The 57,671-nt window shown below is 62.1% G+C and carries 46 protein-coding genes (1 of these 46 only partly in view); 30 read left to right on the top strand and 16 right to left on the bottom strand.

What is annotated here, in order from left to right; genetic code table 11:
- The 4 genes from BM321_RS16560 to BM321_RS16545 all read right to left on the bottom strand — a co-directional run.
- Window positions 1–800, bottom strand: partial view of a lipocalin-like domain-containing protein gene (locus BM321_RS16560; RefSeq protein WP_092443377.1) — the 5' portion only. Its footprint begins 271 nt before the window's first position; 800 of the gene's 1,071 nt are visible here — the first part of the coding sequence; the start codon lies at window positions 798–800; its stop codon lies off the left edge, out of view.
- A complete protein-coding gene (locus BM321_RS16555; RefSeq protein ID WP_092443375.1) occupies window positions 790–3,261 on the bottom strand; it encodes an ABC transporter permease in 2,472 nt (823 codons plus the stop codon). The genes BM321_RS16560 and BM321_RS16555 overlap by 11 nt, the downstream gene beginning before the upstream one ends.
- A complete protein-coding gene (locus BM321_RS16550; protein WP_092443373.1) occupies window positions 3,258–3,926 on the bottom strand; it encodes an ABC transporter ATP-binding protein in 669 nt (222 codons plus the stop codon). Before BM321_RS16550 ends, BM321_RS16555 begins: the two co-directional genes overlap by 4 nt.
- Window positions 3,927–4,218: 292 nt before the next feature.
- Window positions 4,219–5,916 (bottom strand): sulfatase-like hydrolase/transferase, encoded by a 1,698-nt coding sequence (locus BM321_RS16545; RefSeq protein ID WP_092443371.1) that lies wholly within the window; start codon window positions 5,914–5,916, stop codon window positions 4,219–4,221.
- Between the two features lie 375 nt (window positions 5,917–6,291).
- Here BM321_RS16545 and BM321_RS16540 point away from each other — a divergent pair, with 375 nt between their 5' ends.
- From BM321_RS16540 to BM321_RS16465, 16 genes are all read left to right on the top strand, one after another.
- Window positions 6,292–7,656 carry a UDP-glucose dehydrogenase family protein gene (locus BM321_RS16540; RefSeq protein WP_092327376.1) on the top strand — a complete coding sequence of 455 codons (1,365 nt, stop codon included), beginning with the start codon at window positions 6,292–6,294 and terminating at the stop codon, window positions 7,654–7,656.
- Window positions 7,653–8,708 carry an NAD-dependent epimerase gene (locus tag BM321_RS16535; protein ID WP_092443369.1) on the top strand — a complete coding sequence of 352 codons (1,056 nt, stop codon included), beginning with the start codon at window positions 7,653–7,655 and terminating at the stop codon, window positions 8,706–8,708. The genes BM321_RS16540 and BM321_RS16535 overlap by 4 nt, the downstream gene beginning before the upstream one ends.
- A complete protein-coding gene (locus BM321_RS16530) occupies window positions 8,705–9,451 on the top strand; it encodes a sugar transferase (protein WP_092443367.1) in 747 nt (248 codons plus the stop codon). The genes BM321_RS16535 and BM321_RS16530 overlap by 4 nt, the downstream gene beginning before the upstream one ends.
- Window positions 9,452–10,096, top strand: coding sequence for a CpsD/CapB family tyrosine-protein kinase (locus BM321_RS16525; RefSeq protein WP_092443365.1), 645 nt, complete (start codon window positions 9,452–9,454; stop codon window positions 10,094–10,096).
- A 20-nt stretch (window positions 10,097–10,116) separates the two neighbouring features.
- A complete protein-coding gene (locus tag BM321_RS16520) occupies window positions 10,117–11,139 on the top strand; it encodes a polysaccharide biosynthesis/export family protein (protein WP_092443363.1) in 1,023 nt (340 codons plus the stop codon).
- A 16-nt stretch (window positions 11,140–11,155) separates the two neighbouring features.
- Window positions 11,156–12,748 (top strand): GumC family protein, encoded by a 1,593-nt coding sequence (locus tag BM321_RS16515; RefSeq protein WP_092443361.1) that lies wholly within the window; start codon window positions 11,156–11,158, stop codon window positions 12,746–12,748.
- Window positions 12,745–13,848, top strand: a complete 1,104-nt coding sequence (locus BM321_RS16510) for a glycosyltransferase family 4 protein (RefSeq protein WP_092443359.1) — start codon at window positions 12,745–12,747, stop codon at window positions 13,846–13,848. The genes BM321_RS16515 and BM321_RS16510 overlap by 4 nt, the downstream gene beginning before the upstream one ends.
- A complete protein-coding gene (locus BM321_RS16505) occupies window positions 13,845–15,215 on the top strand; it encodes an O-antigen ligase family protein (RefSeq protein ID WP_092443357.1) in 1,371 nt (456 codons plus the stop codon). The genes BM321_RS16510 and BM321_RS16505 overlap by 4 nt, the downstream gene beginning before the upstream one ends.
- On the top strand, window positions 15,212–16,180 hold the full coding sequence (locus tag BM321_RS16500) for a glycosyltransferase (RefSeq protein ID WP_092443355.1): 969 nt from the start codon (window positions 15,212–15,214) through the stop codon (window positions 16,178–16,180). Before BM321_RS16505 ends, BM321_RS16500 begins: the two co-directional genes overlap by 4 nt.
- Window positions 16,173–17,309: a glycosyltransferase family 2 protein gene (locus BM321_RS16495; RefSeq protein WP_092443353.1), complete on the top strand. Its 1,137-nt coding sequence runs from the start codon at window positions 16,173–16,175 to the stop codon at window positions 17,307–17,309. Before BM321_RS16500 ends, BM321_RS16495 begins: the two co-directional genes overlap by 8 nt.
- A gap of 9 nt (window positions 17,310–17,318) precedes the next feature.
- Window positions 17,319–18,335 carry a polysaccharide deacetylase family protein gene (locus BM321_RS16490; RefSeq protein ID WP_092443351.1) on the top strand — a complete coding sequence of 339 codons (1,017 nt, stop codon included), beginning with the start codon at window positions 17,319–17,321 and terminating at the stop codon, window positions 18,333–18,335.
- On the top strand, window positions 18,332–19,636 hold the full coding sequence (locus BM321_RS16485; RefSeq protein ID WP_092443349.1) for an oligosaccharide flippase family protein: 1,305 nt from the start codon (window positions 18,332–18,334) through the stop codon (window positions 19,634–19,636). The genes BM321_RS16490 and BM321_RS16485 overlap by 4 nt, the downstream gene beginning before the upstream one ends.
- A 230-nt stretch (window positions 19,637–19,866) precedes the next feature.
- Window positions 19,867–21,816 carry a hypothetical protein gene (locus tag BM321_RS16480; protein WP_092443347.1) on the top strand — a complete coding sequence of 650 codons (1,950 nt, stop codon included), beginning with the start codon at window positions 19,867–19,869 and terminating at the stop codon, window positions 21,814–21,816.
- On the top strand, window positions 21,813–22,502 hold the full coding sequence (locus BM321_RS16475; protein ID WP_092443345.1) for a GNAT family N-acetyltransferase: 690 nt from the start codon (window positions 21,813–21,815) through the stop codon (window positions 22,500–22,502). The genes BM321_RS16480 and BM321_RS16475 overlap by 4 nt, the downstream gene beginning before the upstream one ends.
- Window positions 22,503–22,507: 5 nt before the next feature.
- Entirely contained in the window at window positions 22,508–23,683 is a 1,176-nt protein-coding gene (locus BM321_RS16470) for a GNAT family N-acetyltransferase (RefSeq protein WP_092443343.1), read from the top strand.
- 410 nt (window positions 23,684–24,093) lie between these two features.
- Window positions 24,094–25,032, top strand: coding sequence for an alpha/beta hydrolase (locus tag BM321_RS16465; RefSeq protein WP_175534933.1), 939 nt, complete (start codon window positions 24,094–24,096; stop codon window positions 25,030–25,032).
- A 170-nt stretch (window positions 25,033–25,202) separates the two neighbouring features.
- Here the strand turns inward: BM321_RS16465 and BM321_RS16460 are convergent, their stop codons facing one another.
- On the bottom strand, window positions 25,203–25,916 hold the full coding sequence (locus tag BM321_RS16460) for a FadR/GntR family transcriptional regulator (RefSeq protein WP_060738233.1): 714 nt from the start codon (window positions 25,914–25,916) through the stop codon (window positions 25,203–25,205).
- 326 nt (window positions 25,917–26,242) lie between these two features.
- On the opposite strand from BM321_RS16460, the gene BM321_RS16455 reads away from it, so the two are divergent.
- Window positions 26,243–27,589, top strand: coding sequence for an MFS transporter (locus BM321_RS16455; RefSeq protein ID WP_092443341.1), 1,347 nt, complete (start codon window positions 26,243–26,245; stop codon window positions 27,587–27,589).
- Window positions 27,590–27,616: 27 nt separating this feature from the next.
- Window positions 27,617–28,960, top strand: coding sequence for a glucarate dehydratase (gudD, locus tag BM321_RS16450; protein WP_092443339.1), 1,344 nt, complete (start codon window positions 27,617–27,619; stop codon window positions 28,958–28,960).
- Window positions 28,961–29,142: 182 nt separating this feature from the next.
- Here gudD and glgB read toward each other — a convergent pair whose 3' ends face one another.
- The 3 genes from glgB to BM321_RS16435 form a co-directional block, all read right to left on the bottom strand.
- Window positions 29,143–31,377: a 1,4-alpha-glucan branching protein GlgB gene (glgB, locus tag BM321_RS16445; RefSeq protein WP_092443337.1), complete on the bottom strand. Its 2,235-nt coding sequence runs from the start codon at window positions 31,375–31,377 to the stop codon at window positions 29,143–29,145.
- Window positions 31,378–31,388: 11 nt separating this feature from the next.
- Complete coding sequence (treS, locus tag BM321_RS16440; RefSeq protein ID WP_092443335.1) at window positions 31,389–34,733, bottom strand: maltose alpha-D-glucosyltransferase; 3,345 nt, start codon at window positions 34,731–34,733, stop codon at window positions 31,389–31,391.
- Between the two features lie 168 nt (window positions 34,734–34,901).
- Window positions 34,902–36,899, bottom strand: coding sequence for an alpha-1,4-glucan--maltose-1-phosphate maltosyltransferase (locus BM321_RS16435; RefSeq protein WP_092443333.1), 1,998 nt, complete (start codon window positions 36,897–36,899; stop codon window positions 34,902–34,904).
- Between the two features lie 211 nt (window positions 36,900–37,110).
- Here BM321_RS16435 and BM321_RS30545 point away from each other — a divergent pair, with 211 nt between their 5' ends.
- Window positions 37,111–37,275, top strand: a complete 165-nt coding sequence (locus tag BM321_RS30545; RefSeq protein WP_170847569.1) for a hypothetical protein — start codon at window positions 37,111–37,113, stop codon at window positions 37,273–37,275.
- 137 nt (window positions 37,276–37,412) lie between these two features.
- Here BM321_RS30545 and BM321_RS16430 read toward each other — a convergent pair whose 3' ends face one another.
- On the bottom strand, window positions 37,413–37,919 hold the full coding sequence (locus tag BM321_RS16430; protein ID WP_092327343.1) for an MgtC/SapB family protein: 507 nt from the start codon (window positions 37,917–37,919) through the stop codon (window positions 37,413–37,415).
- Between the two features lie 138 nt (window positions 37,920–38,057).
- Between BM321_RS16430 and BM321_RS16425 the strand changes: the two genes are divergently transcribed.
- From BM321_RS16425 to mapR, 3 genes are all read left to right on the top strand, one after another.
- On the top strand, window positions 38,058–38,294 hold the full coding sequence (locus BM321_RS16425) for a DUF3203 family protein (RefSeq protein WP_092443331.1): 237 nt from the start codon (window positions 38,058–38,060) through the stop codon (window positions 38,292–38,294).
- Window positions 38,295–38,610: 316 nt separating this feature from the next.
- Window positions 38,611–40,023 (top strand): cytochrome c oxidase accessory protein CcoG, encoded by a 1,413-nt coding sequence (gene ccoG, locus BM321_RS16420; protein WP_092443329.1) that lies wholly within the window; start codon window positions 38,611–38,613, stop codon window positions 40,021–40,023.
- 102 nt (window positions 40,024–40,125) lie between these two features.
- Window positions 40,126–41,535, top strand: coding sequence for a GntR family transcriptional regulator MpaR (gene mapR / locus BM321_RS16415; RefSeq protein WP_092443327.1), 1,410 nt, complete (start codon window positions 40,126–40,128; stop codon window positions 41,533–41,535).
- A 112-nt stretch (window positions 41,536–41,647) separates the two neighbouring features.
- Here the strand turns inward: mapR and BM321_RS16410 are convergent, their stop codons facing one another.
- Together BM321_RS16410 and BM321_RS16405 are read right to left on the bottom strand one after the other, a co-directional pair.
- On the bottom strand, window positions 41,648–42,394 hold the full coding sequence (locus BM321_RS16410; protein WP_092327336.1) for an SDR family oxidoreductase: 747 nt from the start codon (window positions 42,392–42,394) through the stop codon (window positions 41,648–41,650).
- 78 nt (window positions 42,395–42,472) lie between these two features.
- Entirely contained in the window at window positions 42,473–43,351 is an 879-nt protein-coding gene (locus BM321_RS16405) for a Dyp-type peroxidase (protein WP_092443324.1), read from the bottom strand.
- 228 nt (window positions 43,352–43,579) lie between these two features.
- Here BM321_RS16405 and ampC point away from each other — a divergent pair, with 228 nt between their 5' ends.
- Window positions 43,580–44,728: a class C beta-lactamase gene (ampC, locus tag BM321_RS16400; RefSeq protein WP_092443322.1), complete on the top strand. Its 1,149-nt coding sequence runs from the start codon at window positions 43,580–43,582 to the stop codon at window positions 44,726–44,728.
- A 156-nt stretch (window positions 44,729–44,884) separates the two neighbouring features.
- Here ampC and BM321_RS16395 read toward each other — a convergent pair whose 3' ends face one another.
- From BM321_RS16395 to BM321_RS16385, 3 genes are all read right to left on the bottom strand, one after another.
- Window positions 44,885–45,433: a DUF4174 domain-containing protein gene (locus BM321_RS16395; protein WP_092443320.1), complete on the bottom strand. Its 549-nt coding sequence runs from the start codon at window positions 45,431–45,433 to the stop codon at window positions 44,885–44,887.
- Between the two features lie 270 nt (window positions 45,434–45,703).
- Complete coding sequence (locus BM321_RS16390) at window positions 45,704–46,489, bottom strand: sulfite exporter TauE/SafE family protein (protein WP_092255262.1); 786 nt, start codon at window positions 46,487–46,489, stop codon at window positions 45,704–45,706.
- 109 nt (window positions 46,490–46,598) lie between these two features.
- Window positions 46,599–47,303 carry a hypothetical protein gene (locus tag BM321_RS16385; protein WP_256573439.1) on the bottom strand — a complete coding sequence of 235 codons (705 nt, stop codon included), beginning with the start codon at window positions 47,301–47,303 and terminating at the stop codon, window positions 46,599–46,601.
- Window positions 47,304–47,640: 337 nt separating this feature from the next.
- On the opposite strand from BM321_RS16385, the gene BM321_RS16380 reads away from it, so the two are divergent.
- Window positions 47,641–48,792 (top strand): aldose epimerase family protein, encoded by a 1,152-nt coding sequence (locus BM321_RS16380; RefSeq protein WP_092327329.1) that lies wholly within the window; start codon window positions 47,641–47,643, stop codon window positions 48,790–48,792.
- A gap of 230 nt (window positions 48,793–49,022) precedes the next feature.
- Complete coding sequence (locus tag BM321_RS16375; protein WP_092443316.1) at window positions 49,023–49,844, top strand: aldo/keto reductase; 822 nt, start codon at window positions 49,023–49,025, stop codon at window positions 49,842–49,844.
- Between the two features lie 195 nt (window positions 49,845–50,039).
- Here the strand turns inward: BM321_RS16375 and BM321_RS16370 are convergent, their stop codons facing one another.
- Window positions 50,040–52,403: a DNA polymerase II gene (locus tag BM321_RS16370; RefSeq protein ID WP_092443314.1), complete on the bottom strand. Its 2,364-nt coding sequence runs from the start codon at window positions 52,401–52,403 to the stop codon at window positions 50,040–50,042.
- Window positions 52,404–52,619: 216 nt separating this feature from the next.
- Here BM321_RS16370 and BM321_RS16365 point away from each other — a divergent pair, with 216 nt between their 5' ends.
- The 5 genes from BM321_RS16365 (at window position 52,620) to BM321_RS16345 (ending at window position 56,576) form a co-directional block, all read left to right on the top strand.
- Window positions 52,620–53,060, top strand: a complete 441-nt coding sequence (locus tag BM321_RS16365; RefSeq protein WP_060738251.1) for a CBS domain-containing protein — start codon at window positions 52,620–52,622, stop codon at window positions 53,058–53,060.
- Between the two features lie 70 nt (window positions 53,061–53,130).
- On the top strand, window positions 53,131–53,727 hold the full coding sequence (locus tag BM321_RS16360; RefSeq protein WP_092443312.1) for a paraquat-inducible protein A: 597 nt from the start codon (window positions 53,131–53,133) through the stop codon (window positions 53,725–53,727).
- The gene (locus BM321_RS16355) at window positions 53,724–54,383 is read left to right on the top strand and encodes a paraquat-inducible protein A (RefSeq protein ID WP_092443310.1); all 660 of its coding nucleotides are present in this window, start codon (window positions 53,724–53,726) and stop codon (window positions 54,381–54,383) included. The genes BM321_RS16360 and BM321_RS16355 overlap by 4 nt, the downstream gene beginning before the upstream one ends.
- The gene (locus tag BM321_RS16350) at window positions 54,364–56,022 is read left to right on the top strand and encodes a PqiB family protein (protein WP_092443308.1); all 1,659 of its coding nucleotides are present in this window, start codon (window positions 54,364–54,366) and stop codon (window positions 56,020–56,022) included. Before BM321_RS16355 ends, BM321_RS16350 begins: the two co-directional genes overlap by 20 nt.
- A 17-nt stretch (window positions 56,023–56,039) precedes the next feature.
- Window positions 56,040–56,576 carry a PqiC family protein gene (locus BM321_RS16345; RefSeq protein WP_092443307.1) on the top strand — a complete coding sequence of 179 codons (537 nt, stop codon included), beginning with the start codon at window positions 56,040–56,042 and terminating at the stop codon, window positions 56,574–56,576.
- Window positions 56,577–56,656: 80 nt separating this feature from the next.
- On the opposite strand, the gene BM321_RS16340 is transcribed toward BM321_RS16345, so the two are convergent.
- Window positions 56,657–57,286: a glutathione S-transferase family protein gene (locus tag BM321_RS16340; RefSeq protein WP_092443305.1), complete on the bottom strand. Its 630-nt coding sequence runs from the start codon at window positions 57,284–57,286 to the stop codon at window positions 56,657–56,659.
- Between the last annotated feature and the right edge of the window lie 385 nt (window positions 57,287–57,671).

The raw sequence follows: 57,671 nt of genomic DNA, 5'->3' as shown, positions 1-57,671 counted from the left end.
TACGGCGCGCCGTCCTTGTGGCGCATGCGATAGAGCATCAGGTGTTCGCCATTGTCCAGGTGCAGGGAGAACCAGTCCCAGCCGGTCTGGTTGGCGGTCAAGGGCTGGCTGCTCCATTCGCGGTCGAGCCAGGCCGGGCCGCTGACCGTGTGACGCTGACCGTCGATTTCCAATTCACCGCTGGCCTGGAAAAACGGCTGGCTGTAGTAGTAAGACGCCTGCCCCTGTTCGGATTTCTGGCTGAAGCCTTGATCGCCTTGCAACACCAACGGGCGGCTCGACGTCAGCCGCAACGCATAGCTGAAGCGGCGGTCGCGCGCCTTCAATTGCATGTCCGCCAACGGCTCGGTCGCAGCAGCCTGGCTGGTGAATTGCCAGTCGTCGATCCAGGCATCGAAAGGCACCGCCTGCACCCCGGCCTGCCCCACTCCGCCTCGGGCATAACGCTCGGCGGCATGGTGCACGGTGGCGGAAGTGACCGCCGCATGGCCCAGCCAGATCGTCTGGTTGCGCCAGCCGCTGGCCTGGGGCGCGGCATCCAAGGCGTTGCGAAACAGCGTCCATTGCACACCGAAATCCCGGCCCTGGGCATCCTTGAGGTTGGCAGTGACGTACCACCACTCGATACGGAAACCGTCATGAATGCCGTGGTCGGCCGGAAAACTGAACGCCCGCCCAGGCACGACAGGCGTGAACGCGACGGCCTGGTCGCCGAGGCCGGCAAAGCCCTTTTGAGTCGGCGCTGAGTCATCACAACCGCTGAGCAGCGCCAGCAGCAACACGCCAATTTTAATCTTCATGGGCAAAGGTCCTCAGCAGATCCGCCGGCTGCGTGCGGTACAACGCATACAGCGGCCAGGCCGAGGCCAGGAGCGTGGCGAGCATCGCCAGGGCCAGCAACTGCACCAATTGCAACGGGAACACCCGTAATGGCAGGCGCCAGCCGAAGGCCTGCACATTGATCACCGCGTCCAGGCACCAGGCCAGGGCAATGCCCAGCGGCAAGGCCAGGACCAGGGTCAGCAGCGCCAGCAACCAGGTCTGGCCGAGGTTGAGCAACATCAGTTGCCGACGCGTCACCCCCAGCGCCCACAGCGGCGCCAACTGACCGAGACGACTCTGGCTCTGGGTCAGCAGGCTGATGAACAACGCCACCCCCGCCACCGCCAGGGTCAGGCTGTTAAGGGCGGCGGTGGCGGCGAAGGTGCGCTCGAACACCTGGGTCGACCAGCCCTTGAGCCGGGCCTGGTCGACGATGTGGCTGTCGTCCAGGCTGAACCGGCTCTGCAACGCCGTCAGCATCGAAGCCATCGCGGACGGTTCGATACGCAGGTTAAAGCGATTCGGCGTCAGGTTCGGCCAGTGCGCCAGCAAATGATCGGCATTGACCAGCACATGCCCCTTGGGGTTGCCATAGTCGGCATAGATCCCGACGACCCGCGGCGTCCACGGTCCGGTGGGTGTCGGGATGATCAACGGGTCGCCAATCCTCACCTTGAGGCGCCGGGCCAGCTGTTCGCTGAGCATCAGCGTGTCGGCGTGGATGAGTTGTCCCCAAGGCTCGTCACTGGCCGATTCCAACAGCGGCCAATGCTGGCGATAGTGGGGATGATCGATGATGCCGTAGATATCCGTCGGCCAGCCTTGCAGCGGGATCGATACCTGCCAGATGGGCACGACGGCAGTGATCGCCGGTTGCTGCTTGAGCCAGGCGTGCAACTCCACCGCCTGGGCCGGCGTTTGCGGGTTGATATACAACTCGGCGCTCAGCCGTTGTTCGAGCCAGTTGCTGAAGGTCTGGCGGAAGCCAGCAGTCATGCTACCGGCACCGATATTGGCCGCCAGCGCCAACAACAAGGCCATCAGCGCCAGGCTCAACGTCGGCAGTTGCTGGCGACAATCGGCGAGAAACCATTGCCCGAGCACCGAGCGGCTGCGGCGCACCAGCAGGTTCAGCGCGCGATTGAGCAACACCGGCAAGGCCAGCGCAGCCCCCAGCAACAAGCTGGTCATCAAGACAAAACCGCTGGCCAGGCTGTCCCCCCAGATCAATGCCGACACGGCGATCAGCGCCGCCAATATCGCCACCCAACCCTGGCGTCGCAGCCAGCGTCCATGGGCCTGATGCCAGGCCTGGGGATTGGCCAGCGCCAGCAAGGGCAAACGCGCCGCCCGCAGCAGGCTGTCGGCCCCGGCCAGCAGCGCGCCGAGCAGGCTCAGGCCGACACCGCTGAGCCACCACCCCAGGCTGAGGTTCAAATGCCCGGCCACTTCGGCACCGTACAAACCCCGCAGGCTCGCCGCGACATCGGGCAACAACAGGCCCGCCAGCCAGTAGCCGCTGAGTACCCCGGCGATTCCGCCCAGCAAGGCCAGCGCACCCAGCTCAATCGCCAGACTGGTGACCAGCATCCGCGCACTGACGCCACAGGCCCGCAGGGTGCGCAGCAGGCTGCGGCGCTGTTCGAGGGCCAGGCCGATGGCGGCGTGAACGATGAACAACCCCACCACGAACGATAAAAACCCCAAGGCGTCGAGGTTCAGGTGAAAACTTTCGGTCAGGCGCGACAGGTTGTTTTCTTCATCGGCATGCTTGAATTGCAGCCGATCACTGAAGGCCTCCGGCAGCGCGGCGTTGAACGTGGCGGGCAACAACAGCCGCGACAGCTGGTCCGGCAACCCGAGTACTGCTTGGGCAAAACCGATGTCCATCAACAACACGCCCGGCGCCATGTCCACTTGGACATGCAGCGGCGGCAGCGGTTGCCCATCGACTGTACGAGGCCGGTCGCCCTCGCCCAGCCCCAAGGCCTGCAAGGTTTGCGGGGCGACCCACGTGCGACCGGGGTCGGTAAAAAACTCGACCACCTCGCTCATGTCCCGCGCCTGCCCCGCCAGGGCCGTGCCGGGAGGCAACGACACCGGGTCGATGCCCATCAGTTGCAAGCGCTGATCCTCGTGCCCCTTGAGCAGAACCCGGGCCTGCAACACCGGCGACACCGGCCAGCCCTGGCGCCGCAAATCGATAAACCATTGCTGAGGGAAGGTGCCGCCAGCGGGGGCATTGAGGCTGGCCTGGGGTTGGCCGCCGATCAATTGGCTGGCCCGGGCGTAGCTGTCCCGGGCCTGACTGTTCAGCGCTTGCACGCCGGTGAGCAGGCTGGTGGCGAGCCAGAGGCCGGTCAGCACGCTGAAGAATTGCACCGGGTGTTGGCGCCAATGGCTGAGCAGGGCCTTGAGGGTCTGGCGAAAGATCATCACCCCTGCGCCACCTGCGCCAACCGTCCGCCGTGCAACACCACACGTTGGGCCAGGCGCGCCGCCACCCGTGGACTGTGGGTCACCATCAACAGACTGGTGGGGCTGCCCTCCAGCAGCTCCAGCAACAGTTGCAGCACTTCGTCGCTGGTGGCTTCGTCGAGGCTGCCGGTGGGTTCGTCGGCCAGCAACAAGGGCGGTCGCGAGGCCAGCGCCCGCCCCAGCGCCACCCGTTGCTGCTGGCCGCCGGAAAGCTGTTCAGGGTAACGCCGCAGCAACGCTGCAAGCCCGAGCCGCTGCACCAGATGGGCTTGCCAGGCCGCGTCATGGCGGCCGCACAGGCGCGCCTGGAACGCCAGGTTGTCTTCCACCGACAAGCTGCTGATGAGGTTGAACTGCTGGAACACCAGGCCGATTTCCGTGCGTCGCCAGTTCGCCAGCTGGCTTTCGCTCATGCCGTCGAGCCGATATTCACCACTGCGTATGCTGCCGCGATCCACCTTGTCCAGCCCGGCGACCAAGTGCAGCAAGGTGCTCTTGCCACTGCCGGACTCCCCCATCAGCGCCAGACTGCTGCCGGGCATCAGGGTCAGGTCGACGCCCTGCAGCACCGGCAACGGGCCTTGGGGCGTGGGGTAGCTTTTAAAGACATTGCGGACTTCAAGCATGAAAAAGCTCGATGAATGAACGTGAGGCTCAGGATAGCGGAATTAGCCGCAATGCCGGCCCAGGCGAGAGCTCGCGAAGGCGGTGTATCAGCTGGCGGTGATGTGGATGGGCAGGCCTCATCGCGAGCGAGCTCGCTCCCACAGGGCTCTGCGGCGCATGTGCATGTTGTGGCTGCCGAAAATCCATGTGGGAACGAGCTTGCTCGCGAAGGCGGCGTCATAGTCGATGAAGATGTTGGATGTGCCGGCCTCATACGAGCAAGCCCACTCCCAAAGAGCTCAGCGTATAGAGTCAATGCCCCACCGCCATTTCAACCTGGCTGGAATGCGGTGTCACGATGTTGTCCAGGTCGATATGTTTCCACGCCGGTTTCGCCCCTAGCCGTGCGTTGAAGCGGTAGTTGAAGGTAAAGTCGTCATCGGTCGGCTGGCTCAGAGATTTTCCATAGGCCGATTCGACCCCGACCGGGTCGTAGCCCATCAACTGCAACAGCGTCGGGAAGATGTTGTAGTGGCTGGAGCGGTCCTTGTTCCGGGCCCAGGCGTTGCGCCAATCGAGGGTCTGCAATTGGCTGCCCTGGATCACCACCAACGGCACCAAGCCTTCTTCGGCCACCGGGTCGCTGTCGCAATGGGTGTTAAGCCCGGGGTTGCCGCGCTCGTGCAGGTCCTGGCCATGGTCGGAGGTGTAGATCAACACGGCATGGCTCAAATCGGCCTGTTGGAAGATTCGCTTGAAGAACTCGCCGATGTTCCACAGCAAGGTGTTCTGGTAGGCGTTGCGGTACAACACCCAGTCATCTTGCTGCCCATTGAAGCCGTCGCGTCTGCCGGTATCGCTCACTTCCTGGAACTGCCCGCGCGGCAAGGCCGGACGATAGCTCATGAAATCATCGGGGTATTTGTCGTGTACCGGGAAATGTGCCCCCACCTTGTTGATCACCACCAGTTCGGCCTGGTGGTCGCCCAGCAATTCGATCAACTTCGCCGCCGCCGCCATGTCGCGATCGCGCACGCTGGTCTGGTCGAATTGGACGAATTCGTCGATGTCCTGTTTTTCCAGTTTGGTCATCAGGTTCTGCAGGTTGCCGCCAGTGCGCTGGGCGTCGATGTAGACGGTGCGCAAGCCGGCCTGCTTGGCGTACTGCCAGATCGACGGCCAGGTGCTATTGATGCGCATGTAGTCGGCGCGAGTACCGCCGTAGCGCAAGGTGACATTGGTATCGGCGCTGCAATTGGCGATGGAAGCCGCGTAGCCGAAATTGAAAATATCCACGCCCTCGGGCGGTGTCTTCAAGCTGCTGTGCACGCCAGACGGCGTGTTGATATCCAGGTAATTGCCGGCAACGCTTTCATCGATGATCAGTACGATGTCCTGCTCGATCAAAGACGATCGCCGCGTCAGGGTGACCGGTTCCCGGGGGCCGATCGTGTTGTGCAAGGACTCGTAGGCAAAGAGATTCAAATAGACCAACGGCGTGTACATCACCGGCAGGCCACGCGCGCCCTCGCCCGCTCGCACGAACAGCACGCCACTGAGCAACACCACGCCCAGTATGGGTGCGAGCACCGGCAGATAACCGGGCACTCGCAGCATCCGCCGAGGCTTGAGGGCGATGCCGAACAACAGCAACAAGCCGCCGATCACCGCGTTGATGATCACCTCGCGATACTGATAGGCCGCTTCCTGGATGAACCCTCCCGAGTACACCAGCGAGACGAACTGGCTGTAGGTCAGGTAACTGTCCGTGACCTGGGTGTACACCTCGAAAAAAACCGCTGAAACAAACAGCGCCAAGGCAAACACATGCCTGACCATCGTCTGGCGTATGTAGGCGCACATCCACAGCGCCACCACCAATAGCACGAACATGGCGCCGAACAGCAAGGTTGCCAAGCCCAGGCCCAACGCATCGAGACGGTCCAGGTAATAGGCGTACCCCTTGAGCAGGTACAAAAACAGCAGCAATTCCTTGAGGTAGCGGGCCATGTTTTCCTCGACCGGATCGCGGTGTCGAAAGCGCTTCGTTCCTGCACGTTAGCAGCCGATTTTCAAAGCGCAAGAAATGCCCCTCCCAACCATGCGTCAAAAAAAAGTTACCCCAAAAACGACACGAAAATAGGTAACAAAATATAAAAATCTATGAATAACGACCGTTTATCGCTTTCTTAAATGCTCTACACCCCCAGTAAAACAGCCACTTTGCTAGATCAGTCAATGACTTGATATCAAAAGGCCCGACTTCACTTGAATTGCCAACACTGACAACTGTCATTTTGCTGACACGCTTTTCTGAAGCTGCGCTATACCCCTCTAAACAGTTTCATCCGAGTTACATCATTCGGTCTGCGAGGCGCGCCAAAAATGGACGTGAGCGTATTTGGTACGGGGTATGTCGGGTTGATTCAGGCGGCCGCAATGGCCGACGTCGGACATCGCGTTTTGTGCATCGACATCGACCCGAACAAGATCCGGCAACTGCAACAAGCCGTCCCCACCATCAGCGAGCCGGGGTTGTCCAATCTGCTCGAAGACAACATCAAGGCCGGACGCTTGTCGTTCAGTTCCCAGGCCAGCGACGCGGTCAATCACGGCGAGCTGATTTTCATCGCCGTCGGCACCCCCGCCGATGAAGACGGCTCGGCCGACCTGAGCCATGTGCTGGCCGTCACCCGGCAGATCGCCGACTTCATGGACAGCGACCGCACCCTGGTCATCAAGTCCACGGTGCCGGTGGGTACCGCCGACAAGGTGGCCGAATGCGCCCGCCAGGCGTTGGCCCGGCGCGGCCTGAAACAGTTGAACGTGCGCGTGGTGTCCAACCCCGAATTTCTCAAGGAAGGCAGCGCCCTGGCCGATTGCATGCGGCCGGACCGGATCATCGTCGGCACCGCCGACCCGCTGGCCCGCGACCAGATGACGGAGCTCTACGCACCCTTTTGCCGCAACCACGAAAAACTGATGTTCATGGACAACCGCAGCGCCGAACTGACCAAGTACGCCGCCAATGCCATGCTCGCCACCCGCATCAGCTTCATGAACGAACTGGCGAACCTCACCGAACGGCTGGGCGCCGACATAGAAGCGGTGCGCAAGGGCATCGGCTCGGACCCACGCATCGGTTATCACTTCATCTACCCCGGCTGCGGTTTCGGCGGCTCGTGCTTTCCCAAGGACCTGCGGGCCCTGCTGCACACCGCCGAACAAAACGGCATGCCGCTGCGCCTGCTGCGCAGCGTCACCGACGTCAACGACAGCCAGCGACACATCCTCTTCGAGAAACTGGCGAAGCAATTCCCGGATGGCCTGGCCGGCAAATCGATTGCCATCTGGGGCCTGGCGTTCAAGCCCAACACCGATGACATGCGCGAAGCCCCCAGCCGCTACCTGATGGAAGCGCTGTGGCGCGATGGCGCCCGGGTCCAGGCCTATGACCCGGAAGCCATGTCCGAATGCCGTCGCCTCTATGGCTATCGCAAGGACCTGAACCTCTGTGCGACCCGCGATGACACCCTGGAAGACGCCGACGCCCTGGTGATCTGCACCGAATGGAAGAACTTTCGCGTGGTGGATTTCGACCTGCTGGCCAGCAAGTTGCGCGCCCGGGTGATCATCGATGGCCGCAACCTGTACAACCCCGAACACCTGGCCGCCGCCGGGCTGTTGTATCGCGGTATCGGGCTGCGCCACACCGTGCCCGGCACCCCGGCACCCGGGCCACGGCCGTGAACATCCTGGTCACCGGCGCAGCCGGTTTCATCGGCGCCCATGTCGTGTTGCGGCTGCTGCGCGACGGCCATCGGGTGTGCGGGCTGGACAATTTCAACGACTATTACGACCCGCAGCTCAAGCACGACCGCGTGGCCTGGGTGAACGACCAGGTCGGCACCTTCCCCTTGGCGCGGCTCGACCTGGCCGACGCACCGGCTATCGACGAATGGTTCCAGGCCCGGCGCCCGGACGTGGTGATTCACCTCGCGGCCCAAGCCGGCGTGCGCTACTCCCTGGAAAACCCGCAGGCCTATGTCGACAGCAACATCACCGGCTTCCTGAACATCCTGGAAAGCTGCCGCCGGTATCCGGTCAAGCACCTGATCTACGCCTCCTCAAGCTCGGTATACGGCGCCAACCCGCGCACGCCTTATTCGGTGCAGGACAACGTCGATCATCCGCTGTCGCTGTATGCGGCCAGCAAAAAATCCAATGAACTGATGGCCCACAGCTACAGCCACCTGTTCGGTATTCCCTGCACCGGCTTGCGGTTCTTTACGGTGTACGGCCCTTGGGGCCGGCCGGACATGTCGCCGATCCAGTTCGCCCGCGCCATCACCGAAGACCGTGTACTGCAGTTGTTCAACCACGGCGAGCACCAGCGCGATTTCACCTACATCGACGACATCGTCGAAAGCATCGCCCGCCTGATCGAACAAGCGCCCCAGGTCACGCCCTTGCTGGATCACGAACAACCGGGCCCGGCCACCAGCCGCGCGCCCTGGCGGATCTACAACATCGGCGGGCAGCACCCGGTGACGCTGCGCACCTATGTGGCGCTGCTGGAAAAACACCTGGGACGCACCGCCCGCGTCGAACTGCTGCCCCTGCAAGCGGGCGATGTGCTCAACACCTGCGCCGACGCCAGCGACCTGGCGCGGGCCACCGGCTTCAAGCCGGGCATCGAACTGGACGACGGCCTGGGCCGCTTCATCCAGTGGTTCCTCGAGTATTACCCACTGCCTGCCCATGCGCCGCTTGCGGCCCAATCTCAGCGGAGGAGTCTATGACCCGACATGAGCAAATCATTGCGACCAATGCCCCCGGACGCGATAAACGTGTCGATCCCGAGCACCGCAGGCGCCTGGACGCGGCCATTCACCGCCAAGGCCGTGGTTGGTTGACCGGTCGCGACGGTGGCCGGCCCTGGACGGTCTCGCGCACCAATCGGGTGGTGGCCGGCCTCGGCGCACTGGCGATCCTGGTGGTCTTCTGCCCGCTGTTGCTGGGCCTGGCACTACTGGTCAAGTTTTCCAGCCCTGGCCCGGTGCTGTTCATACAGAAACGCACCGGCTATCGCGGTCGGGTGTTCGGCATGTACAAGTTCCGCACCATGGTCGCCGACGCCGAAGCCCTCAAGGAGTCGCTGCGCCACCTCAACAAACACGGTGCCGATGCCATCGATTTCAAGATCGACAACGACCCGCGCATCACGCCCATCGGCCGGTTCCTGCGTCGCAGCAGCCTCGACGAACTGCCGAACCTGATCAACGTAGTGACCGGCGACATGCGCCTGGTAGGCCCGCGGCCGACCTCGTTCAACGCCTATCGCTACAAGGACAACCATCTTGTGCGCCTGAGCATCTACCCCGGCATGACCGGCCTGTGGCAGATCTCTGGGCGCAGCAATATCGACTTCGACCAGCGCGTGGAATTGGACCTCAGCTATATCGCTGAACAAAGCCTGTGGCTGGACTTGAAGATCCTGATGCTTACCCCCTTCAAAGTTTTCAGCGGCCACGGAGCGAGTTAAATGGACGGTTCAACGAATATCCTGACCATAGCCAGCCCGAGCGAGACCAACCTGACCTCGACCGTGCTTGACCCGGATCTGCGGATCCTTCTCATGACAGCCGCCAACATCGGCACCGGTACGAGCACCAGCGCCATGGCGTTGGCCGCTCAACTGGCGCAAATGAGCAACGGGCGCGTGTTACTGGTGGATGCGAGCCAGTCGCCGCACAACCTCAGCCAGCAACTGTCGCTGCACAAAGAGCGCGGCTTCAGCGATCTGTTGTTCAACACCCTCGCCCCACCGCTGTTGCAGGACTGCGTGGTGCAGGTTTCCAGCCTGCCCTTCGACGTGCTGCCCTATGGCCGCCTGGGACATAACACCGAACGCTTGAGCCCCGAGCGACTGCGCCCATTGTTCAGGCAACTGGGGGCGCAGTACCGCTTCGTGGTGATCGACGCCGACGCGGTGTATTCAGCCACCGACACGCTGGTCATCAGCACCCAGGTGGACGGCGTGGTGCTGGTGGTGCGCGGCGAGGACACCCGCTGGGAAGTGGCCCAGGCCGCCCGGCAACGCTTGGTCCAGGCGGGCGCGAAGGTGGTCGGCAGCGTGTTCAATCGCCGCAAGTACTACATGCCCAAATGGCTCTACAACAACCTGTAAGCCCGCAAAAGGATGACGAGATGAACGCCAGAATGCTTGTCCTGCTGTTGCTGCCGCTTGCCGGTTGCTCCAGCACCAGCGATACCCGTTCGATGCCGGTACAGATCCTCACGGCCGCGCCGGCCAACGCCCAGGCCACCGACATGCCCAAGGTCGAACAGACCCTGAGGCCGCAGGATGTGCTGGATGTGATTTTTCACATCGACACCACCACTTCCCAGGCTTACCGCGTGCAGCCGGGCGACCAGGTTGCCCTGAACTTCACCGCCGCCAGCCAACTCAACGGCACGCAACAGGTGATGCCCGACGGCAGCATAGAACTGCCGGGCGCCAACACCTCGGTGAAAGTCTCCGGCCTGACCACCGACGAGGCGCGCCTGGCAGTGCAGCGTGCCTACAACCAGAAGATGCTGTTCCAGCCCAATCGCAACCAATTGACCGTAATGGTGACCAGCCCGCTGTCCGGCGAGACGACCCTGCGCAACACCCTGACCCATCCGGCCACCGGCATGAGCCGGGAAATCATCGTGGGCCGGGATGGCTACGCCAGCTTCCCGGAAATCGGTGCCGTGCCGTTGCAAGGCATGACCGTCACCCAGCTGGAAACCTTCCTCAACGAACGCTATGCCCAACTGCCCGGCCACATGACGGTGGACGTGCTGCTCAAGTCCACCGCCGGCAACGAGATCTACGTCCTCGGTGAAGTGGCCCAACCCGGTTCCTACCCGATACGTCGGCCGATCTCCGTTCTCGAGGCGCTGACCCTGGCCCGGGGCACAAACGTCAAGGCAAGGCTCGACTCGGTGGTGATCATGCGGCGCAACGGCAACCAGGTCGAAGCCCGTCACTACGACGTGGAAAAAGCCCTGAGTGGCGATGCCTCGCAGATCGCCTACCTGCAGCCGGAAGACATGCTTTTCGTGCCCAAGACCGGCCTGGCCAAAGCCGGTGAAATGGCCCGGCAATTGGCCGATGTGGTGCTGTTCCAAGGCGTTGGCGTCAGCTTCGGTTACGACCTCGACAAAAACAGCAACGGCAACTGACCCCAGGTGAACGATCATGAACCCCAAGGAAAACTATTTGCACGAGTTCTTCAGGATCTTCTTCGCCAACAAGCAGTGGGTGAAGCGCGTCTTCCTGATTTTTGCCGTGATCGCCCTGGTGCTGCCCTTGATGCTCAAGCAGAGCTTCGATATCACCGCCCAGGTGATCGTCCAGTCGAAAAAACTTTCCCAAGGCGACGCCACGACTTCGCTGAACCAGGAGAACGCGACATTCGTCCCACCGACACTGGCGGACATGGAAACCGAGAGCAACATCCTGCGCTCGCCGGCGTTGATTCGCGAAACCATCAAGACGCTGCGCGACCAGGGCGAGTACACGCCAAACCCGGGCATCCTCAACAAGTGGGTGAGCGAACCGCTCAAGCGCTACGTCACCCAGCCATTGCGTGAGTACGTCATCAATCCGTTGCGCGACGGCTTGGGGCTCGAGGTCGATCCGGTACGCGACACCGTGCTCGATACGCTGACCGACGACGCCATTGAAAACCTGAAGATCGAGACCTTGCCCGGCTCCAACGTCATCTCCATTGTCTACAGCTTCGGCGACCCGGCCCAGGGCACCCGGTTCGTGGCGCAACTGCTGGAGAACTACCTCACCGGTCGCCAGGACCTGCAATCGATCGAGTTGCCCCAGACGTTCTACGAGCAGAAAAAAGTCCAGTACCAGGCCCGCCTTGACGGCTTGGAGGCCAACCGCCTGACCCTGCTCGAAGGCGTAGGTTCTTCCGATCCCAAGGAAGAAATCACTTTCCGCTTGAATGCGATCAACACCGAGGAGCAGGCCCTGAACCTGTTCCAGGACCGTCTATTGCAAGGCCAACGCTGGCTGGATTACCTCAAGACCAGCCTGGCGGCGGCGAACAGCGCGCGATTCAACGACTACACCTTCCCATTCACCTTCACCACCACCATGGACAACATTGCCTTCGAAGATCGGGAGATCAGGCAAATGAGCGAGCAATTGACCAGCCAGGTCAGCCGCTACCTCAACGACCTGGCGATCTTCCAGCCTAGCAGCGAACCCATGCTGCTGGCCCGGGAGCAGATCATGCGCACTCGCCAGCAATTCCTCAAAGTGGTGAACAACCGTATCCAGGAACGCACCACCGACCTGGCGGTGGTCAGTTCGGTGATCAACCAGAAGGTCGAACGTATCGCCGCCTTCAAGGAGCGCATCCACCAACTTCAGGAAACCCAGAGCAAGCTGCGGCAGATGGACACCGAGATCAACGCCCTGCATGCGGCGTTCTCCACCTATGCCCAACGGTTCGCCGAAGCCAGCTCCGCCCGTTCGCTGGACAACGACCTGTCCAACGCCCGGGTACTGAGCCCGCCCTTCGAGCCCACCTCTGCCGCGTTTCCCAAGCCGATGCTGATCATCGCCTTCGGCTTGTTCAGCGGCCTGCTGTTGGCGATCGCCCTGGTCTATGTGCGTGAGTTCTTCGACCATCGCTTCAAGCATCCGGCGCAAATCGGCCACCAATTGGACCTGCCGGTGCTGCTGGTGATCAACGAGCAGTCACCCGAGCAGATCAACCCGCACCGCAACTGGAGCGTGCCCAGCCTTGTCCATTGGGTGAAAAATTGAACGCGCCGCTGAGCACGTCCCACTGCAGCCGCCCCCTGTCGATCATCCATCTGCTCGGCAGCGGTGGCTTCTATGGGGCCGAGCGGATGCTGCTCGATCATTGTGTGGCGACACCCGGCCAGCATCAGGTGCTGTTCCTGGCGGCGCCGCCGACCTTGATCACGCGGTTCCGCCAGGCCGGGATCGACTGCCACCACTGCGCCAGTTGGCCCGAACTGTTGCAGCATCTGCGGCAACGGCGCGCCGAGCGCCCGCTGATCAATACGCACAACTTCAAGGGCCTGTTGTTCGGCTGGGCCGCGGCGACCCTGTTGCGCCTGCCGTTGGTGATCACGCAGCACGGCTTTACGCCGCGCAGCCCCAAGCAGCGGTTCTATACGTGGTTGAGCCTGCAACTGTGCCGTACCGCGCCGGTCAAGCGCGTGGTGTGCGTGGCCGAAAGCATTGCGGCGCTGCACCGCCAGGCCAGCGTGAACGCGGAAAAACTCGACGTGATCCCCAACGGCCTGCCGGCCGTCACGACGCCCCTGCCCCATCGCGACGACAGGCAACGCTGGCGGGTCGGCTATGTCGGCCGCCTGAGCAACGAGAAAGGCCCGGACCTGTTCCTCGACGCGATGATTCCGTTGTGCAAGCGCCATGCCTCGCTGCACGCGGTCATGCTCGGCGACGGGCCGGAACGCCAGCCCTTGCTCAAGCGCATCGTTGACGCCGGGCTGCCCATGCGCATCGAGTTGCCCGGTTATCAGACGGACATGAACGACTGGTGGAGCCGCCTCGATGCGCTGGTGATCAGTTCACGCACCGAAGGCACGCCGATGATCCTGCTCGAAGCCATGCAGGCCGGCGTGCCCGTGGTGGCGTTCGGCGTCGGTGGCATTCCCGATATCCTGCAAGACCGCCACAACGGCCTGCTCGCCGCCCCGGACGACAGCGAGGAGCTGGCACGCCAGATCGAAACACTGTTCAGCGAACCGCACCTGGCGCGGATCCTCGCCGACAACGCACGCCGCACCCAACGCGACCGCTACGACCTGCGCGCGCTGGCCGAACGCTGGTCGCAACTCTATATCCGCACGGCACGGGAGGCTCGGCCATGATCATCCCGCTCTCGATCGTCGGTCTGCTGGGGCTGGTGTGCCTGGCATTGCTGGCCAGCCCTTATCCGTTTCTCGCACCGGGTGCAGTGCTTGGGCTGGTGGGTGTTGCTGCGCTATACCGCAAGCCCTGCTGGGGTTTGCTGGGCATTGCCGTGCTGCTGCCATTCGAAGGCCTGTTCAAGGACAACGCGCTATCCGGCAGCAAATTCCTCGGCATGGCGCTGATCCTGATCTTGATGCTGCAGTTGGCGTTGCACCAGATCCCTGCGACGCGCTTGCGTAGCAATATCTGGAAGCCATTGCTCGGCTTCATGACGTTGTATGGCTTGAGCCTGTTGATCTCGGAAAACATGGACATGTCCCTGATGCAGATGCGTGAACTCGCAGTAGGGCCGATCCTGTTCATGATCACGTTGTTGATCGGGCGCGAGCTGAACCTGGAGATGTTCGCCCGGCTGATGACAGTGAGCGTCGCCACGACCTGCGTGCTCGCGATGTTTTCAGCCAAATACCAGGAACAAGGCCGCGCCTTGGGTTTGCTGGAAGACCCGAACGCCTTTGCGCTGTTGATTGCGTTTACCGTACCGCTGGCATTGTTGTTGACAATACGCAGCCAGAACCTGCTGCACCGGTTGTTCTGGGGTGGCGGTCTCATGCTGTTGTTGGGGGGAATGACCAAGACCGAATCGCGTTCAGGGCTGGTCGTGTTGTTGCTGACGCTGATGATCGGGTTGTATCACTATCGGGCGCAGCTCCCACGCGTACGTCCTCGTCACCTGGGGTTCGCGATGCTCGGCGTGGCACTCATGGTCCCAGCGACAATCGTCTTGATGCCTGCTAGCTACGTGGCGCGCATCCAGTCATTGAGTATCCTCAGCTCCGGCACCAACGACTACAAGGACGGCTCCCTGGGTCGCCGCGCCTCGTACATTGTGGTGGGCAGCCAGATGATCCGCGAGAAGCCGATACTCGGTTCAGGCCCCGGGACATTTCCGCAGCACTACGCCCCCACCGGCTATGCCAAGGCGTTCTCGGCCAATCGCAAACGGGGGGATCTGTACCGTGAGGCCCATAATACCTACCTGCAAATCTTCAGCGAAATCGGCGTACCAGGCGGCCTGATGTTTGTCGGCATGATTGGGCTGGGCCTCTACAACCTGGTGCGCACGCGCCAACTCTGGCTCCAGCGCCGGGACTGGACCCAGGCGGACCTGTTGACACACCTGGGCATGAGTTTCCTGTCGCTGGCGTTGTTTCTGATGTTCCTCAGCGCGCCGAACCACAAGTTACTGTGGATCATGCTCGCCTTGAGCAGCATATTGCGTTACGACGCCGAGCAGGCCGCGCCGCAGGAGGCCCGTTCATGAGCCGCGTCAGTATCGTCATCCCGATGTACAACGAGGCCCGGCACATCGGCCGCACATTGCTGGCCGCGCAACGGGCCGCCAATGCCGCCAGTCTTGCGTGCGAGTTGATCGTGGTCGACAACGGCTCGCAGGATCAGGGGCCGGAGATTGCCCGGCAGTTCGGTGCTCAGGTCCTGGTGGTTCCAGGCGTGCCGATCGGCGCCCTGCGCAATCGCGGAGCGCAGGTTGCCAGCGGTGAATGGCTGGCCTTCATCGACGCCGACATCGAAATGCCCGAGGACTGGCTGACGCATTTGCTGGAATTGGAGACCGCAGACGTCGCCGATGTATTCGGCCTGGACCTGTACACCCCCGCGCAAGCCCCCTGGTACGCCACGGCCTGGCATCGGCGGACCTCGCTCCCCTTGCGACACACCATGCAGCGCGTGGATTGGCTACCCACCTCCAACCTGCTGATGCGCCGCCAATGGTTCGACAGGGCCGGCGGGTTCAACGAGACCCTGCGCACCGGTGAGGACAAGGACTTGACCCTGCGCCAGACAGCCAACGGGGCACGGTTACTGTCGGTCAATGAATACACCGCCCTGCACTGGGGCTACGAAATGAACTGGCGCGAGTGGATGGGCAAGGAGCTGTGGCGCCAGGGCAGTCTGGTGCAATTGCTGCGTACCAACGGCTTGAGCCTGCGCCTGTTGCGCTTCCCGATGTTGGCTGTGCTTGTCTGGCTGCTGGACTTGCTGGCGATCTTCGCGCTGGTCACTGGCGCCCCTCAACATGCACTCATGCTGGGGCTGTTGACGACCGTGCCGGGGTTGGTGCTGAGTTTTCACCAGAGCCACAAGCACCGTAACCCGTGCCTGACCCTGCAGCTCTGGGGCCTGCACTGGGTACGCCTGCACCTGGCCGGCGCCGCGCTCATCCTCAGCCTTTGTCATTGGAAAGCAAGGAGGCCTGCCCGTGGCTGAGTTCATTTTCTGGTTGTGCCTGTTATTGCCGGTATACGCCTACCTGGGTTACCCATTGCTGCTGACGCTCGCCGGGCCGTTTTTTCCCAGGCTCAGGCCTGGGCCTCTGCCTGCGCAACGGGTCAGCGTGATCGTTGCCGCGCACAACGAACAACGCAATATCGAGAACAAACTGCGCAATCTGCTGGCCCATGATTATCAAGCGGCCAGCCTGCAGATCGTTGTCGCCAGCGACGGCTCCACCGACCAGACCGTGGCCCTGGCGCGCAGCTTCGAAGATCCGCGCATCGAGGTACTCGACTTGCCGCGCCAAGGCAAGAACAGCGTACTCAACGCCGCGGTCAGTCGTTGCACGGGCGATATCCTGGTGTTTACCGATGCGGACGTTCACTGGCTCGACGGCACGTTGGAGCGCCTGCTGGCGCCGTTTGCCGATCCTGGGGTCGGCGGTACTGTCGGTAATATGAACATTCCCGTCCCAGGCTCAGGCCTGAGCGTGGGCGAAAGCCTGTACCGCCACTACGAAGCCTGGCTGCGCCGGGTGGAAAGTCGCACCGGTTGCACGGTCTCGGCCGACGGAGCTCTGCAGGCGTTGCGCCGCGAGCTGTACCAGCCGATTCCAGCCCTGGTCAACGACGATTTTTTTATCAACACCTGCGCACCGGTCGCCGGCAAGCGCGTCGTCTACGTCGACGACGCCAAGGTGCTCGATCAAGGCGTGGACGAAGCCGGCCGTCAGTTCAGCCGCCGCCAGCGCGTCACCGTCGGCGGCCTGATCAGTCTGGCGGCCCGGCGTGAGCTACTCAACCCGTTGTGCCATGGCCTGTACGCCATCGCGTTGATTAGCCACAAGCTGATCCGCCGGCTGGCGCCGGTGCTGTTGCTGCCCTTGCTGGTGGCCAACCTCTGGTTGCTCGATGAACATGGTTTCTATCGCCTGATCCTGTCTGCCCAACTACTCGGCTACGCCTTCGCCGTGGCCGGCCTGCTGGACGTGCGTCATCGCTTGCCCAGACCGTTTCGCCTCGCCGCGTTCGTGCTGGTGACCCTGGCCGGCATGGTCGCCGGCCTGTGGCAGTTCTTGCGTGGGCACAGCTACAACCAATGGACCCCCGATCAGACTCGATGAGTGCGTGACATGCCGATCAATACCCACATCAAGACCACAATCAAGCGCACCGGCGGCTGGCTGTACCTGAACACGTCCCTGGGTCGCCATGCATTGCGTGGCGCCGGCGTCATTCTGATGTTGCACCGGGTACTGAACAACGACCCCGCCGCCGAACTGCCCCATCGCAACGAGCTGTGCGTGGGGCCCGAGGCGTTCGAACACTTGTTGATCTGGCTGCAGCAGCATTTTGAATGCGTGCCGTTGATGACCTTGCTGCTGGCCGATCCTGAAAGCGTTCCAAACCGTCCCCGGGTGGCCTTGACCTTCGACGACGGCTGGCGCGACAACGCCATGAACGCCTTTCCCCTGTTGCGCCAATACCAGGTGCCGGCGAGCATTTTCCTGTCCACCGATTTCGTTGGCAGCCGGCAGCATTTCTGGTGGGAAAGCATCGGTGAAACCCTGTGGGGCAGCCATGGGCAGGTGGCGCGGCGCTCGCTGATCGAGCACTTGCAACACGTCGGTCGGCCGTTGCCAGTGCTGCTCGATGACATCGACGACGAGCGTCGCAGCCTGGCACTGCTGCACTACCTGCAAAGCCTCAAGAGCCTCGATCCATGCACTTTGAGCGACCTCACCGAAACCTGCCCGCACGGTTCCCAACCCCAAGCATTGGACTGGCCCCAGGTGCGCATGCTCGAGGATTCCGGCCTGGTCCGCTTCGGCCCCCATGGCGCCAGCCACACGATCCTGACCGGGCTGGACGACCAGCGCCTGCATGAAGAACTGACCCGCAGTTGGACGGCCTTGGAAAATGGCTGCGCCCAACCCTTGCCGGTGTATTGCTACCCCAACGGTGATAATGACGCACGTGTGCGAGAGCAGGTAGCGGCCCACGGTTTTCCGTTCGCGCTGGGCACCGAGGCCGGACTGTATCGCCATGACGGCGACCCTCTGAACCTGCCACGTTTCGGCGTCAGCCAACGCAACGCCTGTCACCCTGAGTTATTGGCCTGGCGTATTCGCCGAGGAGCCCGTTCATGAACCGCGCACGTTACCTCAGGCTCCTGGTGATGAGCATGGGCACGAGCCTGGCGATGATCGGCCTGCGCCTGTTGCGCAACGTGTTGCTGGCCCGCATCCTGGGGCCCAGCGAACGCGGACTGTTGGCACTGCTCAGCACTCTGCCGGACCTGATCAGCGCCACCACCAGTGGGGGGCTGAATTCCGCCGTGGGTTACCAAGCGGCGCAGCATCGCTCGATGAGCCTGTTGCTCAGCCACGTGCTGGTCTTCGGTTGTCTGCTGGCGGGGTTGCTGACGCTGCTGGTGGTGGCGCTGGTACGTGAGTTCGGCGCCCAACTGGATGTCACCATACAACTGGGACTGCTGGCCTGGCTGCTGTTGCTGGCCGTGCCGCTGGCGGCGCTCAAGACCGGCCTGCTGACGCTGCACAATGCCTCCGGTGGCGTCGGCGCGTTCAATGCCTTGCGGCTGATGGAGTCCCTGGCCCCACTGTTGCTGTTCCTGGCGCTGTTCTGGATGTGGAAAGACACGGCGCTGGAAGCGGCGCTGATCAGTTGGCTGGCGGGCCTGAGCCTGGTGGTGCTGGCGGGTTTGATGTGGTTGCGTCGCGATCATGCGGTCACTCTGCACTGGGATCGCACCGGCCAGACCGAACTGCTGCGTTACGGCGTCCGCAGTCATCCGGACCTGTTGTTCCAGCAACTGATGACGCGCTCGGATTACCTGTTCATCGGCGCGCTGTTGGGCAGCACGGCGCTGGGGCACTACGCCATGGCCAGCGCGGCGGCCGAACTGCTGCATATCGTGCCGGAAGCGGTCACCACGCCACTGATGAAACGCCTGCTGCAGCAGGACAGCGACATGAAGCGCCTGACCCCGCTGGCCTTGCGCCTCACCGCCACGGCCATGCTGGGCGCCTGCCTGGGGATGGTACTGGTCGGCGAATGGCTGATCGTTACCCTGTTCGGCATCGACTATCAACCGGCTTACCCGGCCCTGCTGGCGCTGCTGCCAGGGGTGTTCGGGTTGTGCTATGCGAGCATCCTGCGCCTGGACCTGCTGGGCAAGAACCGCCCCGGCACCGTTTCGCTGCTGATGGGCGGGGGGGCGCTGTTGAACTTGGCGCTGAACCTGATTTTGATCCCGCGCTACGGCATCGTCGGCGCTGCCGCCGCGTCCTCGATCGCCTACCTGGGTGTCACCCTGGCAATGCTTGTCATGTATTGCCGCCTCAGCGGCGTAGCGCTGTGGCAGACGCTGATCATCCTGCCCAGCGATTTGCTGCCGATGCGTCAGATGTTACTGGGGAAATCGGCATGAACATGGTTGCCCGCCAAGCCGCCATCGCGAGCGAGCTCGCTCCCACAGGGTGCGGGGTTGTTCTTGTGGAAGCGGTGGGTCGGCTTGCATCAATGGTGGATGTGCCGCCCTCTTCGCGAGCAAGCCCGCTCCCACAAAAGCCTGGTGCCGAACACACTCTCCGCGACCACCATAAATCAACTGTGGGAGCGAGCTTGCTCGCGATGGGGCCAGTACGGCATGGATGGAAAATGGCCGCAGGCCTGTGCCTTTGGAGCCTGGCCTTGTTGGCCCATGGCGCGTCCATGCAATGGACCGGCATCCGTGACGGCAGCCTGTACCTGCAAACCGACCGCCAGGACACTGTCACCGTACGCTGGGTGCCCGCCTGGCAAGCCGAGGCCAATACCGAACACCTGTATCTGCTCGACGGCCAGGGACGATTGGCAGGTGAACGCCTGGTCAAGGCGGATCAGCCCCGTGGCGAACAGCAGTGGCCGCTGCCGCCGGGTGCCGCCAATTATCGCCTGGAAATTCCCGGCTACAGCTTCCGTCGCTACACCGTCGAGCATGACGCGCGCACCCGCGCCCTGTTTGCTCCGGCAAAGGTGCATTTCAATGCCGAAACCCACGACGGCGACGAGCTGTATTTCAAGGTAGCGGCTGGCGAACAGGCGGTGCTGGCAGGCAAGTTTCACGGCGGCGTACGTGCGCTGCAAGCCCGGCGCGTCAGCGACGGCAAGCAGTTGCAACTGAACCTCAAGCCATACCGGGCTTATTGGCAGTTCGATCAGGTCGCCCTGCCGATGGCTGACGTCGAACAAATCTGGCGCTTGCATCTGCAGGGCAACGGTAAGGCCGCGTTCTGGCTGGACGGCACCGCCAACCTGTTCGCCCAGGACCCGGCGCACCTGCTGCCACTGCGCCAGAATCCGGGTCAAACCCACCTGAAACTGTACAACGAGACACTCGGCACGACCCCCAAGCTGGGTATCGCTCTGCCCTACGAATTATTGCCGCCATCCAGCTACGCCGTGCTCGATGCACTCAAACCCCAGGCGGCAACCCTTTACAGCTTCGTCGATATCACGGCGGCCAGGGGCACTTATGAAGATGCCTTCCGACGCTTGTACCAGGACCGCTTCGCCATCAGCCAAGACATCACCCTGTTGGCGGCCAGCCAGCGCCGGTCCGATCTAAAGCCCGACCGGACCAGTCACAGCGGCTTGCAAGCCTGGCTCACGGCGACCCGCGCTTTGGGCGGCAAAGGCCTCCATTACCTCAGTTTTGCCGATGAGCCGAACCTCAATTACCCAGACTTCGCCAGTTTCCAGCAAATGTTCCAGAGCATGGCTGCCCAGGTCCGCGCCGATCCTGCCAACGCACGTGCCGGTGTCCGCATCGCCATGCCGGCCAGCTCCCAGTTCAGCAACGGGCCCTTAATCGAAAATGCCGCTGACAAGCGTGGGATCGACTGGGCACGGCGCCTGCTGGCGACGTCCGACGACCAGATCGACGCCCTGGCCTGGCATGAATGGATGATCCGCGACCTGCTGGCGACCCGGGTCTACCGCGACAGTGTCCGTCAGGCCGCCAACCTGGTGGGACTGGACAGCCAGGGTCGGCCGCGCAAGGCCTTGCTGTTGGACCAGACCAACATGTCCGGCGGCTCGGGTCTCAGCCCTTACGATCAGGAAACCCATTACGCCGCCCTGTGGTGGACGTCGGTGGCCATTAACGCCTCGGCCGACGGCTGGCTGGACATGCTCAACTGGTTCATGGCCGCCGACGAACCGGAGTACCCCAAAGGCATGGTGCGAGTACTGGACGATCAGCGCTTCGAGCTCAAGCCCGTGGGCCTGGCCCAGCAGTTCATTCAGCAACACTGGCTCGATCAGGTGCTGCGCCTGGACAACGACGCCTTTGAAGTCGATGTACTGGCCATGGCCACCAGCAAGCAACGCAGTCTGCTGGGCGTGAACAAAAGCACGCGAGCCCATCAGGTCAGCCTCGACGGCGCGGCCTGCCTTCAGCCGGGCATGGCCCTGCTGTATTTCGGCCCGGACAACCGCAGCCACAGCGCTCCGTTTGATTGCAAGGCTGGCCAGGTCGGGTTTCTCCTGCCAGGGGAAACCGTGTTCGCCCTCAGTTGGACAACTCCTCTTCCCCCCAACCCTGCCACTCGTCAGGAGGCACCATGAACGCTCTTCAGACATTGCGTGATCGCATTCAGAAAAAAGGTCTACGCGCCGTTCTAAAGCAGCTATGCAGACGCTACGTATTTTCCCACACCCGACTGGTGTGGCTGGAGCATGATATACGGACCCCGCTCCCTCCCCATAACCTCAAGCCCTACCCACCGATGCGCCTGGAGTTCATCACGGTCAGCAATGCCGATGCTTTTGCCCGGCACTTCGGCGACCGTGTCGAAACCATGCGCGAGTTGGCGGCCGACGGCTACACAGGCTTGATGTACCTGGATGATCAGGGCGACACCGTGGGCTTCGCCTGGGCCAGTACACGGGACTATTTCGACCGTCATTTCTATCGTTGCAACTTTCCGATCAAGCCTGGCGAGTACTTTCAGTTCGGCGGCGAGGCGATTCGTAGATACTGGGGTACCAGTATCTCGGCGGACATGCAGTTGGAGATATGGAAAGTCATGGCGGGCCACGGTTGCAACACCATGGTCGATGTCTGCGATTTGCAAAACATCCAAGCGATCAAGATGCATATCCGCATGGGCTTCCAGGAGCGCGGGCAGATCACCCACCTATACCGTTTGCTCGGTCATTGGCGGTTCCTGCGCAATACGTCTTACACCGGCACGGCACTGGACGCCTTTCGTAAACCGGCCCAGCCGGCTACCTCGACTTCGGCGGCCTGATCCCCATGACGATCCGGTTCCAATGGTGTCGCTCACTGAGCGCGGCGGACTTTCCTGTATCAGCTTATGAACAGCTGCTAACCCAGGTGGCCGACGCAACACCATTCAATACCCTGGCCTGGCTGCAAGCGGCGGAATTCGCCCTGCTGCCCGAGCAACAATTGCATATTCTGCTGGGCTGGCAGGACCAGACCTTGTGCCTGTGCCTGCCCCTGATATCAGGACTTGAGCCTATCGGCGGGCTGCGGTTCCGGGTGTTGCATCACTTGGGTTTTCCAATGGCCGACCGCATCGCTCTGCTGGCGCGCCTGGACACCGAAGACATGGGCCAGGCGCTGATGCAGATTCGTCAGCACTTGCCTCACGCGTTGCTGCAATTGAATGAAGTGATCGAGCCGGTCGGAGAGCAAAGCGTCCTCAGCGCCTGGATGGCGCTGAGCTCAACCGGGGAGCGGCGGCTCAGTTGCCGGGTTCCGGTGCACTTGATCAACGACAGTGACCGTCAAGAAATATCCGGCGATCCACGCTACAAATTGCGTCGGGCGCGCAAGCGGATCGCCGCTTGCGGTGCCGAAATCCGCCGAGTGACGCCAGACGCCATCAGCATCGGACAGCTATTGCGAGCCCTGGCCGAGGTCGAGACTGCCAGCTGGAAAGGCGAGGAAGGTGTCGGCATCTTCGCCGACCCCAGGCGCCGGCAATGGATGAATCACGCCTTCACCGCTCTCGCCGCCCAAGGCCTGGTACGGGTGGTGCTACTGGAGCTGAACGGCGAATGCATCAGCTATCGCCTCGGCCTGCTGGATCAGGGGCGACTGTTCGACTACAACCTGGCGTTCCTGCCGCAGCACGCCGATCTGGGCAGCGGCCGGGTATTGCTCGAGGAGTGGATTCGTTGGGGGTTGGACGAGAACTGGCACTGGATCGATGCATCACGGGTCAGCCTGGAGAATTCCAGCCATCAGTTACATGAACGCATGACCGGCCAACTGGAACACTGGCGCTGGAGCTTTTATTCATGGCAGCCCGGAGGCTTGCTCCTGGGATCTGCCTTGCGGCTATGGAAAAGCGTGAAGCCATGGTTTCGCAAACGCCGGACCAAACCAACCGCGACGACGGCATTGTCCTCTCCAAAGAACCAGGAGAACACGAATGCCTCGTCAAGTGATCGTCAATGCTGACGATGTCGGGCTCAGCCTCAGTGAAACGTACTGCACAGGCGCCTGGCAGGTGTTCAAGTACTAAGGCTCCAAGGTGCGGTCGTAGAATTCCTCGCCCCACACGTGCGTGCTCGGCCGATGGACACCGACAAAGACCTGGGTCATGCCCTGGAGATTGATCCGCACCTGGACCTCGACTTGCGTGCCGTCCTCCAATAGTTCTTCGTGGTCGCGGCCCGGCAGCCGGCTGTTAACCCAGAGCCGATACTGTGCGCGTTATCCTCCCCTAAAGGAATGGGAGTAAGGCACCAGGCTGGGAATTTTCCAGCGCCGAAAAGCGCGCTTCAGACGAATGACAGTCGCAAATCCCTGCGCCGTTTTCAGAGAATCTGCTACAAGGCATCTTTGGTTTCGAGTAGCGAATGGCATCGATGTCTTCACTCTTACTTTCCGGCCTGAAACGCCGCTGGTTGGCCTGGCTGTGCATGGGCGCATTGATGGTCGGCCTGCCGGTGGGCTGTGCCGTGTTGCAGCATAAGGAGCGGGAACTGGTCTTTCGCATCGAACCGGGGACGGCGAGCTGGTTCAGTGGGCTGCCCAGCGGCGTGCAGGAGTTCGATCTCAAGCCAAAAAGCTTCAAGGCCGGGGAAAACATCCACGGCTGGTGGTGGCCGGCCGAGCGCAAGAATGCGCCGGCCATCCTGTATTTGCATGGTGTGCGCTGGAATTTGACCGGCCAGTTGTTTCGTATCCAGCAACTGCGGGCGCTGGGCTATTCGGTGCTGGCCATCGACTATCGGGGCTTTGGCAAAAGCCAGGGCGATCTGCCATCGGAAGCGAGTGTCTATGAAGATGCGCGCATCGCCTGGGAGCATCTCGAAACGCTGCAACCGGACCCAAGCCTGCGACTGATCTATGGTCATTCCCTGGGCGGCGCTGTCGCGGTGGATCTCGCTGTGCAGCTCGGTCAGCAGGCGGCGAAAGATGGCAAAGCCCAGGTCCGGGGCCTGGTGATCGAATCCACGTTCACCTCCCTGGGCGATGTCGCCACCTCGATGGCGAATACATCCCTGCCGGTGCGCTGGTTGCTGTCGCAGAAGTTCGACTCCATCGACAAGATCGGCGAGATCAACATGCCGCTGCTGATTGTCCATGGCGCCGCCGACCGCTACGTGCCGCCACGCTTCAGTGAGCAACTGTTCAATGCCGCCCGGGAACCCAAGCACCTGCTGCTGGTGCCCGGGGCGACGCATAACAACAGCATGAGCCTGGCGGGCAAAAACTACCGACAGGCGTTGGATGCCCTGATGAAAAGCGCCCCCGCCCCCATGGCCGGAAACGCCCCCACCGGCCCGGCCAAAGCGGGCTGATCCATGGAAATATCCACGCCCCTCTTGTGGGAAGCGGTGGGTCAGTCATGGAAATGTTGGGTGTGCCGCCGCCATCGCGAGCAAGCTCGCTCCCACAGGTGGGAACACCTCGAAAAAACGGTGGGAGCGAGCTTGCTCGCGATGGCAGTGGGTCAGGCGACGATGAACCGTCAGGATCCCGCGCCAAACCGGTCACGGCTGTTGGTCAGGTGCAGCCACATGGCGGCGCGGGCGGCGTCCGGGTCCTGGCGCTTGATCGCGTTGAAGATCGCCTCGTGCTCAAGGTTGGCCAACTGCGCCAGCTTGCTTAAATCGGCCTGGCCGCGCTCGGCCACGTTCACGCGGGTCCGGGGAATCATCGCACTGCCCAGGTGCTGCATGATTTCGACAAAACAGGCGTTGTCCGTGGCTTCGGCGATGAGCAGATGGAAACGCCGGTCGGCTTCGACACAGCTGTCGTTGTTGTTGGACAACCGCTGATAGTCATCCAGCGCCTGGCGCATCTGCTGCAACTGGTGTTCGCTGCGGCGCTGGGCCGCCAAGGCGACGGCCTGGGTCTCCAGGCCCAGGCGCAGTTCCAGGATCGCCCGCACGCCCGCGGCGGTGTCGACATTCAGGCGCAACCCTGGCTCGCCGGTTTGCGCCAGCACGAAGGTGCCGATGCCGTGGCGGGTCTCTACCAGCCCCGAAGCCTGCAACTTGGAAATCGCCTCGCGCACCACCGTCCGGCTGACGCCATGGGCCTGCACGATGGCACCCTCCGATGGCAGCTTCTCACCCGGTTTCAACTGCCCCAGCAAAATGCTCTGGCTCAGCTTCGTCACCAGGTCATGGGCCAAGTTGTGGGTACGCTTGCGCAGGGGCGCGTCGGTGTCTTGCGGCATCGCCGAGGTTCCTTGAAAACAGCCTGACTGATCGTATCACCAGCGGGCGTCGGAAATCTCATCGTCAAGCCGCAACTTGTATGACAACACTCCGAATCAGTCCATCCCAGCAAAAATCACCCCTTCAAAAAACTGTCCCGCGCAAGCCGGAAAGACGCTGGAGAAAATCAGGACAACCCAACAAATACGGCCTAAAAACACCATTCGCCCAATCCATTGATACTGAAAAATCGCTTGTCATCCAAAAAAATCAAGTTGTATGATGTCTATCAACATCGACACTTGCACGATGCCCCGCATAAAAATAACGAGTGGGAGAAAAACCAGTGAACACATCCAGCCTCAAGGCGAATGCCGGCGCGGATCCGGTGCTGTTGTCGGCCATCGCCAAGGTCAAGCGCCACATCCTGCCGCTGTTCGTCATCATGTTTATCGTCAACTACATCGACCGCGTGAACATCGGCTTCGTCCGTGCCCACATGGAGCACGACCTGGGGATCGGTGCCGCGGCCTATGGCTTTGGTGCCGGCCTGTTCTTCGTCGGCTATGCGCTGTTCGAAGTCCCGTCCAATATCCTCCTGCAACGCATCGGCGCCCGCATCTGGCTGACCCGCATCATGCTCACCTGGGGCCTGGTGGCGGCGGCCATGGCCTTCATCCAGAACGAAACCCACTTCTACATCCTGCGTTTTTTGCTGGGCGTGGCCGAAGCCGGATTCTTCCCTGGGGTGATCTACTATTTCACCCGCTGGCTGCCCGGCGTCGAGCGTGGCAAAGCCATCGCCATCTTCCTCAGCGGTTCGGCCATTGCGTCGCTGATCTCCGGCCCACTGTCGGGGCTGCTGCTGCAAATCAACGGCCTGGGCATGCACGGCTGGCAGTGGATGTACTTCATCGAAGGGATGTTTTCCGTCGGCCTGTGCGTCTTCGTCTGGTTCTGGCTGGACTCCAAGCCCCATGACGCCAAATGGCTGAGCCGTGAAGAACAGGATGTGCTGGTCAAGGCCATCGACGATGAACAGCGGGCTCGGGAAGCCGCCTCGCCGATCAAACTGTCCATCGGCCAGTTGCTCAAGGACCGCCAGATCATCCTGTTTTGCCTGATCTACTTCTTCATTCAATTGACGATCTATGCCGCCACGTTCTGGCTGCCGAGCATCATCAAGAAAATGGGCGAACTGAGCGACATTCAGGTTGGGCTGTTCAATTCGATCCCGTGGTTGCTGTCGATCGTCGGCATGTACGCCTTCGCCTCGCTGTCGGCCAAGTGGAAATTCCAGCAGGCCTGGGTCGCCGCAGCGCTGTTGATCGCGGCAGCCGGGATGTTCATGTCCACCACCGGCGGACCGATTTTCGCCTTCGTCGCCATCTGCTTCGCGGCCCTGGGTTTCAAATCGGCATCGTCGTTGTTCTGGCCGATTCCCCAGGCTTATCTGGACGCCCGGATCGCCGCCGGGGTGATTGCCCTGATCAACTCGGTGGGCAACCTCGGTGGGTTCGTCGCCCCGACCACGTTCGGCCTGCTGGAAGAGCACACCGGCTCGATCCAGGGCGGCCTCTACGGCTTGGCGGCCACCTCGATCATTGCCGCGGTCATCGTGTTTGCCGCGCGCAACACGCCCAAGCCCAAAGCCGTGACGACGCCGTCCGATCCGGCCGCCAGCCACGTCTGATCATTCGATTGCCAAGGATAAGTACAGATGAGTATTCCTGAAACCCGCAAAGCCCCGATCATCACCAGCATGCAGGTCGTGCCCGTGGCCGGCCATGACGGCATGCTGCTGAACCTCAGCGGCGCCCATGGTCCGTTCTTCACCCGCAACATCGTGATTCTCAAGGACAACGCCGGCCACACCGGCGTGGGCGAAGTGCCCGGCGGCGAGCGCATTCGCCAGACCCTCGAAGACGCCCGCTCACTGGTAGTCGGCAGCCCTATCGGCACGTACCAGAAGATCCTCAACACGGTGCGCCACGCCTTCGCCGACCGCGATGCCGGCGGCCGTGGCCTGCAGACCTTCGACCTGCGCATCACCATCCACGCGGTCACGGGCCTGGAAGCGGCATTGCTGGATCTCCTCGGCCAACACCTGAACGTACCGGTCGCCGCCCTGCTCGGCGAAGGCCAGCAGCGCGACGAAGTGAAGATGCTCGGCTATCTGTTTTATGTCGGTGATCGCCAGCAGACCGACCTGGCCTATCGCAGCGAACCGGACGCCGATAACGACTGGTTCCGCGTGCGCCACGAAAAAGCCCTGGACGCCGACGCCGTGGTCCGCCTGGCCGAAGCGGCCCAGGCCCGCTATGGCTTCCAGGACTTCAAGCTCAAGGGCGGCGTGCTCCAAGGCGACGCAGAAATCGAGGCGGTCACGGCATTGGCCGAACGTTTTCCCCAGGCCCGCATCACCCTGGACCCGAACGGCGCCTGGTCACTCAAGGAAGCGATCCGTTTGTGCCGCGACCAACACAAGGTGTTGGCCTATGCCGAAGACCCTTGCGGTGCCGAGAACGGCTATTCGGGGCGCGAGGTCATGGCCGAGTTCCGCCGCGCCACGGGCCTCAAGACTGCGACCAACATGATCGCCACCGACTGGCGCGAGATGGGTCATGCCATCACCTTGCAGTCCGTGGACATTCCCCTGGCAGACCCGCACTTCTGGACCATGCAGGGTTCCGTGCGGGTGGCGCAGATGTGCAATGAGTGGGGCCTGACCTGGGGCTCGCACTCCAACAACCACTTCGACATTTCCCTGGCAATGTTCACCCACGTGGCCGCCGCGGCACCGGGCGACATCACCGCCATCGACACCCACTGGATCTGGCAGGACGGCCAGCGACTGACCAAGGCGCCCTTGCAGATTGAGGGCGGCCGCGTACAGGTGCCGAAAAAACCGGGGTTGGGGATCGAGCTGGACCTCGACCAACTGGCCAAGGCCCATGAGTTGTACAAAGGCATGGGCCTGGGGGCGCGGGACGATGCGGTGGCGATGCAGTTCCTGATTCCGGGCTGGACGTTCAACAACAAGCAGCCGTGCCTGGTTCGCTGAAAGAATCACAACATTCCTTCAAGTGAGCACATCCCTGTGGGAGCGGGCTTGCTCGCGAAAGCGGTCTGACGGTCAACATCGATGCTGACTGTCAGGCCCTCTTCGCGAGCAAGCCCGCTCCCACATTGGAACTGTGGTGATCTTTAATTCTATGACCGCCACAGTTGTCCTCTGTGTAAACCCTAACCCTCCGGCCGCATGATCAGCACCGCCAACGGCGGCAGGTTCAGTTCCAGCGACAGGGCCTGGCCATGGCTGGGTACTTCTTCGGTGAAGGCGCCGCCGCCGTTGCCGTAGTTGGAACCGGCGTAGGTGTCGGCATCGCTGTTGAGCAATTCCACCCAACGCCCGGCGAACGGCACGCCGACCCGGTAGGCCTCGCGCGGCACCGGGGTGAAGTTGGCGACCACCAGCACCGGCTTGCCCTCCTTGCTCCAGCGCAGCCAGGCGTAGACGCTGTTGAGCGCATCGTCGCCAATCAGCCACTGGAAGCCCTGGGGCGCATCATCCTGGTCATGCAGCGCCGGTTCTTCGCGGTACAGCCGGTTCAGATCGCTCACCAGCTTCTGCACACCCCGGTGCTCAGGGTATTGCAGCAGGTACCAATCCAACTGCTGGTCGTGGTTCCACTCGCGCCATTGGCCGAACTCGCACCCCATGAACAACAGCTTCTTGCCGGGATGGCCCCACATGAAGCTGAGGTAGGCCCTCAGATTGGCGAATTTCTGCCAGCGGTCACCGGGCATCTTGTCGATCAGCGAGCGTTTGCCATGGACCACTTCGTCGTGGGAAATCGGCAGTACGAAGCGCTCGGACCAGGCATACACCAGGCCGAAACTCAGTTCGTTATGGTGATGGGCGCGGTACACCGGGTCTTGCTGGATGTAGTGCAACGAATCGTGCATCCAGCCCATGTTCCACTTGTAGGCAAAACCCAGGCCGCCCTGCTGGGTACTCTGGCTGACCCCCGGCCACGCGGTGGACTCTTCGGCGATGACCAGCGCACCGGGGGTTTCCAGCGCCACTACATCGTTGAGGTGCCGGAGGAAATCGATGGCTTCGAGGTTTTCCCGACCGCCGTGGCGGTTGGGCACCCACTCGCCGGCCTTGCGCGAATAGTCGCGGTACAACATCGAGGCCACTGCATCCACCCGCAGGCCGTCGACGTGAAAATGCTTGAGCCAGTGCAACGCCGAAGCCAGCATGAAACCGTGCACTTCGGTGCGGCCCAGGTTGTAGATCAGCGTGTCCCAATCCTGGTGGAAACCCTCCAGCGGGTTGCCGTATTCGTACAGCGCGGTGCCATCGAACTGGGCCAGGCCGTGGGTATCGGTGGGGAAATGCGCCGGCACCCAGTCGAGGATGACGCCGATATTGGCCTGGTGGCAGGCGTTGACGAACGCGGCGAAATCGTCGGGCGATCCGAAGCGTGCCGTTGGCGCGAATTGCGACAGCGGCTGATAGCCCCAGGAGCCGCCGAACGGGTGTTCCATGATCGGCATCAGCTCGATGTGAGTGAAGCCCAGATCCCTGACATACGGAATCAGCCGCTCGGCCATTTCGTGCCAGGTGTATTGCCGGGCCACCTCGCCCGCTTCGTCGATTTCGCACTGCCAGGAGCCGGCATGCAACTCATAGATCGACAAGGGCGCGCCCGGTAGCTGGCGTTCGCGACGACTCTGCATCCACTCGTCGTCCTGCCACTCGATCTTCAAGGGCGAGGCGACTTTCGAGGCCGTGTCCGGCGGCATTTGCGTGGCCAGCGCCACCGGGTCGGCCTTGAGGGGCAGGATCCCGTGGGCGCCGAGGATTTCATATTTGTAGGCCTCCCCCGCCCCCAGCCGCGGGATGAACAACTCCCACACGCCGGATGGATAACGAATGCGCATCGGATGCCGGCGCCCGTCCCAGACGTTGAAGTCCCCCACCACCGAGACGCGTCGTGCATTCGGTGCCCACACGGCGAAGCGCACGCCCTCGACACCGTCGACGGTGGTCAGCTGTGCACCGAGGCAGGAACTGAGATCGCGGTGATTGCCCTCGGCGAACAGGTAGAGGTCCATCTCCCCCAGCAGTGGACCGAAGCTGTACGGGTCTTCGGCAACCTGCTCGCCGCCGGCCCAACGGGTGCGCAGCAAGTACGCTTGGGCGTGATCGAAATGGCCGACGAACAATCCCGGGGTTTCGGTGGGTTGCAGTTCCCCCAGCTCTTCGCCGCCTTCTCGGGCCAGCACCTGTACACTCAGCGCGCCAGGCAGGTAGGCGCGGATGAACTGGCCACCGGCGCCGTCGCCATGGGGCCCCAGGATGGAAAACGGATCGTGATGTTCGGCGCGCACCAGCGCGTCGATGTCATGGAGGGCCGGCAACAAGGATTCCTTGGCCTGCCCTTGGGGTTCTTTGTTCGAGACACTCATGATTCTCTCCACTAAATCGGTCCGGCTAAGTCGGAAAAGGGTTGCAGCCCACTCAACAACCCGACCAGACCGTGCAATGGCACGGGCAGCCAGGCGGGGCGATTCTCGGCTTCATAGGCCACTTCATAGGCCGCCTTCTCCAGGCCGAACAACGCCAGCGCGGCGTCTTCGCCTTCAGCATCCTTCCACTCATGGGCAAGACTAGCTGCCGCCAGCCGATATGCCTCGACAAATGCCTGGCGGGCCTCTTTCAAATAACGCTCGGCGACCCGTTGCCGCGCCGCATCGGCATCGGCCGTGCTGTCGACGGTATTCAAGTGGATCGCCATGGCCGCCGCATAATCGAAGGAACGCAACACGCCGCTGACGTCCTTGTACGGGCTGTGCTTGCCCCGTCGTTCATGCAATGGCCGCGCCGGCTCACCTTCGAAATCGATCAGGTAGGCGTCGCCCTTGATCACCAACACTTGGCCCAGATGCAAGTCGCCATGGACGCGGATACGCAAGCCACCGACGGCCTTGCCGGCCAACGCCTGGACATGGGCCAGAACGGTTTTCTTGTGCTCCAACAAACGTGCGACCATGGCCTGGTCCGCGGGGTTCAATTGGCCCTGGTTCTGCTTGAGCAGACGCAAGGCGTTTTCCACCTGGCCGGCCACGTCCTTGCCGATGGCCTGGGCTTCCTTGGCGTTGGTGGCCTGCGGCGCGAAGTCCGGATCGTCGGTAGCCTGAGCCAGTACCCGGTGCATTTCTCCCAGGCGCTGGCCGAGCATGCCGGCGAAATCCTTCAGTTCGCCCAAGGCGTTGTAATGCTGCTCCTGCTCGGACACGGCGTCCGCCAGCTCATCGCGCAAGGCGCGTTCGAGGTTGTTCTGGGTCCATTCCCAGGCGTCGCCCTGATTGCTCAGGTAGCCCTGGGCGATCATCAGCAACGCATCTTCGCCTTCGGCATCGCGGCGAACCACCGAACCCAGCAGCGGTGAAATATTGCTGAAACCCGCGGCGGTCAGGTAGGCGCTCATCTCCAGTTCCGGGTGCACGCCCGAGGCCACCTTGCGGATCAGCTTGAGTACCAGGCTCCCTCCCACCACCACCGAACTGTTGGACTGTTCAGCGGACAGGTAGCGTACCTCCGGCTCCTCTCCCAGGTTCAACGCCGCCAGGCCTTCGGTCGGTTCGAAGCGCAACTCACCTTCGGCGAACGGCAGCACCGTGGCGGTCTGCATGCTGTGCAGCACGGCGCGCACGAAGCCTTCCAGGCTGAATGCATCGGTGATCAACCCCACCTGACGCCCTCGACGTACCCGCGACAAGGCCAGTTGCTGCGGCAATGCCGCACCGACCTGGTCTTCGGCGAGCAAGCCGAACGGCAACTGGTAACGCAGGGTCTGGCCGCCACTGGTGACATCGATTTCACTGAGGAGCACGGGGCGCTGCGGATCGCCGAAGCGCACGCCATAGACAATGTCGACCTTCTCGATCGCACTGTCCTTGCCGGCGAACCAGCGCCGGTTCTGTAGCCAGCTGGGCAGGATGGTTTGCTCCAGGGTGGTGCGCGATGGCGCCTCGAGCAATTCTTCCAGGCGTTTTTTCAGCACCAGGGTGGTGAAGTCCGGCAGGCTCTGGGCCGGTTCCACGTGCCAGCTCGGCATCTGGTTTTCCGCCGCCAGGACGAACCAATAGAAACCGTACGGCGCCAGGGTCAGCAGGAAGTTCAACTGGCCAATGGGTGGGAACGCGTTGCCACCGAGCATCTCCACCGGAACCATGCCGGCGTAGACCGACAGGTCCAGCTCGGCGGCCTGGGCGCTGCGGGACACGTTGGCCACGCACAGGATGATTTCGTGCTTGCCGTCGGGGCCGGTGTATTCGCGGGTGTAGGCCAGGATCCGGCGGTTGCTGGGCGAGAGCATTTTCAGCGTGCCCCGGCCAAAGGCCTTGGACTGCTTGCGCACCGCCAACATCCGCCGGGTCCAGTTGAGTAACGAATGCGGGTCGCCGGCCTGGGTCTCGACGTTGACCGACTGATAGCCATACTGCGGGTCCATGATCGGCGGCAGTACCAGGCTGGCCGGGTCGGCGCGGGAGAAGCCGCCGTTACGGTCGATGGACCATTGCATCGGCGTACGCACGCCATCGCGGTCGCCCAGGTAGATGTTGTCGCCCATGCCGATTTCATCACCGTAGTACAACGTCGGCGTGCCGGGCATCGACAACAGCAGGCTGTTGAGCAACTCCACGCGACGACGGTCGCGCTCCACCAGCGGCGCCAGGCGCCGGCGAATCCCCAAGTTGATGCGCGCCCGACGGTCGGCCGCGTAGTAGTTCCACAAGTAGTCACGCTCCTTGTCAGTCACCATCTCCAGGGTCAGTTCATCGTGGTTGCGCAAGAAAATCGCCCACTGGCAATTGGCGGGAATCTCCGGGGTCTGGCGCAGGATGTCGGTGATCGGGAAACGGTCTTCCTGGGCCAAGGCCATGTACATGCGTGGCATCAGCGGGAAGTGGAAAGCCATGTGGCATTCGTCGCCGTTCATCCCTTGGGCGTCGACATCACCGAAGTACAACTGGGTGTCTTCCGGCCATTGGTTGGCCTCGGCCAGCAGCATGCGGTCAGGATAGTTGGCGTCGATTTCGGCACGGATCAGTTTCAGGACGTCATGGGTCTCGGGCAGGTTTTCGTTGTTGGTGCCGTCGCGCTCGATCAGGTACGGGATGGCATCCAGGCGCAGGCCGTCGATACCCATGTCCAACCAGTAGCGCATCACCGACAACACGGCCTTGATGACCTGCGGGTTGTCGAAGTTGAGGTCGGGCTGGTGGGAGTAGAAACGGTGCCAGAAGTACTGGCCCGCCACTGGGTCCCAGGTCCAGTTGGACTTTTCGGTGTCGAGGAAGATGATCCGCGTGCCGTCGTACTTATGGTCGTCATCGGACCAGACATAGAAGTCCCGCGCCTTCGAACCCGGCTTGGCCTTGCGCGCGCGCTGGAACCAGGGGTGCTGGTCCGAAGTGTGGTTGATGACCAGTTCGGTGATCACCCGCAGGTTGCGCTTGTGGGCTTCGGCAATGAACCGCCGCGCATCGGCCATGGTGCCGTAGTCGGGGCTGACGCCACGGTATTCGGCGATGTCATAACCGTCGTCGCGCCGGGGAGAAGGATAGAACGGCAGCAACCAGATGGTGTTGACGCCCAGGTCGGCGATGTAGTCGAGTTTCTCGATCAGGCCGGGGAAATCGCCGATCCCGTCGTTATTGGAGTCGAAATAGGATTTAACGTGGACCTGGTAAATCACCGCGTCCTTGTACCAGAGCGGATCCTTGATGAAGGTGGCAGACCGGGGTTTCTTCGCCATTTGCAACTCCTGATAATTCATTAAAGCCGCGGGATACAGGCTTGAAAGGTCTTTTTATGGAGGGAGGCCTGCGCTTTGTGGGAGCAACGCTTGCTCGCGATGCAGGCACCTCGATCCCTCAGGGTGACCGCGCCCTTTTCAGCGCGGGCAAGCCTCGCTCCCACAGCGTCATGCCACGCTGATCCGCCAAATCCCGAACGGCTGGTACGCCGGATCGATACGCATGAACTGGTACTTGCCGTACCAGGTCCAGCGATGCCCGTTCATCAAATCCTCGCCCTGGGTCTGGGCGTCGTCGGGCAGGCCCATTTCCCACAACGGCAATTCGAAACTGGCTTCCTGCGGGTTGTGCGGATCAAGGCTCACCGCCACCAGGATGAAATTGCTGCCGTCGGCGGTGCGCTTGCCGAAATAGAGAATGTTGTCGTTCCACGCGTTGTAGATTTTCAGGCCCAAGTGGGTATGCAGCGCCGGGTTCTGTCGGCGGATGCGGTTGAGCTGGGCGATCTCGGCAATGATGTTGCCCGGCGCGGTGAAGTCGCGAGGGCGGATCTCGTATTTCTCCGAATCGAGGTATTCCTCTTTGCCCGGTACCGGGGCCGACTCGCACAGCTCGAAGCCCGAATACATGCCCCACAGACCCGAGCCCATGGTTGCCAGGGCTGCGCGGATCAAGAAGCCCGGGCGCCCCGACTCATGAAGAAAGGCCGGGTTGATGTCTGGCGTGTTGACGAAAAAGTTCGGCCGGTAGCATTCACGCCAAGGCGACTCGTTGAGCTCGCTGAAGTAGGTCGCCAGCTCGGCCTTGGTGTTGCGCCAGGTGAAATAGGTGTAGCTCTGGGAATAACCGACCTTGCCCAGTCGCGCCATCATGGCCGGGGTGGTGAACGCTTCCGCCAGGAACATCACTTCGGGGTATTGGGCCCGGACGTCGGCGATCAGCCATTGCCAGAACGGCAGTGGCTTGGTGTGAGGGTTGTCGACGCGAAATATCTTCACGCCTTCCTCGACCCAGCCCACCACGATGTCCCGCAGTTCCAACCACAGGCTGGGAATCGCATCGGCCGCGTAGAAATCGACGTTGACGATGTCCTGGTATTTCTTCGGCGGGTTTTCCGCGTATTTGATCGTGCCATCCGGTCGCCAGCTGAACCAGCCCGGGTGCTGCTTGAGCCAGGGGTGGTCCTGGGAACACTGGATCGCAAAGTCGAGGGCAATCTCCAGGCCGTGCTGCGCGGCGGCCTCCACCAGGCGCCGGAAGTCCTCGCGGCTGCCCAATTGCGGGTGAATGGCCTCGTGCCCGCCCTCCTCGCTACCAATGGCATAGGGGCTGCCCGGGTCGTCGGGACCGGCGGTGAGGGAGTTGTTCGGGCCTTTGCGGAAACTGCGACCGATGGGGTGGATCGGCGGGAAGTACAGCACGTCGAACCCCATGTCCTGGATCACCGGCAGGCGCGAATGCACGTCATTGAACGTACCATGGCGCTGGGGATCGTCGGTGATCGAGCGGGGAAACAACTCATACCAACTGGCAAACTCGGACAGCTTGCGTTCCACATCCAAGGGGTATTCGGGGCTGATGCTCAAGTAAGGTCGATGATCGGCCTGGGACATCAACTCGGCGCTGCGCGGTGCCAGGAACAGCGCCACCTGCTCCGTCGGCAACAGGCCGGAAAGCTCATGGTGCAAAGCCGCCAGTTGCTCGCTCAGTTCCCCTGTGCTGCGCTCGACGGCCATTTGCACTTGGTTGCGTCCTTCCTGCAACTCCAGGCTGATCGGCACCCCGGCACCGAATTTCTTCTCCAGTTCGTAGCGGAAACTGGCGAACTGATCGATCCAGGCCTCGATGCAGAAGACATAGCGACCTTGCTCCGGCACGTTGAACTGGCCGCGCCAGCCGTTATTGCCCAGGTCGCTCATGACCTCGCTGTTCCACAGCTCATCCTGCAGCGAACGCCAGCGAATGCGCACCGCCAGCTTGTCGTGACCGTCGGCGAACACTTTACTGGTCACCGTCACGTCCTGCCCGGCCACGGCCTTGGCGGCAAATTGCCCGCCGTCGATCACCGGCATGGTGTTTTCAATCGCGATACGCGGTAACAACAAGGCTTGAGACAACGGCAAATGCGGGTTGTAGGCCAGGTCAGACGGGTGTTCAGCAGTCATCGAGCATCGCTCCTTTTACGCCCCATGGACGCGCTTGTGGCGGTAAAGGCCCAATGGGTCCCTGAAAAAACTCACTTAAACTCCGAACCGGGACGACGGCTAAAAGTTCAGCGGGATTTGCCCCTCGATGTATCCGGGATCAAACCCGGTACAGGATGGTCAACAACCATAAGCACGACTCAAGCCATGTGCGTTACGGAGATCCGTCCCGATGAATATTCCCATCCCGGCCGAAACACCCGATCCGAACATCGACGACCCCACCTTGCCCCCGCCCGGCCCTGATCCGGAACCGATTCCCGAGAAAGACCCGCCGCTGACCCCACAACCGCCCAAGGGCGACCCGCCCAGCGAGGCGCCGCCGGAGCGGGTTTGATTCAACGACTCGGTACCAATCCCTGTGGGAGCGAGCTTGCTCGCGATAGCGGAGTGTCAATCAGCATAGTGGCTGGCTGATGCCCCGCCATCCTCGAAACGCCGCTCGGTGCGAGCGTGCGCCCACAGGTCTCACATTCAAGCCGATGGCTTGTCGCCCTTCTCCAGTGCCCGAACAATGACCGGCATCACACTGAAGATCACCAGGGCCAACACCGTACTGAGTACCGCAGTCGCTTCCCGGCCCAGCCCGGCGGCGACGCCAATGGCCGCAGTCATCCACAGGCCGGCGGCGGTGGTCAGGCCTTTGACGTGACTTTCATCGCCGTCGTTGTTTTTCAGAATCGTGCCGGCGCCAAGAAAACCGATACCGGCGACCACCCCTTGTATCACCCGGCTCATGGCATCGGCCTGGGACCCGGACATTTGTGGCACCAATACGAACAACGCCGCGCCCAGGGCCACGAGCATGTGGGTTCGCACGCCGGCAGCCTTGCCCTTGTGTTCGCGCTCGAAACCCAGGATGCCACCCAGCAGCGCGGCCATGACCAGCCGCACCGTGACCCGGGTCATCTGCTGGGCATCGGTGATGTCGGCGAATTCCGCCTGCAGGGTTATCCAGACTTCATGCCACCAGGCTTCCATGGACCGTCCTCTTTCTCAATTGGATAGACGATGGACCGCAAGCGAAGCCAGAGGTGCGCCCGACCGCTGATCAGCCACAGCGAACCCTGGCCGGCGGGTGGGACCTAATACTCAGGACATTAAGGAAGGAGCGACGTCATGCTTGAGCAAATCGACAAAGACAAAACCTGCCATATCAAAACCGTCAACGGAACCCAGCTGCGCCCCGCCAGCGAGTTGGTCATCATCACTGACCCGGACAAGGCCATGTCAGCGGTGGAAGTCAATGGCGACCTGGTCTACCTCACCGAAGCCGAAGTGGATGCCCTGACCGTGGCCGGCGCGGTCGATAAGCGCAAGCACCTGAAGGCCACCGACAGCGGTTCGGCAATCTGAACCCCAATGCACAGGCACCAGATGCATTTGTGGCGAGGGGATTTATCCCCGCTGGGTTGCGAAGCAACCCTAAAGACCCTCGACCGGGTCAATCCGGTATACCGGGTGCGATGACTTGGGGGCGCTTCGCACCCCAACGGGGATAAATCCCCTCGCCACAGTAATATGTTCGGCACTTTCTGGGTGCATCAAAGTGTCGCAGCGCCTGGGCTTCGCGGCATCTGATCCGGTTTTTATCGAAACACCTGAGTCTGTTATGCAAACAGTTCCATGGTCATAGTGCGCCGGCCAGATAGAGGCTGATGAGCGACCGACCATGAGCGATAGAATCCCCGTCCAGTTGATACAGACGTTCGAACCTGCGCCAACGAAAATCAAGGCCAGGACCACCGACAACCTGATCCACACCCGTAGCTTCACCGGTTTGTTCCGCACCTTGCGCATCAGCGGTGCGGGGGTTCTGTTCCTGCTGTTCTTTGGCACGGCGTGGTTGAACTGGGGTGGCCGCCAGGCGGTGCTCTGGGACCTTTCCGAAAGCAAATTCCATATTTTTGGCGCGACCTTCTGGCCCCAGGATTTCATCCTGCTGTCGGCCCTGTTGATCATCGCCGCCTTTGGCCTGTTTGCGATCACCGTGTTTGCCGGTCGCGTGTGGTGTGGCTACACCTGCCCACAAAGCTCCTGGACCTGGCTGTTCATGTGGTGCGAGAAAATCACCGAAGGCGAACGCAACCAGCGGATCAAACTGCAAGCGGCCCCCTGGGGCCTGAACAAACTGTTGCGTCGCAGCGCCAAGCACAGCTTGTGGCTGGCCATCAGCCTGTTCACCGGCCTGACGTTCGTGGGCTACTTCACCCCGATCCGCCCCTTGGCCGAAGAGCTGCTGACCCTGCAGATCGGCGGCGTCAGCCTGTTCTGGGTACTGTTTTTCACCGCTGCCACCTACCTCAACGCCGGCTGGCTGCGGGAAGCGGTGTGCATGCACATGTGCCCCTATGCACGCTTTCAGAGCGTGATGTTCGACAAGGACACGTTGACCATTTCCTACGACACGGCCCGTGGCGAAATCCGTGGCCCGCGCAAACGCGAGGTGAAGCCGGCCAATATTGGCCTGGGCGACTGCATCGACTGCCAGATCTGCGTGCAGGTCTGCCCCACCGGCATCGACATCCGCGACGGCTTGCAGATGGAATGCATCGGCTGCGCGGCATGCATCGACGCCTGCGACTCGATCATGGACAAGATGGGCTACGCCCGTGGCCTGATCAAATACACCTCGGAGCATCAATTGCAGGGGGGCAAGACTCACCTGCTCAGGCCTCGGCTGATCGGCTATACCGCGGTGCTGCTGGTGATGATCGGCGCGCTGGCCCTGGCCCTGGTGCAACGGCCCATGGTGTCGCTGGACGTCAGCAAGGACCGTGGCCTGTTCCGCGAAAACAGTGCAGGCCAGATCGAGAACATCTACAGCCTGAAAATCATCAATAAGACCCAGCAACGCCAGGACTATCACCTGTCCCTGGTGGATGGCGAGGGCTTCGTCCTCCAGGGCAAGACCCAACTGAGCCTGGCGCCCGGGGAAATCGTCGATGTGCCGGTATCGGTGGCGATGCTCAACGAGCGGCCTCGCAGTGGCTCTGAGGAAATGACCTTCAAGGTGGCCGACAGCGATGAACCCGGCATCTACAGCTTGGCCAAGAGCCGTTTTGTCGCGCCGATGAATCGTTGAAGCTTTAAGATGCCGGGCGCCCTGTGGGAGCGAGCTTGTGGGAGCAAGGCTCCCCACAGTTTAAAAAGCGCAAACCATGTGCCACTCAAGACTGGGCCCGCCATGAAACGCTACGAGAAATTCGCCGACGACATCGCTGAACTGATCCGCTCCGGCATGCTGGGGCCCGGCCAGCGCGTGCCCTCGGTGCGTTATGCCAGCCAGACCTACGGCGTCAGCCCGTCCACCGTGTTCCAGGCCTATTACCTGCTGGAGCGACGCGGCCTGATCCGCGCCCGGCCGCGCTCGGGCTACTTCGTCAACACCCATGCGCCGAGCCCGTTTTCCGAACCGGCCATCAGCACCCAGGTGCACGAATCCACCGAAGTGGACGTCAGCGAACTGGTGTTTTCGGTGCTGGACTCGATCAAGGACCCGGCCACCGTACCGTTCGGCTCGGCATTCCCCAGCCCGCTGCTGTTTCCGTTGCAACGCTTGTCGCGCTCGCTGTCCAGTGCCACACGGGACATGGACCCACGGGTAGTGGTCACGGACATGTCGCCAGGTAATCCACAATTGCGTCGCCAGATCGCCTTGCGCTACATGGTGGGCGGGTTGATGCTGCCCATGGAAGAACTGCTGGTCACCAACGGTGCCCTGGAAGCCTTGAACCTGTGCCTGCAGGCCGTGACCGAGCCCGGCGACCTGGTGGCGATCGAGGCGCCGGCGTTCTACGCTTGCCTGCAAGTGCTGGAACGACTCAAGCTCAAGGCCGTGGAAATCCCCGTCCACCCCCGCGACGGCATCGACCTGGAGGTGTTGGAACAGACCCTCGAACGCCATCCGATCAAGGCCTGCTGGTGCATGACCAGTTTCCAGAACCCCATAGGCGCGACCATGCCCGAGGCAAGGAAAAAGGCCCTGGTGGAACTGTTGCGCCGCCACCAGGTGCCGTTGATCGAAGATGACGTGTACGCCGAGCTCTATTACGGCCAGCAGGCCCCCAAGCCCGCCAAGGCGTTCGACACCGAAGGGTTGGTGATGCATTGCGGTTCGTTCGCCAAGAGCCTGGCCCCGGGCTATCGCATCGGCTGGGTCGCCGCCGGGCGCTATGCGCAGAAAATCGAACGGCTCAAACTCATGACCTCGCTGTGCGCCTCGATGCCGGCCCAGGCCGCCATCGCCGACTACCTGCAACACGGCGGCTACGACCGTCACCTGCGCAAACTGCGCTACGCCCTGGAAGAACAGCAAAGCGCGATGCTCGCCGCCATCGCCCGCTACTTCCCCGCCCAGACCCGCGTCAGCCAGCCAGCGGGCGGTTACTTCCTGTGGCTGGAACTGCCGGAGCAGATGGATTCGCTGAAACTGTTCCAGATGGCCCTGGCCCAAGGCATCAGCATCGCCCCGGGGCCGATCTTCTCACCGACCCGGCGTTTCAGGAATTGCATTCGCTTGAATTACGGCAGCCCCTGGACCGAGTCCTCGGAAAAAGCCATGGAGACGTTGGGGCGGATTATTCGCTCGTTTTGATAGGGGTTGTTGGTAAGGACGCCATCGCGAGCAAGCTCGCTCCCACATTGGAACGCTGCCTCCTGTGGGAGCGAGCTTGCTCGCGATGAGGTCATAACAGACACCTCAGGACTCAGCGCCCGCCCCCCAGGTCCACGAACGTCCCGGTCGCATACGAAGCTTTGTCCGACAGGAGCCAGATAATCGCCTCGGCGACTTCATCCGGACGCCCGCCGCGGGCCATGGGGATTGCTGATTCCAGCTTGCTGACCCGGTCCGGGTCGCCGCTCAGGGCGTGGAAGTCGGTGTAGATGTAACCCGGGCGAACCGCGTTGACGCGAATGCCTTCGCCGGCCACTTCCTTGGACAGGCCGACGGTGAAGGTATCCAGCGCGCCCTTGGAGGCCGCGTAGTCGACATATTCCGCCGGTGCCCCCAGGCGCGCGGCCACCGACGAGACGTTGACGATGCTGCCGCCCTGCCCGCCATGCCGGGGCGACATGCGCAGCACCGCGTGCTTGGCGCAGAGAATGGGGCCTAGCACGTTAGTCTTCAGGATCTTGAGGATGCGGAATTCGGACATTTCATCGAGCCGGGACTTCTGCGCCACCGTGCCGGCGTTGTTCACCAGGGCGGTGACACGACCGAGCTCGGCATCCACCCGGTTGAACAGGGCGATCACTTCGTCCTCGATGCTGACATCGGCGCGCACGGCAATCGCTTGCGCGCCCTTGGCCCGGACCTGTTCGAGCACCTCTTGCGCGGCGCTTTCATCGGATTGGTAGTTGATGCAGATCCGATAGCCCAACTCGGCGGCCAACAGCGCCGTGGCCGCCCCGATTCCGCGGCCGCCACCGGTGATGACGATGACTTTATCCACACTTGCTTCTCCCATTCCACGGATAGACGTCCGGCCCAAGGATAGCGTTCACGTTACGCTTTGCACAAACCGCTGCGCTTACCGGGCCAAGGCGCGCAGATCCAGGCGTCCGTCCCGCAACGGCGGGCACCAGTAATAGCCGCCGGTGATCGGTCGGCTCATGCGGTACAAGCCGTCGGTGATGCCGTCTTCCAGGCCACTCATGCGCCGCAATTGGGCCTCGAAGGCATCGAGGGAGAAACCGAACGCCAGGAACATCAGCCCTGCACGGTCGCCTTCGATCCAGGGCATGGACCGACGGACCACGAATGCCTCGGGGGCAAAGCTTTCCTGGGCGGTGCGCTTGACGTGGGCCGATTCCGGCGCGTCGTCGATTTCTTCGTTGTCGCTCAGGCGCCGGCCCATGATGTTGTCGCGCTCATGGGGCTGCATCGCCGCGAAACCGTCCAGGTCGTGTTGCCACTGCTGGATCGCGGCGAAACTGCCACCGCGCACCCCGTCGGCTCCCTGAGCCAGGGCGGCGGCGATGGCTGCTTCGTCGTGGGGGTTTTCGGTGCCGTCTTCATAGCCGGTCAGGTCATGGCCGGTCATGTGGCGGAAAGTTTCGTTCATCTGCACCAGGCGCAGCGCCGGGGCCAATGCCGCTTCGATGGCGCGGCTGCGGTGCATCAGCTCGCCGCGGTCCTCACCGTGCAACCAGCACCACAGGGCGTGTTGGGTCGAGGGGTTGTCCACACCCACGCCGGCCAGCGCCGGAAAAGCCCGCAGTCCAGCGACCTGGGCACCCAGCGCCTGGACCAGCGATTCGCCAAAGCCGATCACGGCACGGTCATCGAGCAACAACAGGAGTTTATCTAGCGCAGCCGGCAATGCCTCGACCGATTCCAAGGCAAAAAACAAATGACGGGCCTGAGGCGGAACAGGGGTGGCGAGAATGCCGGGCTGGTAGTAACTCATGTGAACTCCTTTAGAAAGAGCCGCGAGTTTACCCGGCGGCTGCCGCTTTGTGTGGTTTGGCTTGAGGTCCGGTCGCGTCGGGCACCCCGACCGTTTTGTGGGAAGGTTCCCGTGACCCCGTCAGACGACTCAGAAACATCTCCCCGGACCGATAGCCTCGGATTGCCGGGCCGCCAAAAACGCCCTAGATTGAGCCCCCTCCAGGAAGGCCAACGAGAACGCTGCACCATGCCAATTGCCAGATCGATACTCGCCGGGATTTTTTTCCTGGTCTGCGGGACGCCCGTAAGCTTTGCCCAGGAACGCATTGAAGACACGGTCAATGCCGTCATCCAGCCCTTGATGAAACAACAGGACATCGCCGGCATGGCCGTGGCGATCACCTACAACGGTCAACGCCATTATTTCAACTACGGCGTGGCCTCCAAGGACACGAAAAAGCCGGTCACCGACCAGACCCTTTTCGAAATCGGCTCGGTCAGCAAGACCTTCACCGCTACCCTCGGTGCCTATGCCCAGGCCCAGGGCAAACTGTCCCTGGCGGATCCGGCCAGTCGCTTTGCACCCGAACTGCGCGGCAGCGCCATGGAGGGCACCCGCCTGCTCGACCTTGCCACCTACACCGCCGGCGGCCTGCCGCTGCAGTTTCCCGACGAAGCGGATCATCCGGACCGGATGTTCAGCTACTACAAGAACTGGAAACCGCTCTACCCGGCCGGCACCCAGCGGCTCTACTCAAACCCGAGCATCGGCCTGTTCGGCTATCTGGCGGCCCGCAGCCTGGGCCAGCCATTTGACGAGGTGATGGAGCGCACGCTGATGCCAGGGTTGGGCCTCAAGCACAGCTACGTGCGGGTGCCGCAGGATCAGATGGGCCGATACGCCCAAGGCTATGCAAAGGACGGCAAGCCTGTGCGAGTCGGCGCCGGCGCATTGGATTCCGAAGCCTACGGGGTCAAGATCAGTTCAACGGACCTGATTCGTTTCGTCGAGGCCAACCTGCGACCTGAAAAACTGGACACGGACCTGAAGCAAGCCATCGCTACGACGCATACGGGTTTCTACAAGGTGGGCGGGATGAATCAAGGGCTGGGCTGGGAGTTCTACCCCGGCCCGTTCACCTTGGACGACCTGCTCGCTGGCAACACACCGCAGATGGCCCTGGCCCCACAAAAAGCCGAATCTCTCGACCCGCCCCGTCCGGCGCCGGACGGCGCCTGGGTCAACAAGACCGGATCCACCAACGGTTTCGGCGCGTACGCAGCGTTCGTGCCCGGGAAGAACATGGGGATCGTCCTGCTTGCCAACAGGAACTACCCGATCGAGGAACGGGTGAAGGCGGCGCACCGGATCCTGATGGCAATGGATGGCCAATAGCCTGTAGGAGCTGCCGAAGGCTGCGATCTTTTGATCTTTTGATCATTCACTTCCGACTCAATTGCCTGGAACAAGATCGCAGCCTCGTTGCACTCGTCAGCTCCTACATAGCGCAACCCAGCGGGAGCAAGCTCCCTCGCTCGTCGTTACTGGAAATCAATCATCCAGCTGTTTCGGCGGCCCCGCCGGCTTGGTTGCCTTGCCAGGCTTGGTGCCTTTCGCATCCTTGGCCGGTGCGGGCTCCGGAGCGGGAGGTGGCGCCGGGGGCGTCGCTTCTTTTTCCGCGGCGGGGAGTTTATCGACGGTGTCGAAGAGGTCTTTCAATTCGATCGCCCCGGAATGTTCAAGCTTCTTTTCCCCGTCCTTGCCCACCAGGATGATCTTGGTCTGGGCCCCGGCGCCCAGCTTGAGGGAGCGGATCAGCGCCATGGTGCTTTGCGGGTCCAGGTCCTTGCCATCGCGCTGCCCAATGGTATTGAGCACGGTGTAGAGCACCATGTTGCGCTCGGAAAACCCCTGCTTGCCCGCCGGTTCATCCAAGGCCTTTTTCAGGCTGACCCAGGCCGGGTCGACCGTACTCGGCGCGATGACGATCAGGGGACGAGCCTTGCCTGCATCCGCCACCAGGGGTGAGTCGCCATCGGCAGCGAACAGGGGGCCGGCGATGGCCAGCAAGGTAGCGAAGGTCAACGACCGAATGAGCATGCGCCTCTCCTTTTGATATTTACGCTGTACTGATTGCACAGGGCGGCGATTGTTCCGCGAGAGTCGCTCAATACTGCGCCTGCCTGCCTTGAAGCTTAGGCCAGGGGGATCATTGCGCAACCGTAAGGAGAGCGCAGCGCGAGAGTTGGAACGGGAACCACTGTGGGAGCGAGCTTGCTCGCGATAGCGGCATGACAGTCAACATCGAAGTCGACGGTTCGATCGCTATCGCGAGCAAGCTCGCTCCCACATTGAATCGGGGTGATCGTTCTAGAACGCCAGCTTGAACCCGATCATCGCCAGCATCACCGCCAGGCAGGGACGCAACAGCTCGTCGGAGATACGCCCCGACAAATGACTGCCCAGGTAGATCCCCGGCAACGAACCGACCAGCAGGAAACCCAGGATGTGCCAGTCCATGTTGCCCATGCTCGCATGGCCCAGGCCAGCGACCAGGGTCAGCGGCACGGCGTGGGCGATCTCGGTGCCCACCAGGCGCTTGGTGACCAGGAACGGGTAGAGGATGAACAGCGCGACGGTGCCCAGGGCGCCGGCGCCAATGGACGTCAACGCGACCATCGTCCCCAGCACGAGACCGGTGATGACCGTCAGCACATTGAGACGCGTGCCAGAGGGGTTGTAGTGACCGCCGGCGCGGTCGTGGGCAAATTGCAGCAGACGCTTCTTGAACAGGATTGCCAGGGCGGTGGCGAACAACACGAAGCCCAAGGCTTGCTTGATCACCGCGTTCATGGCGTCGGGCGAGCTGTGCAGGCTGCTGAGGAACCACAAGGTCAAGCCGACCGCCGGCACGCTGCCCAACGTCAACCAGCCGGTGATGGCCCAGTCGATGTTGCGGTTCTTGGCATGGACCAACACGCCGCCAGACTTGGTAATGGCCGCATACAGCAGGTCCGTACCCACCGCCGTCGCCGGGTTGATACCAAACCACAACAGGATCGGGGTCATCAGCGAACCACCACCGACGCCGGTCATTCCAACGATGAAGCCGACCACCAGGCCCGCAACGACTAAACCGACATTACCGAAATCCATTAAACCCGTCTCAACACGACCGCATGAAAAATCTGGCCGCGAGCATAGCGATTTTTCTTATAACCCTATATATCGATATGATCTATATTTATTCCCTTTTCGCCTCTGATTATTGAACGGGCAGGAAGTTGAGGAACAGCAGGCTCTGGGCATAATTCAAACCGATACGCCGGTAGCGCTCGTCGAGCATCTGGGTCAGCAGATCCAAACGGGCGACAATTTTCCCGAACTCGACGGCGAAACTCAGGTTGCTGCCCTCCTCCGAAATCTCATTGGAAAACAGCATCGGCTTGCCGTCCTTGTTCTGCCGCTGGCTAAGCAGCCAGGTGGCTTTTTCGATGTTGCGCGCCGCATTGCTGACAAAACGCGGGTCGATGGTGTCGGTCATGTAGAACTCGAGGCGATTGCCATGAGCGGTGACCAGCATGCTGCCGATGGCATAGATGAACGCCCCGACCCGATCACCGAGAAACTCCGGGCTCATGGCGTAGCTCAGGGCGGCCAGGTCCTTCTTGCCACCCAGGGTCGGCAAGGGTTGTTGCTGCTCGATGGCCATGCGCACCTGTTTTTCCGCGGTGCGGGCGTCAAGAAAGCCGGATTTGCGCAGTTCCTCGGGGTTGCGCAGGTAAAGCTTGCTCATCAGCAGGTAGAGGCTTTGCAGGTTGTCACGCATGGCCAGCGTCGCCATGCGGTCGACACTGGTCTGCAAGAACTCCTGGGGCTTGGCATTGCTGAACTGGGTGACCATGTCCTGCCCCTGTTGATGGCTGCAGCCACCGCTGAACAGCATCGCCACACCGAGCAACCCTGCCATGCAGGCACGGCGCAACCTCGTCACAGAAGAAAAAACACCGGCCATCGAGTCTCAATCTGGGCAGGGGAAGCGATGGGGGTCGCCGCTTCCAGGCCATGGATAGAGCGGAAAAAATCGCAAAAGTGCAGTGCCCGGAGAAATCCTCGACCTTTGGCGAAGCCTTTTTTGCCTAATTAGTCTTACTTTTTAATTGATAAATCTTCATTTATGGCTATAAATCCCTTTCCATCCCTCAAATAGAAAGACTACTAGATACAAAAGCCTTCATCGCTGTCCGACCAGTAACGGACTCGAACCGCGTTAAAACAACAACAAAACAACAGGAAGGAAGGTCACCATGTTTGAATCAAAACAACTGCTCACGGCCCTCGGAGTGTCTCTGATGATCGCCACCTCGGCTTCCCAGGCTGCCGGCCTGACCAATGAACGCGGTGCGTTCGGCAAGACCGACGACGGCACGGCGGTGGAAAAATTTGTACTGCGCAACAGTCATGGCATGGAAGCCACGGTCATCACCTATGGCGGCATCCTCCAGTCATTGAGCGTGCCGGACAAAAACGGCAAGGTCGCCGACATCGTGCTCGGTTTCGACGATGTGCAGGGTTACCAGAAGAATGGCAGCGTGTATTTCGGCGCGACCATCGGCCGTTTCGGCAATCGCCTGGCCGACGGCGCTTTCGAGCTGGACGGCAAGCGTTACCAAGTGCCGCAGAACGACCATGGCAATTCCTTGCACGGCGGGCCGCAAGGGTTCGACAAGCGTGTCTGGAAGGCCCAACCCCATAATGCCAAGGACTCGGTGGGCGTCACCCTGACCTACCTGTCACCCGATGGCGAGATGGGCTTTCCCGGTGCGCTGAAAACCGACGTCACCTACAGCCTCAACGAACAGAACGAGTTGCGCATCGAGTACAAGGCCACCACCGACAAGCCCACGGTGCTGAACCTGACCAACCACAGCTATTTCAACCTGGCCGGCGCGGGAAACGGCGACATACTCGAGCAGGTCGCGACCCTGCACGCGGCCCACTACACGCCGGTCACCGGTAAACTCATTCCCACCGGCGAGCTGGCCCCGGTGGCCGGTACACCGATGGATTTCACCCAACCCACCGCCATCGGCACCCATATCAAGGCTGATCACCCACAGCTCAAGTTCGCCGAACCGAAACAAGGCGGCTTCGACTTCAACTGGGCACTGGACGCCAAGGGCGATGTGAAAAAACTGGCCGCCGAGGTGTATGACACGGAGTCCGGACGACGCCTGCAGCTGTACACCACCGAGCCTGGCGTGCAGTTCTACACCAGCAACTTCCTCGATGGCACCGTCAAGGGCAAGCAAGGCAAGGTCTATCCACATTGGGGCGCGTTCACCCTGGAAACCCAGCACTACCCCGACTCGCCAAACCAGCCGAACTTCCCTTCGACACGGCTTGATCCGGGCCAGACCTACACCCAGACCATGGTATTGAAATTCTCCGCGAAGTAACTCTCCGCCGAATCGTTCCCATGCTCTTGTGGGAGCGAGCTTGCTCGCGATAGCGGTGTGTCTGCGTGTGATGCTGCTGGATGGGCCGACGCCTTCGCGAGCAAGCTCGCTCCCACGGGTTGGTGTTGAGTTCGGATGCTGCGGGCTCGCGCAGAGCATGGGAACGATCCATGCGGGAACGCTTGGTCTATCCTGCTGCCACATGTCAAAGCAAAAAACAGGAGATAGACATGAGGACGCTGGAATTGGCGGGTGTGTCCGTACCGGTAATCGGCCAAGGCACTTGGCACATGGGTGAGGAACCGTCCCATCACAAGAAAGAAGTAGCGGCCCTGCGGTTGGGGATCGAACTGGGCATGACCCTGATCGACACGGCCGAGATGTATGCCGAAGGCGGTGCCGAGACCGTCGTTGGCGAAGCGATCACCGGCCTGCGCGACCAGGTGTTCCTGGTGAGCAAGGTCTATCCCCACAACGCCAGTCGCAAAGGCATCCCCCTGGCCTGCGAACGCAGTTTGCGCCGGCTCGACACCGATTACATCGACCTTTATCTGTTGCACTGGCGCGGGCAGTACCCGTTGGCAGAAACCGTCGAAGCGTTCGAACGCCTGCGCGAAGAAGGCAAGATCGGCCATTGGGGTGTGTCGAACTTTGACGTCGATGACCTCGAGGAGCTGGCCTCGCCGGCCTGCGCCACCAACCAAGTGCTGTACAACCTGCAGGAACGCGGCATCGAATTCGACCTGCTGCCCTGGTGCCAGCAACGGCGCATGCCGATCATGGCTTACTGCCCGGTCGGCCAGGGCGGGCACCTGCTCAAGGATCACACCTTGGGGAAAATCGCCGAACGCCATCGGGCAACACCCGCGCAGATCGCACTGGCCTGGTTGCTGCGCCAGGACAATGTGATCGCCATCCCCAAGGCTGTAAAACCTGAACATGTGCGCCTGAATGCCGAAGCGGCGAACCTCAGGCTCGAGCCTCAGGACCTGGCCGCCCTGGACCTGATATTTCCCCCGCCCCAGGGCAAGCAGCGGTTGGCGATGGTCTGACGCCTAAATACGGACCATCGGGAGCACACTGATTTGTGGCGAGGGGATTTATCCCCGCTCGAGTGCGCAGCGCTCGCAACTTTATCGGTACCGCGAAATCTCAGGGGCCGCTGCGCGCCCCAACGGGGATAAATCCCCTCGCCACAGTCCACCATGTCCCCGGTCCAAAGCGTTCTGCAGGAATACACGGACATCTCAGAACAACCCCATCTGCCCCCCCACCAACGTCGAAAAATCATCATCCACAAACGGCAGGATCGCATCCGCCACCGGCTGCAGTTGTTTGGTCACGTAGTGGTCGTAATCGATTGGCGCACTGCGAATTTCCAGCGGCTCGGGGCCGGCGACCGTGATGACGTAGCTGATCCAGCCGCCATTCTGGTATTGCCGCGGACGGCCCTGGCGCTGGTTGAACTCATCGGCCAGCCGCGCGGCCCGCACGTGAGGTGGGACGTTGCGCTCGTAATCTTCCAGCGGCCGTCGCAGGCGCTTGCGGTAGACCAGCCGATCGTCGAATGCACCGGCCAGGGTCTGCCGCACATAATCGCGCACATACGCCTGGTAGGGCTCGCGGTGGAAGATCCGCCCGTACAATTCCTGCTGGAACTGCCGGGCCAGCGGTGACCAGTCGGTACGCACGGTTTCCAGGCCTTTGTAGACGATTTCATCGCTGCCGTCGGCGCGGGTCACCAGCCCGGCGTAGCGTTTCTTGCTGCCCTCCTCGGCCCCCCGGATGGTCGGCATCAGAAAGCGCGTGAAGTGCGTTTCGAACTGCAGCTCCAGCGCGCTCTCCAACCCGAACTCGGCACGCACCTGCTCGCGCCACCATTGGTTGACGTGTGCCACCAACTCGCGACCGATCCTGGCCGCTTCCTCCTGGCCATGGGCACGACGCAACCAGACGAACGTGGAGTCGGTATCGCCATAGATCACCACATGGCCCTGGGCTTCGATCAACTGGCGGGTACGCTGCATGATCTGGTGGCCACGCAGGGTGATGGACGAGGCCAGGCGCGGATCGAAGAAGCGACAACCACTGGAGCCGAGCACGCCATAAAAGGCGTTCATGATGATTTTCAACGCTTGGGACAGCGGCGCATTGTGTTCGCGCTTGGCGGTCTCCCGGCCTTCGGAGACCCGCGCGACGATGGCCGGCAGGCAATGTCGAGAACGGGAGAAGCGTGCCCCGCGAAAACCCGGCACCGACTCGCGGTCATCCGGGTGACGCAGCCCTTCGATCAAGCCCACCGGGTCGATCAGGAAGGTGCGGATGATCGACGGATACAGGCTCTTGTAGTCCAGCACCAGCACCGACTCGTAGAGCCCCGGCTGGGAATCCATGACAAAACCACCCGGGCTGGCCTCGGGCGGACGCTGGCCGAGATTGGGGGCGACAAAACCCTGGCGGTGCATCAGCGGCATGTACAGGTGCGTGAAGGCCGCCACCGAACCGCCGCTGCGGTCCGCTGGCAGGCCGGTGACGCTGGCCCGCTCCAGCAGGAACTTGAGCAGCTCGGTCTTGGCGAAGATCCGCGTCACCAGCTCGCAGTCCTTGAGGTTGTAGCGGGCCAGGGCCGGTTTGTCCTCGGCGAACATGCGGTTGATCTCGTCCATGCGCTGGTACGGGTTGTCGATGGACTTGCCCTCCCCCAGCAGCGTCTGGGCGACATTTTCCAGGCTGAACGACGGGAAGCTCCAGGTCGCCGAGCGCAGGGACTCGATCCCGTCGATGATCAGCCGACCGGCCGCCGAGGCGAAAAAGTGGTTGTTGCGCGCGCCGTGCTCGCGCCATTGCATTTCTTCGCCACCGCGCCCCAGGCGCAACGGCACCGCCAGCCGCCGGGCATGTTCATGCAGCACCCGCAGGTCGAATTGCACCAGGTTCCAGCCAATGATCGCGTCGGGGTCGAAACGGGCGAACCAGTCGTTGAGTTTCTTCAGCAGCAGCGTGCGCGATTCGCAGTATTCCAGCTGGAAATCCACGCCGCTATCGTCGCCATTAGGTGGCCCGAGCATATAGACCTGGCGCTCGCCGCAGCCTTCCAGGGCGATGGAATACAAATCGCCCTGGGCGGTGGTTTCGATGTCCAGGGACACCAGGCGCAACGATGGACGGTAGTCGGGCGCCGGTTTCATCTGGGCATCCGCCAGCAGGCCGTCGGCGGCCGGCGCACCGCCGAACCACACCGGGGCGGTGATGAAGCGCTCCATCAGGTAGCGCTCCGGTGGCCGGATGTCCGCTTCGAACACCTCCACACCGGCGCGGCGCAAGGTGCCGTCCAGGCGCATCAGTTGGGCGTGTTGCTGGCAATACAGGCCCAGCACCGGGCGATGCTCGAAATCCAGCAGCTCCAGGGGACGTAGTTCTACCTCCTTCTCCCCTTGCAGCAAGGCTTCGAGCTGGCCGCGCTGGATCTGTGGCACGAAGGCCACCGACGTCTGCACCGGCAGGCGCACGCGCCGGGGACCGGCATCGGTCGCCAGCCAGAACTCGACTTCGGTGCCGGCCGGAGTGTCGCGCCAATGCCGGGTCAGGACGAAGCCCTGCTGTAAATCCACCGCTGAAACCTCGAATTTTACGTAGGCGACGATTCTACCTGTGGCGAGGGGATTTATCCCCTCGCCACAACAGCGCCTGACCACGGGATGGGTGGTAATTTCCCGGACAATGACGTTTTTTGACGATTGGCCGCCGCTTTACCGCTTGCTCTGCGCCGTTGGGTCTACGATGCTTTAACAACCAGCAAAAACAACACCCCGACCCGAGGCGTCCCCATGAAAACCGTCGCGCAGTTGCTCCGGCTAAAAGACGATAAGAACCAGCAAGTGCACACCATCTCACCGGACGACATGGTATTGCAGGCCCTGATGCGCATGGCCGAGAAGAACGTCGGCGCCTTGCTGGTGGTGAAGGACGAAAAAGTGCTGGGGATCATCAGCGAGCGCGACTATGCACGCAAAATGGTCCTGCACGGTCGCTCATCCGTGGGCACGAAAGTGAGCGACATCATGGTATCCCCCGTGATCACCATCGACCCGCACCAGAATGTCGAGACCTGCCTGAGCATCATGACCGACAAGCACTTGCGACATTTGCCGGTGGTGGAAGACGGCAAGCTCGTCGGGCTGCTGTCCATTGGCGACCTGGTCAAGGAAGCCATCGCCGAACAGGCCGACCTGATCCGACAACTGGAGCAATACATTCGCGGCGAATGATCCTTTCCATCGGGTTGCTCATTCCCAACACACTTCATATATTGAAGGGGTTGTTCCTGCGAGCATCCCGATGGCCGTCACCGACCGACTGATCATTTGTGAACATTGCGATGCGGTGTACGAGCCGGTTGTGCTCGCTCCGCATCAAAAGGCCACGTGCGTGCGCTGCCACGCGGTGATCCAGCGCTACAACGGCCTGACCGTTGAACAGCGCCTGGCCTTGAGCGTGACGGCCGCGGTGCTGTGGGCTTTCGCCAACCTCTACCCGGTGATGAGCATCCGTCTCCAGGGCCTGAGCAACAGCGCGACGTTGTGGGATTCCATCGTGGCGCTGAGCCAGGGCCCCATCACCTTCATCGCCCTGGTGACAGCGGTGGCGATCATCGTTGCACCGGTCTTCCAACTGGCGCTGCTGCTCTGGGTACTGGGCCATGCCTACCTCCAGCGGCGGGCGCCAGGGTTCAGCCTGTGCATGCGCAGCCTGGAAACCCTGCGCCCCTGGAGCATGCTGGAGGTGTGCCTGCTGGGCGTGCTGGTGGCGGTGATCAAGCTCGCCGGCCTGCTGGATGTGCTCCCGGGTATCGGCCTGTTCGCCCTGGCGGCCTTGAGCCTGCTGATGATCCGTATTGCCGGGCGCGATGTCCGCGACCTGTGGGACACCCCATGAACGGCCAGCCGCGGGACACCCCGCCAGAGGCCCGCGACCTGGACCTGTGCCTGTGCCACAGTTGCGGCCTGGCCTGCGACATGGCCGACGGCCCCCAGACCTGCCCGCGTTGCGACGCCGCCCTGCACCGCCGCAAACCCGACGCCATCACCCGCACCTGGGCCTACATGCTCGCGGCGCTGGTGTTCTATATCCCGGCCAACCTGCTACCGGTGATGAACACCCGGATGCTCGGCGAAGGCGCCGACAGCACCATCATCAGCGGTGTCATCGAATTCTGGCAAAGCGGCGCCTGGGACATCGCGCTGATTATCTTCATCGCCAGCATCGCGGTGCCCGGCATCAAGTTCGTGGTACTGACGCTGCTGCTGGTGACCGTACAACGACGCAGTACCTGGGCCCAGGTCCAGCGGGCGAAGCTGTACCGGCTGGTGGAAGTCATCGGCTATTGGTCGATGCTCGATGTGCTGGTAGTGGCCCTGGTGGCCGCCCTGGTCAAGTTCCAGGCACTGAGCGATATCGAGCCACGACCGGGTATCCTGTTCTTCGGCCTCGTGGTGCTGTTCACCATGCTGTCGGCCATGAGTTTCGACCCCCGACTGATCTGGGACACTCAACCATCCGAGGAGGTCCTGGATGAAGTCGCAAGCCACTGACGGGCAACAACCCGTCCCCGGCCGGGCCCACGTCACCACCCGCCGCTGGACGGTGTCGCTGGTATGGATCGTGCCGATCATCGCGGTGCTGGTGGGTGTTTCCCTGGTGGTCCACAACTGGCTGCAGCAAGGTCCGACCATCACCATCACCTTCAAGACCGGCCAGGGCCTGACCGCCAACAAGACCCAGGTGAAATACCGCAACGTGGTCATCGGCCAGGTCACCGACGTGCAACTGAGCCAGGACCAGAAGAACGTCACCGCCACGGTCAAGCTCGCCAAGACCGCCGACACCTTCACCCACGAAGATTCGGTGTTCTGGGTCGTACGGCCGCGCATCGGGGCCGGCGGGATCTCGGGGATCGACACGCTGCTGTCCGGTGATTTCATCGGTGCCGACGCCGGCCAGTCGAAAGTACGCGCCAAATCCTTCACAGGGCTGGAGAACCCGCCGCCGATCACGTATGGCGAACCGGGCAAGCGCTTCACCCTGCACGCCCAGGACCTCGGTTCGCTGGACATCGGCTCGCCGGTGTACCTGCGCAAGATCCCGGTGGGCCAGGTGGTGTCCTACGCCTTGGACGCCGACGGCAAAGGCGTCAACATCGACGTGTTCATCAACGCGCCCAACGATGTGTATGTCACCGAAAACACCCGGTTCTGGAACGTCAGCGGCGTGGACGTGAACGTCGGCGCCAATGGTTTCGCCGTCAAGACCGAATCGCTCTCGGCTCTGCTGCTGGGCGGCATCGCGTTCCGGGCACCGGAGTACAGCCCCAACGACACCGCCGCCAGCGAAGACAAGACCTTCGAACTGTTTGCCGACCAGCAGAGCGCCCTCGCCCCGCCCGATGGCAAGGGCCAATACCTGGCCTTGCGTTTCGACCAGGCCCTGCGCGGGTTGCGCGTCGGTGCGCCGGTAGAGTTCCTCGGCGTGGAAGTCGGCAGGGTGGTGGCCATCAACCTCGATTTCGATGAGAAGCAGCGCAGCTTTCCGATCAACGTCGGCCTAGTGATCTACCCTCAGCGCCTGGGAAAGGCCCATGAAAAACTGCTCAAGTCGCTCAACCACGATCCTGAAGACGAAGCCGCCGGTGCCCGCCTGATCGGCAGCTTCGTCGAGCGCGGCCTGCGTGCCCAGGCCCGTAGCGGCAACCTGCTGACCGGGCAGTTGTACATTTCGCTGGACTTCTACCCCAAGGCCGAAAAAGTGGCCTTCGACCCCAGCGCCCGCCCCGTGCGTATCCCGACCCTCCCGGGCAGCCTCCAGCAATTGCAGGAACAACTGCAGACGATGGTCGAGCGAATCAACAAGCTGCCACTGGAGAGTATCGCCGGCAACCTGGATGGCAATCTGGTGGAGCTGCGCAAAGGCCTGGCCCAGTTCAACAGCAAGACCCTGCCAGGCGTGCAACACACCTTGCAAGACGTCAGCAAGACCTTGCAATCGGCCAACTCGACCCTGGCCGAAGATTCACCGCAGCGCGAGCAACTGACCCAGACCCTGGACGACCTGGGGCGCATGTCGCGCTCGCTGCGCGAGCTGTCGGACTACCTGAGCCGCCATCCCGAGTCGCTGCTTCGCGGTCGTCCCAAGGACGCACCGGCACAGAACCTCACATTGCCGGTGAAAGAATGAGTACAGGAGCCCGTCCCATGCCACTGACGCTGAAATTCACCCTGGTCGCCGTGGCACTGCTGCTCGGTGCCTGTCGCAGCGATCCGATTCATTACCACACCCTGAGCCCGGCTCAGCCGAAAGGCCCGTCACGCGCCGGCGTGGACATCCGGATCGAACAGGTGAGCGTCCCACCCCAGGTGGATCGCACCCAAATGGTCATTCGCCAGGGCAACAGCGGGTTAGCGATCCTGGAAACCGAATGGTGGGGCGCCAGCCTGGCAGATGAACTGCACAGCACCTTGGACGAACAACTGAACAACCCTGGCGCGCCGAAATCATCGCTGCGGGTGGACGTGCAGCGCTTTGACTCGATCCCCGGCCGCTATGCCCGCATGGACGTGCAATGGCGCCTGCGTAACCTGGGTGGCGATACCCGCCCCCTCACCTGTCGCAGCAGCCTGCAAACGCCGGCGGGGGCCAGTATCGACGAATTGGTGACGGCGCATCAGCATAACGTCCAGCAATTTATCGACTTGGTTGAGCAGGCGGCTGTACGCAAGGCGTGTCCTTGACCTGTAGGCGCTGCCGAAGGCGGCGATCTCGAGATTCAAGGGTCAGGGAAAGATCGCAGCCTCGCTTCGCTCGGCAGCGCCTACGAAGGCCAATGCAACGACAGCATCGGTGCGACACGCGGATGGTGGTCGATGCGCTCCAACAATCCGTAGAACGCCGGACGGGCGTTGAGCATTGCCTCCCGCGTGTTTCTCCACTTCGTGATCACGGCCGCCAGGATATCCATCGCCCCCGGCTCGGCACCACCAAGGAAAGGTTGGGCCGGGAACTGATCGGCAAATAGCGCCCAGTTGCGGTAAAGCCGTTGCTGGGTGCCCGCTACCAAGCGCTGCCGAGTCGCTTCATCCGCATCGTCCAACCAGCGTTCCGGAAAATCGATGATGCCGATGGGCGTGTAGCAATTGGCTGCGATATAGACCAGTCCCCGTATGGCTTGCGCACGCTGGGTTGGGTCATCGGGGAGCAGCTTCGAGGCCGGAAAGGTTAGCCCGAGGTGAATCAGGATCGCCGCCGCTTCGGTCAGCACCGAGCCGTCCGGCAACTGCAAGGTCGGGACCTGCTTCTGAGGGTTGAGTGCCTCGAGCGCTTTTGCGGCATCGCTGTCCTGGGTCGAATAGGCATCGACCCGCCGATACGCCACATCACAAAGATCCAGGGCAATCTCCACCGCCGCGGAGCCGGATTGCCTGTGACCGAATAACTGATACATGAACTTGCCTCCTGCCTGTGGGTTACCCGGTAGAGCCCACAAACCTGACGGTGTTCCACCCGGAGGACGACGCGCACGCTGTGGCTCAGCTTCGCTGGATCAACCGACATCGATGGGACTGACGAGCTATCACTGCCGTCGATGTTCACCATCATGCCAATGAAGTTCTCTTGATGATCGCCCGGGACAACAATGGCCCCACACAAACCACTGCACCCCCGGAGCACACCATCATGAAACGCCAAGTCATCCTCAGCCTCGCTTTCTCCGTACTGGCCGCCAATGTATTTGCCGCCTCCTCGCAACCCGTCGTCGCCGAAGGCGGTTCTGATCGCCTGATCGAAAACCGCGTCGCTGAAGGCGGTGCCGATCGCCTGCTGGAACG

The organism is Pseudomonas sp. NFIX10 (genome assembly GCF_900111955.1).
GTDB lineage: Bacteria > Pseudomonadota > Gammaproteobacteria > Pseudomonadales > Pseudomonadaceae > Aquipseudomonas > Aquipseudomonas fluorescens_AA.
The sequence above is the reverse complement of the archived record's forward strand: the minus strand, read 5'-3'. Positions and strand labels throughout refer to the sequence as shown.

Excerpts from the sequence above, each read along its gene's own strand:
- BM321_RS16550 (WP_092443373.1), bottom strand. The coding sequence starts at position 3,926 with ATGCTTGAAGTCCGCAATGTCTTTAAAAGCTACCCCACGCCCCAAGGC.
- BM321_RS16545 (WP_092443371.1), bottom strand. The coding sequence starts at position 5,916 with ATGGCCCGCTACCTCAAGGAATTGCTGCTGTTTTTGTACCTGCTCAAG.
- BM321_RS16540 (WP_092327376.1), top strand. The coding sequence starts at position 6,292 with ATGGACGTGAGCGTATTTGGTACGGGGTATGTCGGGTTGATTCAGGCG.
- BM321_RS16530 (WP_092443367.1), top strand. The coding sequence starts at position 8,705 with ATGACCCGACATGAGCAAATCATTGCGACCAATGCCCCCGGACGCGAT.
- BM321_RS16525 (WP_092443365.1), top strand. The coding sequence starts at position 9,452 with ATGGACGGTTCAACGAATATCCTGACCATAGCCAGCCCGAGCGAGACC.
- BM321_RS16520 (WP_092443363.1), top strand. The coding sequence starts at position 10,117 with ATGAACGCCAGAATGCTTGTCCTGCTGTTGCTGCCGCTTGCCGGTTGC.
- BM321_RS16515 (WP_092443361.1), top strand. The coding sequence starts at position 11,156 with ATGAACCCCAAGGAAAACTATTTGCACGAGTTCTTCAGGATCTTCTTC.
- BM321_RS16505 (WP_092443357.1), top strand. The coding sequence starts at position 13,845 with ATGATCATCCCGCTCTCGATCGTCGGTCTGCTGGGGCTGGTGTGCCTG.
- BM321_RS16500 (WP_092443355.1), top strand. The coding sequence starts at position 15,212 with ATGAGCCGCGTCAGTATCGTCATCCCGATGTACAACGAGGCCCGGCAC.
- BM321_RS16490 (WP_092443351.1), top strand. The coding sequence starts at position 17,319 with ATGCCGATCAATACCCACATCAAGACCACAATCAAGCGCACCGGCGGC.
- BM321_RS16485 (WP_092443349.1), top strand. The coding sequence starts at position 18,332 with ATGAACCGCGCACGTTACCTCAGGCTCCTGGTGATGAGCATGGGCACG.
- BM321_RS16480 (WP_092443347.1), top strand. The coding sequence starts at position 19,867 with ATGGCCGCAGGCCTGTGCCTTTGGAGCCTGGCCTTGTTGGCCCATGGC.
- BM321_RS16475 (WP_092443345.1), top strand. The coding sequence starts at position 21,813 with ATGAACGCTCTTCAGACATTGCGTGATCGCATTCAGAAAAAAGGTCTA.
- BM321_RS16470 (WP_092443343.1), top strand. The coding sequence starts at position 22,508 with ATGACGATCCGGTTCCAATGGTGTCGCTCACTGAGCGCGGCGGACTTT.
- BM321_RS16465 (WP_175534933.1), top strand. The coding sequence starts at position 24,094 with ATGTCTTCACTCTTACTTTCCGGCCTGAAACGCCGCTGGTTGGCCTGG.
- BM321_RS16460 (WP_060738233.1), bottom strand. The coding sequence starts at position 25,916 with ATGCCGCAAGACACCGACGCGCCCCTGCGCAAGCGTACCCACAACTTG.
- gudD (WP_092443339.1), top strand. The coding sequence starts at position 27,617 with ATGAGTATTCCTGAAACCCGCAAAGCCCCGATCATCACCAGCATGCAG.
- glgB (WP_092443337.1), bottom strand. The coding sequence starts at position 31,377 with ATGAGTGTCTCGAACAAAGAACCCCAAGGGCAGGCCAAGGAATCCTTG.
- treS (WP_092443335.1), bottom strand. The coding sequence starts at position 34,733 with ATGGCGAAGAAACCCCGGTCTGCCACCTTCATCAAGGATCCGCTCTGG.
- BM321_RS16435 (WP_092443333.1), bottom strand. The coding sequence starts at position 36,899 with ATGACTGCTGAACACCCGTCTGACCTGGCCTACAACCCGCATTTGCCG.
- BM321_RS30545 (WP_170847569.1), top strand. The coding sequence starts at position 37,111 with ATGAATATTCCCATCCCGGCCGAAACACCCGATCCGAACATCGACGAC.
- BM321_RS16430 (WP_092327343.1), bottom strand. The coding sequence starts at position 37,919 with ATGGAAGCCTGGTGGCATGAAGTCTGGATAACCCTGCAGGCGGAATTC.
- BM321_RS16425 (WP_092443331.1), top strand. The coding sequence starts at position 38,058 with ATGCTTGAGCAAATCGACAAAGACAAAACCTGCCATATCAAAACCGTC.
- ccoG (WP_092443329.1), top strand. The coding sequence starts at position 38,611 with ATGAGCGATAGAATCCCCGTCCAGTTGATACAGACGTTCGAACCTGCG.
- mapR (WP_092443327.1), top strand. The coding sequence starts at position 40,126 with ATGAAACGCTACGAGAAATTCGCCGACGACATCGCTGAACTGATCCGC.
- BM321_RS16405 (WP_092443324.1), bottom strand. The coding sequence starts at position 43,351 with ATGAGTTACTACCAGCCCGGCATTCTCGCCACCCCTGTTCCGCCTCAG.
- ampC (WP_092443322.1), top strand. The coding sequence starts at position 43,580 with ATGCCAATTGCCAGATCGATACTCGCCGGGATTTTTTTCCTGGTCTGC.
- BM321_RS16395 (WP_092443320.1), bottom strand. The coding sequence starts at position 45,433 with ATGCTCATTCGGTCGTTGACCTTCGCTACCTTGCTGGCCATCGCCGGC.
- BM321_RS16390 (WP_092255262.1), bottom strand. The coding sequence starts at position 46,489 with ATGGATTTCGGTAATGTCGGTTTAGTCGTTGCGGGCCTGGTGGTCGGC.
- BM321_RS16385 (WP_256573439.1), bottom strand. The coding sequence starts at position 47,303 with ATGGCAGGGTTGCTCGGTGTGGCGATGCTGTTCAGCGGTGGCTGCAGC.
- BM321_RS16380 (WP_092327329.1), top strand. The coding sequence starts at position 47,641 with ATGTTTGAATCAAAACAACTGCTCACGGCCCTCGGAGTGTCTCTGATG.
- BM321_RS16375 (WP_092443316.1), top strand. The coding sequence starts at position 49,023 with ATGAGGACGCTGGAATTGGCGGGTGTGTCCGTACCGGTAATCGGCCAA.
- BM321_RS16365 (WP_060738251.1), top strand. The coding sequence starts at position 52,620 with ATGAAAACCGTCGCGCAGTTGCTCCGGCTAAAAGACGATAAGAACCAG.
- BM321_RS16360 (WP_092443312.1), top strand. The coding sequence starts at position 53,131 with ATGGCCGTCACCGACCGACTGATCATTTGTGAACATTGCGATGCGGTG.
- BM321_RS16355 (WP_092443310.1), top strand. The coding sequence starts at position 53,724 with ATGAACGGCCAGCCGCGGGACACCCCGCCAGAGGCCCGCGACCTGGAC.
- BM321_RS16350 (WP_092443308.1), top strand. The coding sequence starts at position 54,364 with ATGAAGTCGCAAGCCACTGACGGGCAACAACCCGTCCCCGGCCGGGCC.
- BM321_RS16345 (WP_092443307.1), top strand. The coding sequence starts at position 56,040 with ATGCCACTGACGCTGAAATTCACCCTGGTCGCCGTGGCACTGCTGCTC.
- BM321_RS16340 (WP_092443305.1), bottom strand. The coding sequence starts at position 57,286 with ATGTATCAGTTATTCGGTCACAGGCAATCCGGCTCCGCGGCGGTGGAG.